The sequence below is a fragment of the Pseudomonas sp. GV085 genome (assembly GCF_003050925.1).
Classification (GTDB): Bacteria; Pseudomonadota; Gammaproteobacteria; order Pseudomonadales; family Pseudomonadaceae; genus Aquipseudomonas.
In genome coordinates this window covers 458,080-502,434 of record NZ_QAOV01000003.1, presented here as the reverse complement: position 1 = coordinate 502,434, position 44,355 = coordinate 458,080, and the positions used below count along the sequence as shown (strand labels likewise).

Annotated in this window: 41 protein-coding genes (1 of these 41 only partly in view); 25 read left to right on the top strand and 16 right to left on the bottom strand. The window is 59.3% G+C overall.

Annotation, left to right across the window (positions count from 1 at the left end):
* Positions 1-409: 409 nt before the first annotated feature.
* The 9 genes from msrQ to mrcB form a co-directional block, all read right to left on the bottom strand.
* Complete coding sequence (gene msrQ, locus C8K63_RS09565) at positions 410-1,030, bottom strand: protein-methionine-sulfoxide reductase heme-binding subunit MsrQ (RefSeq protein WP_108216480.1); 621 nt, start codon at positions 1,028-1,030, stop codon at positions 410-412.
* On the bottom strand, positions 1,030-2,043 hold the full coding sequence (msrP, locus tag C8K63_RS09560; protein WP_108216479.1) for a protein-methionine-sulfoxide reductase catalytic subunit MsrP: 1,014 nt from the start codon (positions 2,041-2,043) through the stop codon (positions 1,030-1,032). The genes msrQ and msrP overlap by 1 nt, the downstream gene beginning before the upstream one ends.
* A gap of 63 nt (positions 2,044-2,106) precedes the next feature.
* Positions 2,107-2,964, bottom strand: coding sequence for a CDP-diacylglycerol--serine O-phosphatidyltransferase (pssA, locus tag C8K63_RS09555; RefSeq protein ID WP_108216478.1), 858 nt, complete (start codon positions 2,962-2,964; stop codon positions 2,107-2,109).
* Positions 2,965-3,108: 144 nt separating this feature from the next.
* The gene (gene ilvC, locus C8K63_RS09550; protein ID WP_003228216.1) at positions 3,109-4,125 is read right to left on the bottom strand and encodes a ketol-acid reductoisomerase; all 1,017 of its coding nucleotides are present in this window, start codon (positions 4,123-4,125) and stop codon (positions 3,109-3,111) included.
* Positions 4,126-4,170: 45 nt separating this feature from the next.
* A complete protein-coding gene (gene ilvN / locus C8K63_RS09545) occupies positions 4,171-4,662 on the bottom strand; it encodes an acetolactate synthase small subunit (protein ID WP_003176102.1) in 492 nt (163 codons plus the stop codon).
* Between the two features lie 2 nt (positions 4,663-4,664).
* Positions 4,665-6,389 carry an acetolactate synthase 3 large subunit gene (locus C8K63_RS09540; protein WP_108216496.1) on the bottom strand — a complete coding sequence of 575 codons (1,725 nt, stop codon included), beginning with the start codon at positions 6,387-6,389 and terminating at the stop codon, positions 4,665-4,667.
* 483 nt (positions 6,390-6,872) lie between these two features.
* Positions 6,873-7,208, bottom strand: coding sequence for a YqcC family protein (locus C8K63_RS09535; protein ID WP_108216477.1), 336 nt, complete (start codon positions 7,206-7,208; stop codon positions 6,873-6,875).
* Entirely contained in the window at positions 7,208-7,945 is a 738-nt protein-coding gene (locus tag C8K63_RS09530; protein ID WP_108216476.1) for a hypothetical protein, read from the bottom strand. The genes C8K63_RS09535 and C8K63_RS09530 overlap by 1 nt, the downstream gene beginning before the upstream one ends.
* Before the next feature lie 16 nt (positions 7,946-7,961).
* A complete protein-coding gene (mrcB, locus tag C8K63_RS09525; protein WP_108216475.1) occupies positions 7,962-10,280 on the bottom strand; it encodes a penicillin-binding protein 1B in 2,319 nt (772 codons plus the stop codon).
* A 115-nt stretch (positions 10,281-10,395) separates the two neighbouring features.
* Between mrcB and C8K63_RS09520 the strand changes: the two genes are divergently transcribed.
* From C8K63_RS09520 to C8K63_RS09505, 4 genes are all read left to right on the top strand, one after another.
* On the top strand, positions 10,396-11,952 hold the full coding sequence (locus C8K63_RS09520; protein WP_108216474.1) for a bifunctional aminoglycoside phosphotransferase/ATP-binding protein: 1,557 nt from the start codon (positions 10,396-10,398) through the stop codon (positions 11,950-11,952).
* 91 nt (positions 11,953-12,043) lie between these two features.
* Complete coding sequence (locus tag C8K63_RS09515; RefSeq protein WP_007990076.1) at positions 12,044-12,388, top strand: pentapeptide repeat-containing protein; 345 nt, start codon at positions 12,044-12,046, stop codon at positions 12,386-12,388.
* Positions 12,389-12,632: 244 nt separating this feature from the next.
* Positions 12,633-12,905, top strand: coding sequence for a TfoX/Sxy family protein (locus C8K63_RS09510; protein ID WP_108216473.1), 273 nt, complete (start codon positions 12,633-12,635; stop codon positions 12,903-12,905).
* 380 nt (positions 12,906-13,285) lie between these two features.
* Positions 13,286-13,603, top strand: a complete 318-nt coding sequence (locus tag C8K63_RS09505; RefSeq protein ID WP_108216472.1) for a Rieske (2Fe-2S) protein — start codon at positions 13,286-13,288, stop codon at positions 13,601-13,603.
* Here C8K63_RS09505 and sfsA read toward each other — a convergent pair.
* Complete coding sequence (gene sfsA, locus C8K63_RS09500) at positions 13,600-14,313, bottom strand: DNA/RNA nuclease SfsA (protein ID WP_108216471.1); 714 nt, start codon at positions 14,311-14,313, stop codon at positions 13,600-13,602. The two genes, C8K63_RS09505 and sfsA, sit on opposite strands and share 4 nt — an antisense overlap.
* A complete protein-coding gene (locus tag C8K63_RS09495; protein WP_108216470.1) occupies positions 14,313-15,485 on the bottom strand; it encodes a pyridoxal phosphate-dependent aminotransferase in 1,173 nt (390 codons plus the stop codon). The genes sfsA and C8K63_RS09495 overlap by 1 nt, the downstream gene beginning before the upstream one ends.
* Before the next feature lie 333 nt (positions 15,486-15,818).
* Here C8K63_RS09495 and dksA point away from each other — a divergent pair, with 333 nt between their 5' ends.
* The 16 genes from dksA (at position 15,819) to C8K63_RS09410 (ending at position 37,005) form a co-directional block, all read left to right on the top strand.
* Positions 15,819-16,259, top strand: coding sequence for an RNA polymerase-binding protein DksA (gene dksA, locus C8K63_RS09490; protein WP_007971100.1), 441 nt, complete (start codon positions 15,819-15,821; stop codon positions 16,257-16,259).
* 243 nt (positions 16,260-16,502) lie between these two features.
* On the top strand, positions 16,503-17,399 hold the full coding sequence (gluQRS, locus tag C8K63_RS09485) for a tRNA glutamyl-Q(34) synthetase GluQRS (protein WP_108216469.1): 897 nt from the start codon (positions 16,503-16,505) through the stop codon (positions 17,397-17,399).
* Between the two features lie 77 nt (positions 17,400-17,476).
* Positions 17,477-17,653, top strand: coding sequence for a hypothetical protein (locus C8K63_RS09480; protein ID WP_003176118.1), 177 nt, complete (start codon positions 17,477-17,479; stop codon positions 17,651-17,653).
* Positions 17,637-20,591 (top strand): sensor histidine kinase, encoded by a 2,955-nt coding sequence (locus C8K63_RS09475; protein WP_177413222.1) that lies wholly within the window; start codon positions 17,637-17,639, stop codon positions 20,589-20,591. The genes C8K63_RS09480 and C8K63_RS09475 overlap by 17 nt, the downstream gene beginning before the upstream one ends.
* 22 nt (positions 20,592-20,613) lie before the next feature.
* Complete coding sequence (locus C8K63_RS09470) at positions 20,614-22,053, top strand: sigma-54 dependent transcriptional regulator (protein ID WP_108216467.1); 1,440 nt, start codon at positions 20,614-20,616, stop codon at positions 22,051-22,053.
* A gap of 821 nt (positions 22,054-22,874) precedes the next feature.
* A complete protein-coding gene (locus tag C8K63_RS09465) occupies positions 22,875-24,275 on the top strand; it encodes a polynucleotide adenylyltransferase PcnB (protein ID WP_008050165.1) in 1,401 nt (466 codons plus the stop codon).
* Positions 24,276-24,278: 3 nt separating this feature from the next.
* Complete coding sequence (folK, locus tag C8K63_RS09460) at positions 24,279-24,764, top strand: 2-amino-4-hydroxy-6-hydroxymethyldihydropteridine diphosphokinase (RefSeq protein WP_108216466.1); 486 nt, start codon at positions 24,279-24,281, stop codon at positions 24,762-24,764.
* 365 nt (positions 24,765-25,129) lie between these two features.
* The gene (gene panB / locus C8K63_RS09455; RefSeq protein ID WP_108216465.1) at positions 25,130-25,930 is read left to right on the top strand and encodes a 3-methyl-2-oxobutanoate hydroxymethyltransferase; all 801 of its coding nucleotides are present in this window, start codon (positions 25,130-25,132) and stop codon (positions 25,928-25,930) included.
* The gene (gene panC / locus C8K63_RS09450) at positions 25,927-26,787 is read left to right on the top strand and encodes a pantoate--beta-alanine ligase (RefSeq protein ID WP_108216464.1); all 861 of its coding nucleotides are present in this window, start codon (positions 25,927-25,929) and stop codon (positions 26,785-26,787) included. Before panB ends, panC begins: the two co-directional genes overlap by 4 nt.
* 120 nt (positions 26,788-26,907) lie before the next feature.
* Positions 26,908-27,288, top strand: coding sequence for an aspartate 1-decarboxylase (gene panD / locus C8K63_RS09445; RefSeq protein ID WP_108216463.1), 381 nt, complete (start codon positions 26,908-26,910; stop codon positions 27,286-27,288).
* A gap of 224 nt (positions 27,289-27,512) precedes the next feature.
* The gene (pgi, locus tag C8K63_RS09440) at positions 27,513-29,177 is read left to right on the top strand and encodes a glucose-6-phosphate isomerase (RefSeq protein ID WP_108216462.1); all 1,665 of its coding nucleotides are present in this window, start codon (positions 27,513-27,515) and stop codon (positions 29,175-29,177) included.
* 303 nt (positions 29,178-29,480) lie between these two features.
* On the top strand, positions 29,481-31,418 hold the full coding sequence (acs, locus tag C8K63_RS09435; protein ID WP_108216461.1) for an acetate--CoA ligase: 1,938 nt from the start codon (positions 29,481-29,483) through the stop codon (positions 31,416-31,418).
* A 141-nt stretch (positions 31,419-31,559) separates the two neighbouring features.
* Positions 31,560-32,432, top strand: a complete 873-nt coding sequence (locus tag C8K63_RS09425) for an oxygenase MpaB family protein (protein ID WP_108216495.1) — start codon at positions 31,560-31,562, stop codon at positions 32,430-32,432.
* Between the two features lie 209 nt (positions 32,433-32,641).
* Positions 32,642-33,658 carry a class I SAM-dependent rRNA methyltransferase gene (locus C8K63_RS09420; protein ID WP_108216460.1) on the top strand — a complete coding sequence of 339 codons (1,017 nt, stop codon included), beginning with the start codon at positions 32,642-32,644 and terminating at the stop codon, positions 33,656-33,658.
* 93 nt (positions 33,659-33,751) lie between these two features.
* On the top strand, positions 33,752-36,709 hold the full coding sequence (locus C8K63_RS09415) for a DUF748 domain-containing protein (RefSeq protein WP_108216459.1): 2,958 nt from the start codon (positions 33,752-33,754) through the stop codon (positions 36,707-36,709).
* Positions 36,709-37,005, top strand: coding sequence for a DUF2845 domain-containing protein (locus C8K63_RS09410; protein WP_108216458.1), 297 nt, complete (start codon positions 36,709-36,711; stop codon positions 37,003-37,005). Before C8K63_RS09415 ends, C8K63_RS09410 begins: the two co-directional genes overlap by 1 nt.
* Positions 37,006-37,186: 181 nt before the next feature.
* On the opposite strand, the gene C8K63_RS09405 is transcribed toward C8K63_RS09410, so the two are convergent.
* Positions 37,187-37,543 carry a BON domain-containing protein gene (locus tag C8K63_RS09405; protein ID WP_108216457.1) on the bottom strand — a complete coding sequence of 119 codons (357 nt, stop codon included), beginning with the start codon at positions 37,541-37,543 and terminating at the stop codon, positions 37,187-37,189.
* A gap of 300 nt (positions 37,544-37,843) precedes the next feature.
* The gene (locus C8K63_RS09400) at positions 37,844-38,266 is read right to left on the bottom strand and encodes a pilin (protein WP_108216456.1); all 423 of its coding nucleotides are present in this window, start codon (positions 38,264-38,266) and stop codon (positions 37,844-37,846) included.
* A gap of 227 nt (positions 38,267-38,493) precedes the next feature.
* Here C8K63_RS09400 and C8K63_RS09395 point away from each other — a divergent pair, with 227 nt between their 5' ends.
* Genes C8K63_RS09395 through yacG form a run of 4 tightly spaced genes read left to right on the top strand, consistent with a single transcriptional unit; the run spans position 38,494 to position 41,402 of the window.
* Positions 38,494-39,711 (top strand): type II secretion system F family protein, encoded by a 1,218-nt coding sequence (locus C8K63_RS09395; RefSeq protein WP_108216455.1) that lies wholly within the window; start codon positions 38,494-38,496, stop codon positions 39,709-39,711.
* Position 39,712: 1 nt separating this feature from the next.
* On the top strand, positions 39,713-40,585 hold the full coding sequence (locus C8K63_RS09390) for an A24 family peptidase (RefSeq protein ID WP_108216454.1): 873 nt from the start codon (positions 39,713-39,715) through the stop codon (positions 40,583-40,585).
* On the top strand, positions 40,582-41,205 hold the full coding sequence (gene coaE / locus C8K63_RS09385; RefSeq protein WP_108216453.1) for a dephospho-CoA kinase: 624 nt from the start codon (positions 40,582-40,584) through the stop codon (positions 41,203-41,205). The genes C8K63_RS09390 and coaE overlap by 4 nt, the downstream gene beginning before the upstream one ends.
* Positions 41,202-41,402, top strand: coding sequence for a DNA gyrase inhibitor YacG (yacG, locus tag C8K63_RS09380; protein ID WP_108216452.1), 201 nt, complete (start codon positions 41,202-41,204; stop codon positions 41,400-41,402). The genes coaE and yacG overlap by 4 nt, the downstream gene beginning before the upstream one ends.
* A 34-nt stretch (positions 41,403-41,436) precedes the next feature.
* Here the strand turns inward: yacG and C8K63_RS09375 are convergent, their stop codons facing one another.
* Together C8K63_RS09375 and C8K63_RS09370 are read right to left on the bottom strand one after the other, a co-directional pair.
* Positions 41,437-42,126, bottom strand: a complete 690-nt coding sequence (locus C8K63_RS09375; protein WP_007990394.1) for an energy-coupling factor ABC transporter permease — start codon at positions 42,124-42,126, stop codon at positions 41,437-41,439.
* A gap of 71 nt (positions 42,127-42,197) precedes the next feature.
* Entirely contained in the window at positions 42,198-43,130 is a 933-nt protein-coding gene (locus C8K63_RS09370) for a LysR family transcriptional regulator (RefSeq protein ID WP_108216451.1), read from the bottom strand.
* 121 nt (positions 43,131-43,251) lie between these two features.
* Here C8K63_RS09370 and C8K63_RS09365 point away from each other — a divergent pair, with 121 nt between their 5' ends.
* Positions 43,252-43,494, top strand: coding sequence for a DUF2790 domain-containing protein (locus tag C8K63_RS09365; RefSeq protein WP_108216450.1), 243 nt, complete (start codon positions 43,252-43,254; stop codon positions 43,492-43,494).
* A gap of 8 nt (positions 43,495-43,502) precedes the next feature.
* Here the strand turns inward: C8K63_RS09365 and C8K63_RS09360 are convergent, their stop codons facing one another.
* A protein-coding gene (locus C8K63_RS09360) for an OprD family porin (RefSeq protein WP_108216449.1) crosses the window boundary here: on the bottom strand, positions 43,503-44,355 show its 3' portion. It continues 416 nt past the right edge of the window; 853 of the gene's 1,269 nt are visible here — the last part of the coding sequence; its start codon lies off the right edge, out of view; its stop codon occupies positions 43,503-43,505.

Here is a 44,355-nt window from a genome sequence, read left to right as displayed (position 1 = left end):
ACTTGTGATGCTGATAATCTGTTGACTAGCAGTCTGACTCCACAAGCACCCACACGAATTGCTTGATTCAGTTGTTAAAGAGCGGTTGGTTAAGAGCTTTCGTCTCAACCGAGGCGCGCATTCTACAGCAGCCTCATTTGCTGTCAAGTGATTATTTTCTGAAGTTTTCCAAGTTTCCTTTTCAACTTCAACCACTTGCGCTTCAGATCTCTCGTCAGCGGGAGGCGAATTCTACAGCGTTACACGCTGCTGTCAACACCTCTTTTTCAACTCCCTTTTGGCTTCGATGAACTGAAGCAACCTGCTGCCGAAAACTGCGTAACTCATTGTTTACCAAAGAGTTTTCCGTTTCGACTGCGCCGGAAGTGGGGCGAATTATAGACACCTGGAATCTGCCGTCAACCACTATTTACGCCTTTTTGGCAGAAGAGCCCTTTTTAGCCATTAGACGCGGGATTCGACGAGCCAAAGGCGGTAGCCGCAGCACTAACAGCAACGCACCTATAGATGCATAGATCACCCACTCCTTGAGGTCGGCGCGCACAATCCAGAGCATATGCAGTAATCCAAGCCCGAGAATTACATAAGCAAGGCGATGCAACTTCTTCCAGCTCGCCCCCAATCGCCGCTGACTGTATCGATTGGAAGTCACCGCCAATGCCAGCAAACCAAGAAAGCCCAGCACCCCGACAATAATGTAAGGCCGCTTGCGCAACTCGACACCCAGCTGCGACCAGTCAAAACCAAGTATGAATGCGCAATAACTACCGAGATGGAGCAGCACATAGGCAAAACACCACAATCCCAACTGTCGCCGCACGGCATTCCACCCCGCCCAACCGGTAAGTTTCTGCAAAGGCGTCAAGCTCAAGATTACAAGCAGCAGAACAAGCGCCCCCAAACCCAGCCGGTCGACCAGTACCTTGCCCGGATCCGGCCCGAGGACATCCTCCCAGGCCTGGTACAACCACAACAGCGGCCACACCAGCACCACGACAAAGACACCGATACGCCAAAACGGATAGCGCATCAGTAGTTCTTCCTCAGGTCGAGCCCCGTATATAGAGAGGCGACTTCCTCTGAATAGCCGTTGAACATTTGCGTGTCGCGCACATTGGGCTTGAACAAGCCACTGGGCAGACGGCGTTCACGTGCCTGAGTCCAGCGAGGATGGTCAACCGCGGGATTCACGTTCGCATAAAAGCCATATTCATCCGCAGCAATGCTCTGCCAGGTGGTTTTCGGCTGCTCGCCGACCAGACTGATGCGCACGATGGACTTGATGCTCTTGAAGCCATACTTCCAGGGCACCACCAGACGCAACGGCGCGCCGTTTTGATTAGGCAACTCACGCCCGTACATGCCTACCGCAAGAATCGCCAACGGGCTCATCGCTTCATCCAGACGCAACCCTTCTATATACGGCCAGTCAATCAAGGCAAAACCGGAGCGCTGACCCGGCATGCTTTTGGGATCCTGCAGGGTTTCGAAGCGGATGAATCTGGCTTTCGAGGTCGGCTCGACTTCCTTGAGCAAAGCCGAGAGCGGAAAACCGATCCAGGGAATGACCATCGACCAGGCTTCCACGCAGCGCAGCCGGTAGATTCGTTCCTCCAGCTGATACGGTTTCATGAAGTCTTCCAGCGCATACCGACCGGGCTTGCCCACCTCCCCGTCCACGACCACCGACCACGGCTCCGTCTTCAGCGTGCCGGCGTTGGCGGCCGGATCACCTTTGTCGGTGCCGAACTCGTAGAAGTTGTTGTAGTGAGTCGCATCCTTGAACGGCGTGATCGCCTCATCCTTGACGTTGACCGCGCCCCACTGGGTAGCCGGAAGTTTTTCGCTGAACCAGGCAGGCGCCTTGCCGGGCTCGACATCCGGGTAACGCGGACCATCGCCAGCGCTGGCCCATGGCGGCAGGCTGCCCAGAGCGAAACCGGCAACCGTGGCACCCAGCACATTGCGTCGAGATAGATAGAGGGATTCTGGCGTGACGTCCGACTCATGGCAGTCGGACGCTTTGGAGACTTTGATCAGCATGGCTACTCCGCAGCTTTGGAGAACAGATGCACCAACAGACTGCGGAGTATGAGGGAAATTACATCACTCGGCGCTTTTGCGCCGACGAAGATGTAACAAGTACTGCACCGGGCCGGATGCTGCATAGGCGAGGAAAACCAGCAGCAGAATGCGCGGCGGATCACTGAATACCACTGCGAACACCAGCACTACCGCGAGGATCGCCACGAACGGCACACGGCCTTTCAAATCCAGTTCTTTGAAGCTGTTGTACTTGATGTTGCTGACCATCAGCATGCCGGCCGCAGCAACCATCAGCGCAACCAGAAAGGACATCTTCGACCCCTGGATACCGTAATCGCTGAACGCCCAGACGATGCCTGCAACCACACCCGCCGCCGCAGGGCTGGCCAGGCCGATGAAGTAGCGCTTGTCCGCCGTACCGACTTGAGTGTTGAAACGCGCGAGACGTAGCGCCGCACCCGCGACATAAAGGAAGGCAACCATCCAGCCAACCTTGCCCATGTCACCCAGGGCCCAGCCGAAGGCCAGCAATGCCGGCGCAACACCAAAGGCAACCATGTCCGACAGCGAGTCGTACTCGGCACCAAAGGCGCTCTGGGTATTGGTCATGCGGGCCACTCGCCCATCGAGGCCGTCGAGTACCATCGCGACGAAAATGGCGATGGCCGCAAACGCAAAGTACTTGCTCGCATTGGCCGAGTCACCAGCACTCAGGGCCGCCTGGGCACTCATCGAGTTGATGATGGAATAGAACCCTGCGAACAGGTTCGCAGTGGTGAACAGATTCGGCAGAAGATAGATACCACGATGCCGGACTTTACGACCTTCAGCGTCATGCCCTTCCTCGACATGTTCATCGATGGGCAGCAGGCTTTCGGCGTCAGAAGCCTGGTTTGGCTCTTCGGGGCGTTCGCTCATGGACATTACCTTGCAACGGGGTGGAAAGTCTGGACAGGTGTCTGGGACGACGGTTCGGCCGCAAACGATGCAGCTTTATACCAGAACCGGCCTCCCAAACGAAAAAACGCGGCCTAAGCCGCGTTTTTCGTACAAGGGCGTGACTTAGTTTTTGGCTTTGTCGACGATCTTGTTGGCACCGATCCACGGCATCATGGAGCGCAGTTGCTCGCCGATGATTTCGATACCGTGAGCGGCGTTGTTACGACGCTTGGCGGTCATCGAAGGATAGCCGGTAGCGCCTTCGCTGATGAACATCTTGGCGTATTCGCCGTCCTGAATACGTTTCAGGGCGTTGCGCATGGCCTGACGGGATTCGGCGTTGATGACTTCAGGGCCGGTCACGTACTCGCCGTATTCGGCGTTGTTGGAGATCGAGTAGTTCATGTTGGCGATACCGCCTTCGTACATGAGGTCAACGATCAGCTTCAGTTCGTGCAGGCACTCGAAGTAGGCCATTTCCGGCGCGTAGCCAGCTTCAACCAGGGTTTCGAAACCGGCTTTGACCAGTTCAACGGTACCGCCGCACAGAACGGCTTGTTCGCCGAACAGGTCGGTTTCGGTCTCGTCCTTGAAGGTGGTTTCGATGATGCCGGTACGACCGCCACCGACGCCGGCAGCGTAGGACAGAGCGACGTTCTTGGCGTTGCCCGAGGCGTCCTGGTAGATCGCGATCAGGTCAGGGATACCGCCGCCCTTCACGAACTCGGAACGTACGGTGTGGCCTGGAGCCTTCGGCGCGATCATGATCACGTCGAGGTCGGCGCGCGGCACAACCTGGTTGTAGTGGATCGCGAAGCCGTGGGAGAAGGCCAGGGTAGCGCCTTTCTTGATGTTCGGCTCGATTTCGTTCTTGTACAGGGAGGACTGGAATTCGTCCGGGGTCAGGATCATGACCAGGTCGGCAGCTGCAACAGCGGAAGCAACGTCGGTCACTTTCAGGCCGTGGGCTTCAGCCTTGGCAACGGTAGCCGAACCTTTACGCAGGCCGACAGTCACGTCAACGCCGGAATCTTTCAGGTTGCACGCTTGAGCGTGGCCCTGGGAACCGTAACCGATGATGGCTACTTTCTTGCCCTGGATGATCGACAGGTCGCAGTCTTTATCGTAGAAAACTTTCATGAATTTCCCCTATATCAGGCCGTTCAGGCCGTTCGCTAATTTGGTTTAGATGCTGAGTACTTTGTCGCCGCGGGCAATGCCGGTCACGCCACTACGGACGGTTTCCAGAATCGATGCGGTGCCAATGGACTGAATGAAGCTGTCGAGCTTGTCGCTGGTACCGGTCAGTTGAACGGTATACACGCTGGCGCTGACATCGACGATCTGTCCACGGTAAATATCGGTAGTGCGCTTGATCTCGGCGCGCTGGGCGCCGGTGGCCTTGACCTTGACCAGCATCAGTTCGCGCTCGATGTGAGCACTCTCCGACAGGTCGACCAGCTTTACCACTTCGATCAGCTTGTTCAGGTTCTTGGTGATCTGCTCGATGACCTCATCGTGACCAACAGTGGTCAGCGTCAGACGCGACAGGGTCGGGTCTTCGGTTGGGGCCACGGTCAGGCTTTCGATGTTGTAGTTGCGCTGCGAGAACAGGCCGACTACACGAGACAGGGCGCCGGGTTCGTTTTCCAGAAGCAAGGAAATAATGTGCCGCATGATTAGGTACGCTCCGTCTTGCTCAGCCACATATCGCGCATGGAGCCGTCTTTGATCTGCATCGGGTAGACGTGCTCGCTGGTATCGACCGAAATATCGATCACCACCAGGCGATCTTTCATGGCGAACGCTTCTTCCATCTTCGACTTCAAATCTTTCGAATCGGTGATGCGCACACCAACGTGACCATAAGCCTCCGCCAGCTTGACGAAGTCAGGCAGCGATTCCATGTAGGAATGAGAGTGACGGCTGCCGTAGCTCATGTCCTGCCACTGGCGAACCATGCCCAACACACCGTTGTTCAGGATGACGATTTTTACCGGCAAATCGTATTGCAGGCAGGTCGACAACTCCTGAATGTTCATCTGGATGCTGCCTTCGCCCGTAACGCAGACGACCTCATCATCCGGAAAGCTCAATTTGATGCCCATGGCCGCCGGGAAACCGAAGCCCATGGTGCCCAGACCACCGGAGTTGATCCAGCGGTTCGGCTTGTTGAACTTGTAGTATTGCGCCGCGAACATTTGATGCTGACCCACATCGGAAGCTACAAAAGCATCCCCCTTGGTCACTTCGCACAGGGTTTCGATCACGGTCTGCGGCTTGATGACGCTGCCGTCACCCTTGTCATAAGGGAACAGGCCGCGATCACCACGCCATTCATCAACCTGCTTCCACCAGCTGGCAACGGACTCCTTGTTCGGGGTCTCGCCGATTTCCTTGAGGATCGCGACCATTTCGGTCAGGACACTCTCGACCGGACCAACGATAGGCACATCGGCCTTGATGGTCTTGGAGATCGAAGCCGGGTCGATGTCGATGTGAATGATCTTGGCGTTCGGGCAGAACTTCGAGGCTCCGTTGATGACACGGTCGTCGAAACGCGCGCCGACAGCGAGGATCACGTCAGCATGGTGCATCGCCAGGTTGGCGGTGTAGCTGCCGTGCATGCCGAGCATGCCGATGAACTGACGGTCGGTGCCAGGGTAGCCACCGAGGCCCATCAGGGTATTGGTTACTGGCAGGTTGAGCATCTTCGCCAGTTCGGTCAGTGGAGCAGAACCACCGCCGAGGATCACGCCGCCGCCCGAGTACAAGACTGGGCGCTTGGCCGCCAGGAGCATTTCTGCCGCCTTGCGGATTTGACCGGAGTGACCACGAACAGCCGGGCTGTAGGAACGCAGCTTGGCTTTTTTCGGGAAGACGTATTCGAACTTCTCGGCCGGGTTGGTCATGTCTTTCGGAATATCGACAACGACCGGGCCAGGACGACCGGATTGCGCCAGGTAAAAGGCTTTCTTCATGACTTCCGGGATTTCCGACGCGTGCTTGATCATGAAGCTGTGTTTCACGATCGGCCGGGAGATACCGATCATGTCGGTTTCCTGGAATGCGTCAGTGCCAACCATATTGCTCGGCACCTGGCCGGAAATGACCACCATCGGAATGGAGTCCATGTACGCCGTGGCAATACCGGTGATGGCGTTTGTCGCGCCTGGCCCGGAAGTCACCAGTACCACACCGGCTTTACCGGTGGCACGGGCGTAGCCGTCAGCCATATGGGTAGCCGCTTGCTCGTGACGAACCAGGATGTGGGTCACTTCCGGTTCTTTGAACAGGGCATCGTAGACATGAAGAAGAGCACCACCCGGGTACCCGTAGATATATTTGACGCCTTCGTCACGCAAAAAGCGGACGAGCATCTCACCGCCAGATAAAAGCTCCACGTTGCTCACCTCTAAAACGCCAGAATACCGCCCACGAAAAATGGAACGGGTCTTAATAGGTTTACTTCTCGGCAGAGCATGAGCGACGGTGGTCGCCGACTACGTCAGCACTGACTGAGCAAGTATTGGGATCGTCCCAAGTGTTGCGGGCCTTTCCCACCCAGCGCGAGGTAACGCGTTGCGGGTGTAACAGGTCGACGCGGATAGGCGCCTCATGATCTGCCGAGAGGGTCTGCTTCTGGCAGTCCCTGTACAGCGGACTTTGGATTCTTCTGTTTCGCCCTTCGCAAGTCAAGTCGTCTATGTGCTTTATTCTAGTAAGCGCATGAGAACGCAAGAAAAAACCTGTAAATCAGCCGCGTGTTAGCTTCGATTGCGCAACTTTTGGCAAAAAATTGGCACCCGCATGCACTTGCCCAGCAGTTGCCGACAAAATAGAGAGAGATTGTGGACAACTGCCAGCGGACGCCGGCAGCTTCTGGCTCAGCGAGACGCTGTGATCAACTGATCAAACTGTTTGAGCAATACCTGCAACTGCCGATCCTTGCCCTGGACATTGCGTCCGGCAAAGACCATTTCAGCCATTTCCTGAATGCCCGAAGCATTGGGTAGCGGCAAATCCTGCTCAAGGATCATCTTCATGCGCGGCAGGAAGATCCATTGCAGCCATTGCTCGAAATCCAGTGTATCGACCGAAAACGGCTCGACACTGGAAAGCGCTTCGACAGATGGCGAGACTTCATCCCACCACCCTTGCACCCGCAACTCGCGCTCGATCAACAACAGTTGATCGGCGACTTTCAGAAAGCGCGCGTCCATCACAGCGTTACCTTGGCCTTCTGGCGTGCCAATGCCGCGCCCTGGGAGTCACCCTGTTTTTCACGCGCCTGGGAAATCAGCTCCCACAAGTTGGCCTGAAGGGCTGGACGGCCATTGGCAAGGGTCAGCCCACGGCGAGCGAACTGCTCGGCCTGGGCGGCATCGCCCTGAGCCATGCGCACCTGGGCCAGACGGTAAAGCACCTGCGGCTCGCGCGGTGCAACGCGCTGGGCGCGTTCGAGGCTGGAGGAGGCACCATTGAGATCACCGCCCGCCTGTTGCTGTTGAGCGGTGGTCAGCAAGGCCAGCACTGGGCCGTCCAGTTGCTCGTCGGCAGACAGTCCGCCCGCACTGGCCGACGGAATCCCGCTTGGCGACGACGGCATGCTGTAGTTGCCCTGATTGATCGGCGCCGACTGGACCGGCGACGTGTCAATCGGTCCCGGCGTGATCGGACCCGGGGTAATCGGCGTGGTGCTGATCGGCGTCGAAGTCGTTGCCGCGCCTGGCACCATCACCACTACCCCGCTGTCGCCTTGCGGAATTGCCTGGGTCTGCGACTGACCTTGCGCAGGGCGCTTGACGGTCGTCTGGCGGAAGCCGCCATTGGCCGAGATCCGCTCACTGTTGGACACGGCGGTGCCGGAATCCACGACCGGAATCGAGCCACGTTGTACGCTAGAGCAACCGCTGAGCAAAGCTACGGCGGCAACCGCTGGAATCAACCACTTGTTCACTTGAAACCCTCTTTGCTTAATTCATCCAGCCCTTGACCCAATCCATCACCGACTCGGCAGGGTTTTCACCACCGCAAGCGGCACCGGGAGGCGGTTCGCTGCCGCGAATATACGGCATCTGCACGGCACCCGGGCAACCAGCGTCAGAACCTTGCCCGGTTCGCGAATCAACCCAAGTCTGAACGATATTATCCGGCTGCGGCATGTCCAGCGGCAACGGGTCGGCCTTGCGCATGAAACTGGTCCAGACCTGCAAGGCCCCGGTGGCACCAGTGAATGGCGTCTTGCCGTTGTCGTCGCGACCCAGCCAGACCACCGCCAGCAAGTCCTGACTGAAACCGGCAAACCAACTGTCCCGCGAGTCGTTACTGGTGCCGGTTTTACCCGCCAGAGTCAGGGTCCTTGGCAACACGCTGTAAACCGAGCTGCCGGTACCTTCACGCATCACGCGCTGCATGGCGCTCTGGATCAGGTAAATGGAGGCCGGATCGAAACGTTGCTGAATCTGGAACGGATAACGCTTGAGCGGCTCGCCCTCGGCAGTCAGCACGCTACGAATCCCGCGCATCGGCGTATTGAAGCCGCCGTTGGCGAGGGTCTGGTACATGGTCGCCACTTCGATGGGCGTCATGCCGCCAGCGCCGAGCAACATCGACGGGAAAGCCGGGAACTCACGAGACACCCCCAGGCGCTCCACCGTCTTCAATACGTTCGGCACACCGACCGCCAAACCGAGACGCGCGGTCGACAGGTTGTAGGAATGCGCCAGGCCTTGATAGAGGAAGACCGTACCGTGGGAGCGACGATCGTAGTTCTGCGGCTTCCAGACCTGACCGTCCGCCCCCTTGACCGAGAAGGATTCATCCGACAGCCAACTGGTCAATGTGTACTGGCTTGGTTTCTCCAACGCGGTCAGGTAAACCGCCGGCTTGATCAGCGAGCCGATCGGCCGCACAGCGTCCAGCGCCCGGTTGAACCCGGCAAAACTGGCCTGGCGACTGCCGATCATGGCCTGCACCTCACCGGTCTCCGGGTTGGTCACGACCATTGCCGCTTCGACGTCATCGGAACCCTTGCGCCCCGCCAGACGCTTGAAGGTGTCGTTGACCGACGCTTCAGCCTTCATCTGCAGGATCGGGTCGAAACTGGTGAAGATCCGCAGACCTTCTTCGGTCAAGTCTTCGTCGCGATAGTCTTGGCGCAACTGACGCTTGACCAGATCGAGGAAGCCGGGGAACGAGCTGTCCGCCAGACTGCCGCGCTTGGTCACGCCCAGTGGCATTTTCTTCGCTGCCTCAACCTGCTCGGCAGTCGCGACGCCCTGCTCTTGCAGCACATCGAGCACCAGGTTGCGCCGTTCAAGGGCACGCTCCGGATAACGACGCGGGTTATAGGCAGAAGGCCCTTTGACCATGCCCACCAGCAGTGCGACTTGATGCAACTTGAGCTCGGCCAGCGGCTGGCTGAAGAAGAACTGGCTGGCCAGACCGAAACCGTGCACTGCGCGCTGGCCGTCCTGCCCGATAAATACTTCGTTGAGGTAAGCCTCAAGGATTTCGCGCTTGTCGTAATGCACCTCAAGCAGCAGCGCCATCATCGCTTCGGTGAGTTTGCGGTTCAGGCTGCGCTCGTTGGTCAGGTAGAAGTTCTTGACCAACTGCTGAGTCAGGGTACTGCCACCCTGGCGCATCCGACCGGACGAACCGTTGACCCAGATTGCACGGGCGATCGACTTCGGCGAAACACCAAAGTGATGATAAAAATCGCGATCCTCGACCGCCACCAGCGTTTCAAGCAAATACGGCGGCACCTGATCGATCTTGATCAGAATCCGGTCTTCGAGGTTTTTCGGGTACAGGCCGCCGATCAGCAGCGGCTCCAGGCGCACCACCGACAGTTTCGAGCCTTTTGCCCCCGCCAACTCGGCCACGTAATCGCCGGAGAAACGCACCCGTACCGGTTGCGCTTGTTCCATGCCTTCATAGAACTGGAAGCCACGGGTATTCAGATCAACGGTATTGCCGTTGACCGACGCCGCCCCCGGACCATTGGCCACGCTTTCACGGCGATAGCCCAGGGCATCGAGTTCGGTCAGAAAATCATCCCTGCTCAGCTTTTGTCCGACGAACAGCTCGAGCGGACGCGCGTAAACCTTGGCCGGAATGGTCCAGCGCTTGCCGGAGAACTTCTCCTGGACGATTGCATCAAGGTAAACAGCGAATCCGGCCAGCACTACCAGGCCGACCAGACTGAGTTTAATGGCCCAGCCCAGCCACGGGCGCAGGCCCCTGGAGGGTGGTTTCTTTGGGGTGCGGGGAGTTCGAGTACGAGTCATGGCGGCGGATTATACGCACTTTATTCATCCTCAACAGGAGCGCTCCGAGGTTTGCGTCAAGCGGACTTACCGCCATAATGGCCGCCTTGATTTTCCAGACTCTGAAGGATCGCCTGTGAGCCAGTCCCTGATCGCTGCCCTGCAAAACCCTGCCCTCTACCCGCATCCTGTAGAGGGATTCCAGGTCATCGAGACCCATATTTCCTGGGTACTGCTCACCGGCCCCTATGCCTATAAAGTGAAGAAGCCGGTCAATTTCGGTTTTCTCGACTTCACCAGCCTTGAGGCTCGCGAACACTTTTGCGCCGAAGAACTGCGCCTGAACCAGCGTCTGACCGACGATTTGTACCTCGAAGTGCTGCCCGTCACCGGCAGTGCCGAGGCTCCGCAACTGGGTGGTGAAGGCCCGGCCATCGAATATGTACTGAAGATGCGCCAGTTCCCGCAAAACGGCTTGCTCAGCACTCTTCAAGCCAATGGCGAACTGACCACCGCGCACATCGACGAGATGGCCGAGCAAATCGCCCGCTTCCACCTCAGCGCACCGAAAGTGCCAGCCGGGCACGAAGCCGGCACCCCGGACAGCGTCATGGCGCCGGTGCGACAGAACTTCGAACAGATCCGTCCGTTCCTCAGCGACAAAGCCGACCTGCTGCAACTCGACGCCCTGCAAGCCTGGGCCGAAAGCAGCTTTGAACGCCTCAAACCGCTGTTCGCCCAGCGCAAGGCCGAAGGCTTCATTCGTGAATGCCACGGTGATATCCACTTGGGTAACGCCACCGTGATCGACGGCAAGGTCGTGATCTTCGACTGCATCGAATTCAACGAACCGTTTCGCTTTACCGACGTTTATGCCGACACCGGCTTCCTGGCGATGGACCTGGAAGATCGCGGCCTGAAGTGCCTGGCGCGTCGTTTCATCAGCCAGTACCTGGAGTTGACCGGCGACTATCGTGGCCTCGAACTGCTGAACTTCTATAAAGCCTACCGCGCACTGGTTCGTGCCAAGGTTGCCCTGTTCAGCATGCCGGCCGAAGCCACTGCCGTGCAGCGCGCCACGACCCTGCGCCAATACCGCAACTATGCCAACCTGGCGGAAAGTTACAGCACCATTCCTTCGCGTTTCATGGCCATCACCCACGGTGTTTCCGCCGTCGGCAAGAGCCATGTCGCCATGCGTCTGGTCGAAGCCCTGGGCGCGATTCGCCTGCGCTCCGATGTCGAGCGCAAGCGCCTGTTCGGCGAGCAAACCGTCGAAAATGACGTACAGGCCGGCATCTATAGCGCCGACGCCAGCACGGCGACCTATGCCTGCCTGCACGAAATCGCCGACGTCATTCTGCGTGCGGGCTTCCCGGTGGTGGTCGACGCCACTTACCTCAAGCGTGATCAGCGTGACAGTGCCGCGAAGGTTGCCGAAGCCACAGGCACCCCCTTCCTGATCCTCGACTGCAATGCACCACAGGCCGTGATCGAAAGCTGGCTGGCCGTGCGCCAGGCAGACAAGAAAGACCCGTCCGACGCCACTCTGGCTGTTATCGCCGCCCAGCAAGCCAGCCGTGAAGCGCTGACACCTGCGGAAATCCTCTGCAGCAAGCGCGTCCAGACCAATGAAAGCGGGACGCTCGATACAGTCGTGGAACAGATTCGCCAGCGCCTGCCAGGCCTGTAAGAAACTATTTCAGTCGTGAGGCCCGCACAGGCTTCACGACTGCAAAATAGTAGCACTATACTGGCGTCATAAAAACATCAGGTGATGCGACATGAGCCAGCCGAAACTTCTCGATACACCGCTTTATGCCCTGCTGCACAAAGACGACATCCGAGGCTTCAACAGTGAACGCCCCAAGGATGGCCCCATCGACATGGCGGGTGGAGATTTCCGGGGGCTCGACCTGCGCGAACTGAATGCCGATGGTGTGGATTTCAGCAACGCCTACTTCCGTTCCGCCGACTTGCGCGGCATTGATTTCAGCAAAGCGAACCTGGAAGGCGCGAGCCTGGCCCACGCGCAAATCTCCGGAGCCTACTTTCCGGTGGAACTCAGCGCTGACGAAATCCTGATGTCGATGAACTTCGGCACGCGATTGCGCTATCGCACCCGCTGATCATCGTCGCTGACTGACACGTCCAGCGCCCCTCGCTGCGCTGGACTGAGGGTTTCTCACCCGTAACTCCTGATTATTCCCCACCTCTTCCTACTGCGTTCGCGGATTTTTCACGCTCTGCCAATACTCGTTTCTTAGAAGCATTTGCCTCGAAAACGAGCAAACAATCACGCGTTTCCTACTGATGGCTACACTCCTCAGAAGATTGCCCACGCTCTCCATTCGGCCATCGCAAGGAGGCTTGATGAATGATGAACTGCAACACCTGAAGAATCTTGGCAAGACGTCAGCGCAATGGCTGCATGCCGTGGGCATCCATAGCGCGTCGGACTTGCGTCGCCTCGGGGCGGTGGATGCTTATCGGGCCGTGCGCACGCGCGGTTTTCGGGCGTCCAAGGTGTTGTTGTACGCAATTGAAGGCGCCCTGATGGACGTTCACTGGAACGACATTCCTGCCGAGCGCAAGGAAGCACTGAACAAACAGCTGGAAGCCATCTCTACACGCCACAAGATTTGATCCGACCAATATTTCTGCAGCTTTGCAACCTGAAACCCAATGATTACGGGGCCTGCAGACGCAAATCCGGAAAATCGCAAAGAAATCAAAAAACAGCGGTTGACTTGGTAATGAGAATCGATATGATTATCACAACTGGTCGCGAGACTGGTCGATATTCTGAAAAGCCCTTGGTTCGGACTCTCGGATTATCTCCTCATCAGGCTAATCACGGTTATTTGACCCGGCTCTTGCCGGGTCTTTTTTTGTCTGTGGAAAAGTACCGACAGGGTCAGGCGCAGCTTCCTTCAAAGGATTCCACGGGCGAGGCAGCCATTTGATAGCATTCAACCCTCAAGCTCAGACATATCCGGTCACGAGCTGCGGGACTGAGGACAGACATGAAGTTGCTTTGCGCAGGTGCCGAGTTGGTCAACGACAGCAGCCGCGGTTTCGACATCGGTGGCCAAAAGTTTTTTGCGGTGCGCCGCAGCGGACAGGTTTATGTCTACATCAATCGCTGCCCGCACCGGGGTGTCGCCCTTGAGTGGCATCCCGACCAGTTTCTCGACCCCAGCAACAGCCTGATCCAGTGCGCCACCCATGGCGCACTGTTCCTGATCGAAGACGGTGAATGCGTCGCCGGCCCTTGCGCGGGGCAAGCCTTGACCGGCGTGGCCTGCCGCGAGGATGAACAGGGGGTCTGGATCAGCCTTTAACCACCCGGTAACACGTCCAGACGCCGATCGACCCGCATTTCTTCGTGGCTCAACCGCACACCGTAAGCCAATACCTCGACCCCGCAGGCGATAGCCTCACGCAAGGCCTGAGCATAAGCCGCATCGATTTCCTGTGCCGGGCGCACGGCCTCGATGTCGGTCAGGCAAACACAGTACAACTGCACCGCGCGAATACCATCCCTGGCCAAATGCGCCAGCTCCCGCAGATGCTTGGCGCCACGCTGGGTGACCGCATCGGGAAACGCTGCCACCGCCGTACCGTCGAAGCCCAGGGTCACGCTTTTGACTTCGACGTAGGCTGGCCCGTCGGGATAATCGAGGCGGAAATCGATACGACTGTTTTCCTGACCATAAGCCACTTCGCGCTTGAGTTCGGTAAAGCCGTTCAGTTCGGTGATGACGCCCGCTCGCAGCGCCTCTTCGATCAAACCATTGGCGCGGGCGGTGTTCACGCAAAACAGCCGCCCTTGCGGGGTTTCGCCAATCTCCCAAGTACCAGGCAACTTGCGTTTCGGGTCGTTGGAGCGGCTGAACCAGACCTGCCCGCCTTCGACCTGACAATTGAGCATCGAGCCGGTGTTCGGGCAGTGAATGGTCAGCAATTCGCCGCCAATGGTTTCGATATCGGCGAGAAAACGCTTGTAACGTCGGATCAGGCGCCCTTCTTCAAGGGGAGGATGAAAACGCATCAGCCTTGCCAGCTCCGCAAACCACGGGCAATGCGATCGACCGCCTCCTGCAAACGCTCGAGATTTTGCGTATAGGCGAACCGCACATGATGCCCGGCCTTATAACGCCCGAAATCCAGCCCCGGGGTGAATGCCACATGTTCGGTTTCGAGAAAATGCTTACAGAACGCGAAGGCATCGCCGCCGAACTTGCTGATATCGGCGTACAAGTAGAACGCCCCTTCCGGCTCCACGGCAATGCCGAAGCCCAATTCACGCAAGGCTGGCAGCAGGTAATCCCGACGCCGGCCAAATTCGGCGCGACGCTCTTCCAGAATGCTGATGGTTGCCGGTTCGAAACAGGCCAGTGCAGCGTACTGCGCCATGCTTGGAGCGCTGATGTAGAGATTCTGGGCGAGCTTTTCCAGCTCACCGACGGCCGCGTCGGGGGCCACCAGCCATCCGAGCCGCCAACCGGTCATCCCGAAGTACTTCGAAAAACTGTTCAGAACGAATGCACTGTCGTCGACTTCCAGCACGCTGGCCGCATCGGTGCCGTAGGTCAGGCCGTGATAAATCTCGTCGACCACCAGATGACCGTGGCGTGCCTTGATCGCGACAGACAGCTTCGCCAGCTCGTCGCGGGTCAGGATCGTGCCGGTCGGATTGGCCGGCGACGCGACCAATGCACCGACGCTGTCGTGGTCCCAATGACGCTCGATCAGGCCTGGCGTCAATTGATAACGCACATCCGGACCGACCGGCACCAGTTGTGCCGCGCCTTCGACCAGTCGCAGGAAATGCCGGTTACACGGGTAGCCCGGGTCCGCCAGCAGCCAGTGTTTACCGGGGTCGACCAGCAAAGCGCTGGCCAGCAGCAGCGCGCCGGAGCCGCCCGGCGTGATGAGGATGCGCCGAGGGTCGATGTTCAAGCCATAACGCTGGTGATAAAAGCCCGAAATGGCCTCACGCAGCTCCGGAATGCCGCGCGCGGCGGTGTAACGGGTTTTCCCCGCTGCCAGCGCAGCCTGGCCGGCCTGAATGATCGGTTCGGCGGTGGTGAAGTCCGGCTCACCGATTTCCAGGTGGATCACGTCATGGCCGGCTGCCTGCAATTCATTGGCCCGCGCCAACAACGCCATGACATGGAAAGGTTCGATCGCGCGACTGCGGGCACTGTAGGGCTGAGCCATTGGCCTTCCTTCAACGGAGAAAAAACCGATTCTACCCAAGCGCAGGAACGAGCGAGAACCTAAAGCGGTCAGAGGCCTTGTAACCCCGATCACAAACGACTCAAGCACGCGCGCAAGGTTTGACTAAAATCAATAATTGAGCAGGGTTCCAGAGCCACCAGACAACGGTTTGTCATGATCTGCAAGCAGTATGTGCCGCGAGCTCGACATCCGGGAGTAGCGCGGCCCGAGTTGATCTGGTAAGTTCGCCCGCTTGCAGCCGCAGGGCCGGCAGTTGTCGGTGATGGAGCAATCCTGCGCAGATGGATTACAAGAGTAGAGGCGGTCTATTTCATGTCCACCCAAGCAAAGCAGCAAAATCAGGCGATCAGCGGCTTCGAGCCCTATGTTCAGAAAGCCGGCGAAGAATACATGGGCGAGCCCATGCGCAAGCACTTCACCAAGGTCCTGAATCAGTGGAAAAAAGAGCTGATGGAAGGTGTCGACAAGACCGTGGACCACATGAAGGACGAAGCGGCCAACTTTCCTGATCCGGCAGACCGTGCCAGCCAGGAAGAGGAATTCGCCCTCGAACTGCGCGCTCGCGACCGTGAACGCAAGTTGATCAAGAAGATCGACAAGACACTTCAGCTGATCGAAGACGAAGAGTACGGCTGGTGTGAATCCTGCGGCATCGAGATCGGCGTCAAGCGCCTCGAAGCGCGTCCTACCGCCGACCTGTGCATCGACTGCAAGACTCTGGCGGAAATCAAGGAAAAGCAAGTCGGCAAATAATGGCGACTTGAACGAAGAGCGGAGCGTGCGAACGCTCCGTTTTTGTTTCCAAAATTCGCTGATGCCCGTTGCGATTAAAATCGCCATCACTGTAGGAGCGAGCTTGCTCGCGATGAACCTGAGAACGCCGCGGGGTACCAGGCTCCCAGCGTTATCGTTGACGGCAATCGTCGGAACGCCGCCCGGAGCAAGCTCGCTCCTACAGGAATCTGACGATAGCCTGGAATAAGTAGCCTTGCCCTGATGACCGCCACCACCTCCCCCACCTACATCGGGCGTTTCGCCCCGACGCCCAGCGGCCACCTGCATTTTGGTTCACTGGTCGCCGCGCTGGCCTCCTACCTTGACGCGCGCTCGGTGGGCGGACGCTGGCTGATGCGCATGGAAGACCTTGATCCGCCCCGTGAAGAACCCGGAGCCCAGGCGGCCATTCTCAAGGCTCTGGAAAGCTATGGCTTCGAGTGGGATGGCGACCTGGTTCGCCAAAGCGAGCGGCACGATGCCTACGCCGAGGTACTCAATCGCCTGTTCAATCACGGCCTGGCCTACGCCTGCACCTGTTCGCGAAAACAGCTGGAGCCGTATCACGGGATTTATCCGGGGCTGTGCCGCAATGCCGGCCATGGCACCGACGGGGCCGCCATCCGCCTGCGTGTTCCGGAGCTGGAGTACCACTTCATCGACCGGGTGCAAGGCGAATACCGCCAGCATCTGGGCCGGGAAGTCGGCGACTTCGTGATCCGTCGCCGCGACGGCCTCTACGCCTATCAATTGGCCGTGGTCCTGGACGATGCCTGGCAGGGTATCACCGATATCGTTCGAGGTGCCGACCTGCTGGACTCCACGCCCCGCCAGCTCTACCTGCAAGAGTTGCTCGGTCTGCCGCAGCCGCGTTATCTGCATATCCCGCTGATTACCCAGCCCGATGGCAATAAACTTGGTAAGTCCTACCGTTCGCCACCACTGACAGAGGATCAGGCAACCTCCCTGTTGCTGCGGGCGCTACGGGCGCTGGGACAGAACCCGGGAACCGAACTGGCTTACGCCACGCCACGGGAAGTGCTGAACTGGGGCATTGCCCACTGGGATGCCTCGTTGATCCCGCGCACACTGAGCCTGCCCGAGGCGCAGCTGTTGTGATCGCACTTGCAGTGGCGCGCCCATCCGTTACCATCGCCGCACGTTTTCGGGCACGCGCATAAAAAAGAGAGGCCGGGATGTACATCTATCGCTTGGTCCTGCTTTTGGTAGTGGGGATTTACCTGTTTTCCCCGGCCATCATGGATTGGTGGATCGACGCCACTGGCGCCTGGTATCGCCCGTATCTGCTTTGGCTGATTCTGATCGTCGTGACTTTCATCCTGCAGAGCCAAAAAGATGCCGATGAGCTTTAGCCTGACCCAGATGATCCTGATCAGCGCCGCGTACCTGGCGGTGCTGTTCGGTGTGGCCTGGATCAGCGAACGGGGCATGATCCCGCGGGCGATCATTCGCCACCCGCTGACTTACACCCTGTCACTGGGCGTCTACGCCAGCGCCTGGGCGTTTTATGGCACCGTGGGCCTGGCCTATCAGTACGGCTACGGTTTTCTGTCCAGCTACCTGGGCGTTTCCGGGGCATTCCTGCTGGCGCCGGTGCTGCTCTACCCGATCCTGAAGATCACCCGCACCTATCAACTGTCGTCGCTGGCGGACCTGTTTGCCTTCCGCTTCCGCAGTACCTGGGCCGGTGCACTGACCACGATTTTCATGCTGATCGGTGTATTGCCGTTGCTGGCCTTGCAGATTCAGGCGGTCGCCGACTCCATTGGTATCCTCACTCGCGAGCCGGTGCAGAATCGCGTGGCCCTGAGCTTCTGCGCATTGATTACGCTGTTCACGATTTTCTTCGGCTCCCGCCACATCGCCACCCGCGAAAAGCATGAAGGCCTGGTGTTCGCGATTGCGTTCGAATCGGTGATCAAGCTGATCGCCCTCGGCGGTGTCGGGCTGTATGCGCTTTACGGCGTGTTCGATGGCCCGCAACAGCTTGAGCTTTGGCTGCTGCAAAACCAGACCGCCCTCGCTGCCCTGCACACGCCTTTGCAGGAAGGCCCGTGGCGTACGCTGCTGCTGGTGTTCTTCGCCTCGGCGATCGTGATGCCGCACATGTATCACATGACCTTTACCGAGAACCTCAACCCGCGCTCGCTGGTCAGTGCGAGCTGGGGCCTGCCGCTGTTCCTGCTGCTGATGAGCCTGGCGGTGCCACTGATTCTCTGGGCCGGCCTGAAACTGGGCGCCACCACCAACCCGGAATACTTCACCCTGGGCATCGGTATCGCCGCCAACAACAAAGCGCTGGCGTTGCTGGCGTATGTCGGCGGGCTGTCCGCTGCCAGCGGCCTGATCATCGTCACCACGCTGGCGCTGTCCGGGATGGCCTTGAACCACCTGGTGCTGCCGCTGTATCAACCACCGGCCGAAGGCAACATCTACCGCTGGCTGAAGTGGACCCGCCGGGCGTTGATTGTCGCGATCATCATGGCCGGCTACGGCTTCTACCTGCTGCTCGGTGCCGAGCAGGACCTGGCCAACCTCGGCATTGTCGCGTTCGTCGCCACGTTGCAGTTCCTGCCGGGTGTGCTCTCGGTCCTGTATTGGCCGACCGCCAACCGTCGCGGCTTCATCGCCGGTTTGCTGGCGGGGATCCTGGTGTGGCTGGTGACCATGTTGTTGCCCCTGGTCGGCAACCTGCAAGGCTTCTACATTCCGCTGCTGAACATGATCTACGTGCTGGACGACACCAGTTGGCACATGGCGGCGATTGCCTCGCTGGCGGCCAACGTGCTGATGTTCACCCTGATCTCGCTGTTCACCAACGCCAGCACCGAAGAGGCCAGCGCTGCCGAAGCCTGCGCCGTGGATAACGTGCGCCGCCCGCAACGCCGGGAACTGCACGCCGCCTCGCCCCAGGAGTTCGCCACGCAACTGGCAAAACCCTTGGGTGCCAAGGCTGCGCAGAAAGAAGTCGAGCAAGCGCTGCGCGATCTCTACCTGCCTTTCGATGAACGCCGACCATACGCCCTGCGCCGCCTGCGCGACCGCATCGAAGCCAACCTCTCCGGCCTGATGGGCCCGAGTGTGGCCCAGGACATGGTCGAAACCTTCCTGCCCTACAAGGCCGGCGGCGAAAACTACGTCACCGAAGACATTCACTTCATCGAAAGTCGTCTCGAGGATTACCACTCGCGCCTGACCGGCCTGGCCGCCGAACTCGATGCCCTGCGCCGCTATCACCGCCAGACCTTGCAGGAATTGCCGATGGGCGTTTGCTCGCTGGCCAAGGACCAGGAAATCCTCATGTGGAACAAGGCCATGGAGGAACTCACCGGCATCACCGCGCAGCGCGTGGTCGGTTCGCGCCTGAGCACCATTGCCGATCCCTGGAAAGAACTGCTGCAAGGTTTCATCAACCTGCCGGACGAACACTTGCACAAGCAGCACCTGGCCCTCGACGGCCAGACACGCTGGTTGAACCTGCACAAAGCGGCGATCGACGAACCCCTCGCGCCGGGCAACAGTGGCCTGGTGTTGCTGGTGGAAGACTTGACCGAAACCCAGATGCTCGAGGACAAACTGGTGCATTCCGAGCGTCTGGCCAGCATCGGTCGACTGGCGGCCGGCGTGGCCCATGAAATCGGCAACCCGATCACCGGTATCGCGTGCCTGGCGCAGAACCTGCGCGAAGAACGTGAAGAAGACGGCGAACTGAAGGAAATCAGCGGCCAGATCCTCGAGCAGACCAAACGCGTGTCGCGCATCGTCCAGTCACTGATGAGCTTTGCCCATGCCGGCAGCCATCAGCACAGCGACGAGCCCGTCTGTCTGGCCGAAGTCGCTCAGGATGCCATCGGCCTGCTGGCCCTGAACCGACGCAACTTCGAAGTGCAGTTCTACAACCTGTGCGACCCCGAACACTGGGTCGAAGGCGACCCGCAACGGCTGGCCCAGGTATTGATCAATCTGCTTTCAAACGCCCGTGACGCCTCGCCTCCCGGCAGTGCGGTACGGGTCAAGAGCGAAGCTGGCGAACACACGGTCGATCTGATCGTGGAAGACGAAGGCAGTGGTATTCCGTCGAGCATCATGGACCGATTGTTCGAACCTTTCTTCACCACCAAGGACCCTGGCGAAGGCACCGGTCTGGGCCTTGCACTGGTCTATTCCATCGTTGAAGAGCATTATGGACAAATCACCATCGACAGCCCGGCTGATGTTCAAAGCCAACGCGGCACCCGAATCAGGGTTACTTTGCCGCGTCATGTCGAAGCGACGTCCGCTGTGAACTGAGACCGTCGAGAGTATCGAATCAATGCCGCACATTTTGATCGTCGAAGACGAAACCATTATCCGCTCCGCCTTGCGCCGCCTGCTGGAACGTAACCAGTACCAGGTCAGCGAAGCCGGATCAGTGCAGGAAGCACAAGAACGCTTCACCATTCCCTCGTTCGATCTGATCATCAGTGACCTGCGCCTGCCGGGCGCGCCCGGCACGGAGCTGATCAAGCTAGCCCAAGGCACGCCGGTGCTGATCATGACCAGCTATGCCAGCCTGCGCTCGGCAGTCGACTCGATGAAAATGGGTGCAGTGGATTACATTGCCAAGCCATTCGACCACGACGAAATGCTGCAAGCCGCCGCACGAATCCTGCGTGACCGACAAACGGTACAAACCGGTGGTGAGGCCGTTGCCGGCAAAGCAGCCAACGGCGCGGCAAAATCCGGTACCGACAACAGCAACGGTGAAATCGGCATTATTGGCTCGTGCCCACCGATGCAGGACCTGTACGGCAAGATCCGCAAAGTGGCACCAACCGACTCCAACGTTCTGATCCAGGGCGAATCGGGCACCGGTAAAGAGCTGGTGGCGCGCGCACTGCACAACCTGTCCAAACGCGCCAAGGCACCGATGATTTCGGTGAACTGCGCGGCTATTCCGGAAAGCCTGATCGAGTCCGAACTGTTCGGCCACGAGAAAGGCGCATTCACCGGCGCCAGCGCCGGACGCGCCGGCCTGGTGGAAGCGGCGGACGGCGGCACCTTGTTCCTCGACGAAATCGGCGAACTGCCACTGGAAGCCCAGGCTCGCCTGCTGCGCGTATTGCAGGAAGGCGAAATTCGTCGCGTGGGCTCGGTGCAGTCGCAAAAAGTCGATGTGCGCCTGATCGCCGCGACTCACCGCGACCTCAAGAGCCTGGCGAAGATCGGCCAGTTCCGCGAAGACTTGTATTACCGCCTCCACGTTATCGCGCTGAAGCTGCCAGCCCTTCGCGAACGCGGTGCGGACGTCAACGAAATCGCCAACGCCTTCCTGGCGCGGCAAAGTGCGCGAATCAACCGCACCGACCTGAAATTCGCCGCGGATGCCGAGCAAGCCATTCGTCACTACTCCTGGCCGGGCAACGTTCGCGAACTGGAAAATGCCGTCGAGCGTGCCGTTATCCTGTGCGAAAGCCCGGAAATTTCCGCCGAGCTGCTGGGCATCGACATCGAGCTGGGCGACCTGGAAGACGACGAATTCATTGGCCTGCCCCCACAACAGGGCAATGGCAATGCCAGTAACAGCAATCACGAGCCGACCGAAGACCTCTCCCTGGAAGACTACTTCCAGCATTTCGTCCTCGAGCACCAGGACCACATGACCGAAACCGAGCTGGCCCGCAAACTCGGGGTCAGCCGCAAATGCCTGTGGGAGCGCCGTCAGCGCCTGGGCATCCCGCGGCGCAAGACCGGGGTGGCCAGCGAAAGCTGAACCACACCTGTCTCATGTGCGGGTAACACGTGACTTTGTGGAAAAACTGTTACCTCAGTTTTTTCACGTAACAGAAGCCGGGGCTTACGGTAACGAAGCCCCGGTTTTTTTTGGCCTTCGAATTGCCTTGCAGCCGGCCTAACCCCTTGTTTTATTGGGTTTCGCAAAAGTTGGCACGCACCCTGCTATATGTTTGGTACAAGAACAATAACAAGCAATGCACAAGACAATAAAAATAAGACGAATCGACTCACGCACAATAAAAACAAGACGGCGAGAGGCGCAGCTAACTGATTCTTTTGGAGAGGCGTTGTATTTGGGGCTAGCCCCACGACCAGGCCGAGAACAACAAAAACTGTCTTAAGACAGAGCCTGTACTGGTTGGATCGCAAGATCACTGCAACACAGCGACCAAAGCAATCCGTTTGCTCTTGACTCCCGATTGGGAGGGTCATGAAGGAAAGCTTCATGGCGAGGGCACTCAACAAAAACAAGAAGCCCGAAACCAAAAATAAAAATAGAGCATGCAACTACTTCTTGGGGAGCTTCGGCTCCCCTTGTGGTTTCTGCGATTCCAGAATCTGCGCACCTGCTTACCGTAGGAGCGAGCTGGCTCGCGATGGTCGTGAACGATAACGCGTAAAACCAGACACCCCGCACCGCTCTTGCGCTTTTCGCGAGCAAGCTCGCTCCTACAGCGTGCGACCTACAGCTCATATCTGCTGTGTCCTACACCATCCCCCGACTAAATGCTAGAATCCCCGCCCATCATGCGGTCATTCTTCTGTTATGGCCGAATATTCCTTCAAACAGTGCATCCCATGCTGAAGAAGCTGTTCCAGTCATTCCGTTCTCCCAAGCGTCCTACGCAACACATTCGCAGCACGCCTGAAGTGCTCAACAGCGGCCAACACTCGCTGCAGAAGGCGCAATTCAGCCGCTACGCGGTGAATATCGTTGAACGCCTGCAGAGCGCCGGTTATCAGGCTTACCTGGTGGGCGGTTGCGTGCGCGACATGCTGCTGGGTATCACACCGAAAGATTTCGACGTTGCCACCAGCGCCACACCGGAGCAGGTACGGGCCGAATTCCGTAACGCGCGAATCATCGGGCGCCGGTTCAAACTGGTGCACATCCACTTCGGCCGCGAAATCATCGAAGTCGCGACCTTCCGCGCCAATCACCCGCAGAACGAAGACGAGGAAGACAGCAATCAGTCTTCGCGCAACGAAAGCGGGCGCATCTTGCGCGATAACGTCTATGGCACCCTGGAAGAGGACGCGCAACGTCGCGACTTCACCATCAATGCCTTGTATTACGATCCGGTCAGCGAACGCATCCTCGACTACGCCAACGGCGTACACGACATCCGCAACCACCTGATCCGCCTGATCGGCGATCCGACGCAACGCTACCAGGAAGACCCGGTACGGATGCTGCGGGCCGTGCGTTTCGCCGCCAAGCTGAACTTCGGCATCGAAAAACACAGCGCCCTGCCGATCCGCGGCCTGGCACCGATGCTGCGCGAGATCCCGTCGGCCCGCCTGTTCGAAGAGGTGCTCAAGCTATTCCTCTCCGGCCATGCCGCCGATACGTTTGAAATGCTGGTCGACCTGCAGTTGTTCGATCCACTGTTCCCGGCCAGCGCCGAAGCACTGGAATACAACCCGACGTACACCCACACCCTGATCAGCGAAGCCCTGATCAACACCGACCTGCGGATCAAGCAGAACAAACCGGTCACCCCGGCGTTCCTGTTTGCAGCCCTGCTCTGGCCTGCCCTGCCGGCCCGCGTCCTGCGCCTGCAGGAGCGTGGCATGCCACCGATTCCAGCGATGCAGGAAGCGGCACACGAGCTGATTGCCGAACAGTGCCAGCGGATCGCGATTCCGAAACGCTTCACCATGCCGATCCGCGAGATCTGGGACATGCAGGAACGCCTGCCGCGCCGCAGCGGCAAACGTGCCGATCTGTTGCTGGACAATCCGCGCTTCCGCGCCGGCTACGACTTCCTGTTGCTACGCGAAAGCGCCGGCGAGCAGACCGATGGCCTGGGCGAATGGTGGACGGACTACCAGGACGCCAACGAAAGCGAGCGCCGTGACATGATTCGCGACCTCAGCGGCAAGGACGAAGGCACCGGCGCCCCGCGCAAGCGTCGCCGCAGCGGTGGTTCCAAGCGCAAACGCGCCGCCGGCGCCTCGAGCACCACGGGCGAGTAATCCATGGAACGCATCTACATCGGCATGGGCAGCAATCTGGCTGCCCCCGCCGAACAATTGCGCAGCGCCATCGAGGCGCTGGCGCATTTGCCACAAACGGCGCTGGTCGGGGTTTCTGCGTTTTATCAAAGTGACTCTCTGCTACCCGGACAACCGCGCTACACCAATGCGGTGGCCGCTCTCGACAGCACGCTGGCGCCGCTGGACCTTCTGGATGCCTTGCAGGCCATCGAAAACGGCCAGGGTCGCGAGCGCCTTGAGCGCTGGGGGCCACGCACGCTGGACCTCGACATCTTGCTGTTCGGTAATCGCCTGATCGACGAACCGCGCCTCAAGGTTCCCCATTACCATATGCAGGAACGGGCCTTCGTGTTGTATCCGCTGGCGGAACTGGCCCCTGCGGATCTGCGCCTGGCCGATGGCCGGACCTTGGCCGAACTGCTCGAGGCATGCCCGTTCGTCGGCCTGGAACGCCTCCCCCGGAACTGACCCAAATCCCCTGTGGGAGCGAGCCTGCTCGCGAATGCAGTGTGTCATTTCGCATTGGCGTTGACTGGCACACCGCATTCGCGAGCAGGCTCGCTCCCACATCGGTTTTGCGTCGAGCGCGGCATCCGCTGCTGAATCGCATCAGTTACCCCGGTAACACCCCACCCGTAACAATGCGGTAACACACGCAATTGACTTCCCTCGTTCTCCTCACGACTATAGGCGTCCCGCTGCCGCTAACACGGCATTCAAGGGCGCAATCCAGGCCTTAAAAGCACGACTAAAGAACGTGCGCCTGTATTCAACGAAGAATCACGCGCGTTACTCGCAGTAGTTTCCACAGCGCCTGAATGAGGAAGTTTTTCATGCCAGCCATCACCCTGACCACTCTGCAAGGTCTGAAGCAAAAAGGTGAAAAGATCACCATGCTGACCTGCTACGACGCGACCTTCGCCCACGCCTGCAATCAGGCTGGCGTCGAAGTGCTGCTGGTGGGCGACTCCCTCGGCATGGTTTTGCAGGGCCATGACAGCACCTTGCCTGTCACCACCTCCGAAATGGCTTACCACGTGGCCGCCGTCAAACGCGGTAACAGCGACGCCTTGATCCTCGCCGACCTGCCTTTCATGGCCTACGCCACCACCGAGCAAGCCATGACCAACAGCGCCCTGTTGATGCAGGCCGGCGCGCATATGGTGAAGGTTGAAGGGGCGTTGTGGCTGGCCGATTCGATCCGCCTGCTGGCCGAACGCGGCATCCCTGTCTGCGCGCACATGGGCCTGACGCCGCAATCGGTGAACATCCTTGGCGGCTACAAGGTCCAGGGTCGCAATGAAAACCAGGCCCGGCAGATGCGTGCCGACGCGATTTCCCTGGAACAGGCCGGGGCGGCAATGTTGCTGCTCGAGTGCGTCCCGAGCGAACTGGCCGAAGAAATCACCCAGGCGGTGAAGATACCGGTGATTGGTATTGGCGCCGGCAATCGCACCGACGGCCAGGTGCTGGTTCTGCACGACATGCTGGGGCTGTCCATTACCGGCCGCTTGCCAAAATTCGTAAAAAACTTCATGACTGGCCAAACCAGCATTGAAGCAGCACTGAATGCCTACGTGACTGAAGTCAAAGCGGCGACCTTCCCTGGGATCGAACACGGATTCTCTGCATGAACACCGTAAAAACCGTACGCGAACTACGGGCCGCAGTGGCCCGTGCCCGTAGCGAAGGCAAGCGTATCGCCTTTGTGCCAACCATGGGCAACCTGCACAGCGGCCACGTGGCGCTGGTGACCAAAGCCTCCCAGCGGGCGGACTTCGTGGTTGCGAGCGTTTTCGTCAACCCGCTGCAATTCGGTGCTGGCGAAGACCTCGACAAGTACCCGCGCACCCTTGCCGCCGACCAGGAAAAACTGCTCCAGGCCGGTTGCCATTTGTTGTTTGCCCCCACTGTTGAAGAGATGTACCCCGACGGCATGACCGGCCAGACCCGCGTCAGCGTGCCGCAATTGTCCGAAGGCCTGTGCGGTGCCAGCCGGCCGGGGCATTTCGAAGGCGTGGCGACAGTGGTCTGCAAGCTGTTCAACATGGTCCAGCCGGACCTGGCGATTTTCGGCGAAAAAGATTTCCAGCAACTGGCGGTGATTCGTGCGCTGGTACATGACCTGAACATGCCGATCCAGATCATCGGTGAGCCGACCGTACGGGCGGCCGATGGCCTGGCACTGTCGTCGCGCAACGGCTTCCTCAACGAAGAGCAACGCGCTGTGGCACCGGTGGTCTACCGCACGCTGAAAGCGATCGGCGAGGCGATCAAGCAGGGCGAACGCGACTACCCGGCGCTGATCGACACCCAGATCAAACAGCTCGAAACGGCCGGCCTGCGTCCTGACTATCTGGAAGTCCGCCATGCCCTGACCTTGCGCCCAGCGACGGCGCAGGATCGTGACCTGGTGATTCTGGTGGCGGCGTTCCTCGGTACGACGCGGTTGATCGACAACCTGCACCTGAACCTCGACGCTGCGGTTTAAGCAGCAAGATCAAACAAACAAAACCAAAAGCAACGGCGAGATCAAAAGATCGCAGCCTGCGGCAGCTCCTACGCGCCTGTGGGCGCTGCCCGCCGTTCGATTCCGACCTGGGAAATACTCATGCACGCCATCATGCTCAAAGCCAAGCTGCATCGCGCCGAAGTCACCCACGCTGTACTCGATTACGAAGGCTCCTGCGCCATCGACGGTGAATGGCTGGACCTGTCCGGCATCCACGAGTACGAACAAATCCAGATCTACAACGTCGACAACGGCGAGCGCTTCACCACCTACGCCATCCGTGGTGAAGAAGGTTCGCGCATGATCTCGGTCAATGGCGCCGCGGCGCACAAGGCCAAGGTCGGCGATCGCGTGATCATCTGCGCTTACGCCCATTACAGCGAAGCCGAACTGCTCAACTTCAAGCCGCGCATGCTCTACATGGCGCCGGGCAATGAACTGAGCCACACCAGCAACGCCATTCCGGTCCAGGTCGCCTGATCCGAGTCCTGTCTCTTCCGTTTGTCGGACCGTTCCTAACTTTGGTGTTAAAAAAGTACCGGAAACAGGTCAGACAAAGGCAAGACAGATCATTGCGCGGGGTTTACTGTATTCGCCCTGCGCCATGAAATCGTGTCGACGCAGTTGACCGGAACGCCCACCCACAGCGCTCCGGGATTTTTAGTGTTCAAAAGGCCGTTCAAGTAATAAGGAAACCCGCAGCGATGGCGTATTACCGCACTCCTCACGACGTTACCGCTTTGCCCGCCTGGCAAGCGTTGAATGACCACCGCCAAGCCATGCAGGATTTCAGCATGCGCGAAGCCTTCAATGCCGATCCGCAGCGTTTTACTCAATTCACCCTCAGCAGCTGCGGCCTGTTTCTCGACTATTCGAAAAACCTGATCAACGCCGAAACCCGCAATTTGCTGGTGGGTCTGGCCAACGAAGTCGACCTCAAGGGCGCAATCAAATCGCTGTTCGACGGCGAAATCGTCAACTCTTCCGAAGGCCGTCCGGCCCTGCACACCGCCCTGCGCCGCCCGGTTGGCGACAAGCTGTCGGTCAACGGCGTCAACGTGATGCCCGAAGTGCACAAGGTGCTGAACCAGATCACCGACCTCGTCGGCCGTATCCACGACGGTCTGTGGCGTGGTTACACCGAGAAGCCGATCACCGACGTGGTCAACATCGGCATCGGCGGCTCCTTCCTCGGCCCTGAGCTGGTGTCCGAAGCGCTGCTGTCTTACGCCCAGAAAGGCGTGCGTTGCCATTACCTGGCGAACATCGACGGCAGCGAGTTCCACGAACTGACCATGAAGCTGCGTGCCGAAACCACGCTGTTCATCGTCTCGTCGAAATCCTTCAACACCCTCGAAACCCTGAAGAACGCCCAGGCCGCCCGTGCCTGGTACCTGGCTCAGGGTGGTTCGGAAGCCGAGTTGTATCGTCACTTCATCGCGGTATCGAGCAACAACGCCGCCGCGGTAGCGTTCGGCATCCGCGAAGAGAACATCTTCCCGATGTGGGACTGGGTCGGCGGGCGCTACTCGCTGTGGTCGGCCATCGGCTTGCCGATTGCCCTGGCCATCGGCATGTCCAACTTCAAGGAATTGCTGTCCGGTGCCTACACCATGGACCAGCACTTCCAGAGCGCGCCGTTCGAACAGAACATGCCGGTGCTGCTGGCCTTGCTCGGCGTGTGGTACGGCAACTTCTGGGGCGCCCAAAGCCACGCGATCCTGCCGTACGACCATTACCTGCGTAACATCACCAAGCACCTGCAACAGCTGGACATGGAATCCAACGGCAAGAGCGTACGCCAGGACGGCAAGCCTGTGTCCACTGACACCGGGCCGGTGATCTGGGGCGGCGTAGGTTGCAACGGTCAGCATGCCTATCACCAGTTGCTGCACCAGGGCACCCAGCTGATTCCGGCCGACTTTATCGTGCCAATCGTCAGCTTCAACCCGGTGTCCGACCACCACCAGTGGCTGTACGCCAACTGCCTGTCGCAGAGCCAGGCGCTGATGCTCGGCAAGACCCTTGGCGAGGCCGAAACCGAACTGCGCGAGAAAGGCATGAGTGAGGCCGAGGTGCACAAACTCGCGCCGCACAAGGTGATCCCGGGCAACCGCCCGAGCAACACCCTGGTGGTCGAGCGCATCAGCCCGCGTCGCCTCGGCGCACTGGTGGCGATGTACGAGCACAAAGTCTTCGTGCAAAGCGTGATCTGGGGCATCAACGCCTTCGACCAGTGGGGAGTGGAGCTGGGCAAGGAGCTGGGCAAAGGCGTCTACAACCGCCTGGTCGGCAGCGAAGAAACCGCGGCCGAGGACGCCTCGACCCAAGGGCTGATCAACTACTTCCGTGGTCGTCACCGCGGGTGATTTGACAGCACAGCCCACAGGCTTTGTGTAGAGCACAGAGTCTGTGGACGAAAGAAATTCCCTGTGGGAGCGAGCTTGCTCCGGGCGGCGATCCGACGATAGCGGTCTGACAGTCGACAACTATATTGACTGTCACGCCCCCATCGCGAGCAATCGAGCGTCGACCGGCTGCTCCCACAGTGGTTTATGGTGTTCTCTCATTCTGCAGTGAGCCTGTCTCCATACCGATTGGCGACTGACTTGAACCCTTTGACTACTCGGCGCATCTTTATCTTTGTCGCAAAACAAGAATAAGGAACCGTCATGTTCGATATCAGCACGTTCCCCAAAGCCGATGCCGTCCGCCGGGCTGCACAATTGAGTCAAGACGACTATCAGCGCCTGTACCGCGAGTCCGTTGAACACCCCAGTACGTTCTGGGCTGAACAGGCCACCCGCTTCCTCGACTGGAGCGCACCGTGGCAGACCGTCCAGCGCTACGACCTGAAGACCGGTGAGGCCAGCTGGTTTGCCGGTGCAAAGCTGAACGTCAGCTACAACTGCATCGACCGGCACCTGGAAAAACGCGGCGATCAGGTCGCCATCATCTGGGAAGGCGACGACCCTGCCGACTCCACCTCCATTACCTACAAAAATTTGCATGAAAACGTCTGCCGCCTGGCTAACGTGCTGAAAAGCCGTGGCGTGAAAAAAGGCGACCGCGTGTGCATCTACCTGCCGATGATTCCCGAGGCGGCCTACGCCATGCTGGCCTGTACCCGCATTGGCGCGGTGCATTCGGTGGTGTTCGGCGGCTTCTCCCCGGACTCGTTGCGCGATCGTATTCTCGACGCCGACTGTCGTACCGTGATTACCGCGGACGAAGGCGTGCGCGGCGGCAAGGTCGTGCCCCTCAAGCAGAACGTCGACAAGGCGCTGCAAAGCTGCCCGGACGTGAGCAGCGTGCTGGTGGTCGAGCGCACCAAGGGGCAGGTGAACTGGGTCGATGGACGGGACATCAAGTATCACCAGGCCCTGGACGATGCCAGCGCCGATTGCCTGCCCGAGCCGATGGACGCCGAAGACCCGTTGTTCATCCTCTACACCTCCGGCAGTACCGGCAAACCCAAAGGCGTGCTGCACACCACCGGCGGCTACCTGTTGCAAGCCGCGATGACCTTCAAGTACGTGCTGGACTACCGCGATGGCGAAGTCTTCTGGTGCACCGCCGACATCGGCTGGGTCACAGGCCACAGCTACATTGTGTACGGCCCGCTGGCCAACGGCGCGACCACGCTGATCTTCGAAGGTGTACCGAGCTACCCGAGTACCTCGCGCTTCTGGCAGGTGATCGACAAGCACAAGGTGAACATTTTCTACACCGCCCCGACGGCGCTGCGTGCGCTGATGCGCGAAGGCCCCGAACCGTTGAAACAAACATCCCGCGCCAGCGTCAGGCTGCTCGGTACGGTCGGCGAGCCGATCAACCCGGAAGCGTGGCAGTGGTACTTCCATGAGGTCGGCGAAGAGCGCTGCCCGATCGTCGATACCTGGTGGCAGACCGAAACCGGCGCCATCATGCTCAGCCCGCTGGTCAGTGCACAGCGGATCAAGCCCGGTTGCGCGACACAACCGATGTTCGGCGTACAGCCGGTATTGCTCGACGAGCAGGGCAAGGAAATCAAAGGCGCCGGCAGCGGCGTACTCGCCTTGAAGTCCAGCTGGCCGGCACAGATCCGCAGCGTCTATCGCGACCCGCAACGCATGGTCGACACCTATTTCAAACCTTACCCCGGCTACTACTTCACCGGTGACGGCGCACGACGCGATGAAGATGGTGATTACTGGATCACCGGGCGCATCGACGATGTGATCAACGTGTCCGGCCACCGCATCGGCACCGCCGAAGTGGAAAGCGCCCTGGTGCTGCACGAGAGCATCGCCGAAGCAGCTGCAGTCGGTTATCCCCACGACATCAAAGGCCAGGGCATCTATGTCTTCGTCACGCCCATGAAAGGCGTCGAAACCAGCGATGAACTGAAGAAAGAATTGCTGGCCCTCGTCAGCCAGGAAATCGGCAGTTTCGCCAAACCGGATTTGATCCAGTGGGCGCCGGCCCTGCCGAAAACCCGTTCAGGCAAGATCATGCGGCGCATTCTACGCAAGATCGCCTGCAATGAACTCGACAGCCTGGGCGACACTTCGACCCTGGCTGACCCGAGCGTGGTGCAAGACTTGATCGATAAACGCCTGAATCAATGACGTACTGTCTTCTGTAGGAGCAGCCGGTCGACGCTCGATCGCTCGCGATGAACTCCGACGCGCCGTGTACATTCAGGAAACACGCGTTATCGTTAACGTCCATCGCGAGCGAGCTCGCCCCTACAGAGTGGCAGAGTGGCCATGGAATTCATCCGCACCCGCATCGAAACCCAGATCATGAGCCTGAGCGGTTTGTCCCTGGGCAAACTCGACCTGGAAAACCCCAAGGGCGACCCCGGGCTGTTCGGGCCGGACTCGGTGAGCTGGCAAGTCCATGGCGATTTCAGCAGCATGCTGATCGGCGGCATCAGTGCCCTGATGCTGCAAGCCCTGCACCCGCTGGCGTTGGCCGGGGTTTGGGACCATTCAAACTTTCGTGAAGACATGCTCGGCCGCTTGCGCCGTACCGGGCAGTTCATTTCCGGCACTACGTTCGGCTCACGACAGGACGCAGACTGGTTGATCGAGAAGGTCCGTACCATCCACTTGCAGATTACCGGCACCGCGCCGGATGGGCGCCCCTACGCTGCCAGCGATCCCGATTTACTGACATGGGTGCACGTGGCGGAAGTCAGTAATTTCCTCGCTGCACACTTGCGCTATCGCAATCCGCACCTGTCCCCAGCCGATCAGGATCGCTATTACGCTGAAATTGCCCTGATCGCCGAGCGACTCGGGGCCAGGGATGTACCCCGTTCGCGGCGGGAAATTGCCGACTACCTTGAGCGCATCCGTCCAAAACTGCTGTGTGACGAGCGCAGTCGTGAAGTCCTGCACCTGTTGCTGAACGCCCCCTCCCCCAGTCGCCTGGCCAAGCCTTTCGGCGGTTTGATGATGCAGGCCGGGATCGATCTGCTGCCGGACTGGGCCAGTGACATGCTCGGCGTCAGCCAGAACCCGCTGCAACGCAAGCTGATCCGCGCCAGTGTCAATCGCAGTGCGCCGATGCTGCGCTGGGCGGTGCGTAATGGATCGGTGCAGCGGGCCAAACGGCGGATGGGGTTGCTGACCTGAGTACAGGTCCTTGAATGTGATCACTCTGTGGCGAGGGAGCTTGCTCCCGCTCGAGTGCGCAGCACTCGCATATAAATCGAAACGTACCAGGATTTTGGGGCCGCTTCGCAGCCCAGCGGGAGCAAGCTCCCTCGCCACGGGCAAGCCCCTCATCTCTGTTCCACAGTGTTAAACTCCCGCGCCCAATTCCCTCCTGCAAGGCGCCCAGCATGTCTTCCTTGAATCAGGCGCTGCGCGCCGCCCTCGAACGTCGCCAGGATCTGCTGACGGAGCTGCACAGCCAGGGCACCGATTGCTATCGCCTGTTCCACGGCAGCCAGGAAGGTGCCGGTGGCCTGACCATCGACCGCTACGGTCCGCAACTGATGGTGCAGAGCTTCCACCAATCGCTGGAACGCGAGGAACTGCTGCAACTGCACGAAACGATCAATCAGCACCTGGGTTTTGACACCCTGCTGGTCTACAACGACCGCTCCCGTGGCAACTCGCGCATCGATCGCGAAGACATCGTCTACCGCGCCGACGAAGCCGCTCTGCAAGACCTGGTTGGCCACGAATGGGGCCTGAACTATCGGGTGCGTGGTCGCCATTCCGGACAAGACCCGCTGCTGTTCCTCGACCTGCGCAACACCCGTGGCTGGGTCAAGGACCACAGCAAAAACAAAAGCGTGCTGAACCTGTTCGCCTACACCTGTGGTGTCGGCCTCAGTGCTGCCGCCGGTGGTGCGCGCGAGGTGTGCAACCTGGACTTCGCCGAAGGCAACCTGGCGGTCGGCCGAGAGAACGGTCAACTCAATCCGCAGTTGCCAACCATGGAATTTATCCAGTCCGACTACTTCCCGGCCATTCGCCAACTGGCCGGCCTGCCGATCAGCCAGCGCCGCGGGCAAAAACTGCCGAGCTATCAGCGCCTGGAACAGCGCCAGTACGATCTGGTGCTGCTCGACCCTCCGGCGTGGGCCAAGAGCGCATTCGGCACCGTCGACCTGCTGCGCGACTACCAGAGCCTGCTCAAACCGGCCCTGCTGACCACTGCCGACAACGGCGTGCTGATCTGCTGCAACAACCTGGCGAAAGTCAGCATGGACGACTGGCGCGAGCAGGTTTTGCGTTGCGCAGAGAAGGCCGGACGGCCGGTGCGTGAGTGGAGCGTGATGAAGCCGGGCGCCGACTTCCCGTCGATGGATCAGCAACCACCGCTGAAAACCCTGATCTTGCAGCTCTGATTACTGTGGGAGAAATCTGAAACTTACTGAACAGGGCGATCACTTGGGAACCGGAAACGCGTGCCATACTCCAAGGCACTCCGATCCAGACAGATGAAGCCGCACATGTACAAAGGATTGATTCGCGCCGTCGGCGCCTTGTTGACTGCTCTGGCCCTCTACAGCTTGCTGGGTTTTCTGATTTTACCGGGTGTCGCGCTGCGCGTTGCCAACCAGCAACTGGCCAACTACGCCACTACACCCGCCACGATCCAGCGGATCGAATTCAATCCGTTCAGCCTTGAACTGACCCTGTGGGGCTTGAACATCGGCGAGCCCGGCAAGGAGCAGGTCGGTTTCGAACGCCTGTACGCCAATCTGCAACTCGACAGCCTGTGGACCAAGGCGGTGCACCTGTCCGATGTCGAACTGGACAAGCCCAAGACCGAAATCCTGTTCGGCAAGGACGGCAAACTCAATCTGCTGGGGCTGTTCAAACTGCCAGCGAGCGAACCTACACCCGCCGACCCGGATGCCAAGCCGTTTCCGCTGCGCATCGAGCGGATCAAACTGGCCGGCGGCGCCGTGCACTTTGAAGATGCCCGGCCCAGCGAGCCCATCGAGTTTCTCTACGACACACTCGATTTCGAGTTGAAGAACCTCAGCACCCTGCCCGATGACAGCGCCGACATGACCTTGGTGGCCGTCGGCCCCAATGGCGGACAGATCGACTGGACCGGCAACTTCAGCCTGGTCCCGATCGCCTCCGAAGGTAAGCTGAAAATCACCGATGGCAAGATGAAAGCCTTCTGGCCCTATGTGCGCGACGCCGTGCCACTGGACCTCGAAAACGGCGTCATGAGCATCAGTACCGACTACAAATTCAGCCTGGCCAAGGAAACCGAGCTGCTGTTGAGCAATGTAGCGGTCAACATTGCACCCTTCGCGATCAAGGCCCCGGATGGTCGGCCGCTGGTGAAGCTCGAACGCCTGGACGTCAGCGAAACCACTGTAGACCTGGCCAAGCAGCAAGTGGTGGTCGGCAAGATCCGCAGCCATAAACTGGAAACCTGGGCCGCCCTGGAGTCCGACGGCCAACTCGACTGGCAGAAACTGTTCGCCAGCCAACCGTCAAAACCCGCAGCCAAAGCCAAGGCGGATGCCGAACCGGCCAGCGCCCCGGCGGCAGCTGACTCACCGAAACCTGAACCAGCCGCGCCAGACAAACCTTGGCAAGTGCTGCTCAAGGACGTGCAGTTGCGCGACTACCAGGTGCATCTGGCTGACCGCAAGGCACAACCCGCCGTCGCCCTGGATCTGAGCCCGCTGAACCTCGACCTGCAAAACTTCGACAGCCTCAACGGCTCGCCCTTTGCCCTCAAGCTCGATACCGGTGTGGGCAAGCAAGGCAGGATCATGGCCGAGGGCGAGGTCAACCTGGCCCCCGTCAGCGCCAGACTGAAGGTCCAGACCAGGGACATCGACCTGCGGGTCGCTCAGTCCTACATCACCCCGTTCATTCGCCTGGAACTGCGCAGCGGCATGCTCGGCAGCGATCTGGCGGTCGACCTGAAAAGCACCGAGCCCCTGGCCTTCAGCATCGCCGGCCGCGCCCAGGTCGATCAGTTGCATACCCTGGACACCCTGAAAACCCGCGACTTCCTCAAGTGGCAACAGGTCGTGGTCGAAGGCCTGAACTATCAGCATGGAGACAGCCTGTCTATCGACAAGATCAACCTGTTCCAGCCTTATGCGCGCTTCATGATCAACGATGATCGCACCACCAACATCGATGACCTGCTGATTCCGCAACCCGCGGACTCCGGGGCAAAACCGGCAGCGAGCAAGCCGGCCAGCAATGAAAAGCCGTTGGGCATCCACATCGGCGGCATTTTCATCAATGACGGTTCGGCCAACTTCGCCGACTTCAGCCTGACCCCGAACTTCGCCACCGCCATCCAGCAGCTCAACGGGCAGATCGGCACCATCGACAGCCGCCAGCCGAAACCGGCCGGTGTCGACGTCAAGGGCAAGGTCGATCGCTATGCGCCGGTGACCATCAAGGGCGCCGTCAATCCATTCGATCCGATGGCCAGCCTCGACATCGCCACCAGCTTCAAACGCGTGGAACTGACCACGCTGACGCCCTACTCCGGCAAGTTCGCCGGCTACCGTATCCGCAAGGGCCGGCTCAATCTCGATTTGCACTACCAGATCACCAAGGGCCAGCTCAAAGCTGATAACAAAGTGGTGGTCGAACAACTGCAACTGGGTGAAAAAGTCGACAGTCCGGACGCCGTGAGCCTGCCGCTGAAACTGGCGATTGCCTTGCTCAAGGACGTCGATGGCAAGATCTCCATCGAACTGCCGGTCAGCGGCGACCTGAACAACCCTCAGTTCAGCGTCATGCCGATTATCTGGCAGAGCCTGCGCAACCTGATCGTCAAAGCCGCGGCAGCACCGTTCAAACTCATTGGCGGGCTGGTCAACGGTGGTGGCTCGGAAGACCTGGGCAGCGTTTCATTCGCAGCCGGTTCCAGCGACTTGGGCAAGGACGCCGAAGGTGCCTTGGACAAACTGTCCAAAGCACTCAAGGAGCGCCCGGCCCTGCGCCTGGAAATCGAAGGCACCGCCGCCCAGAGCAGCGATGGCCCGCTGATCGCCGAACAACGCCTGGAGCGTGAATACCAGTACAACTACTACAAAATGCTCCAGCGCCGCGGCGACAAGGTCCCGGCCCAGGCTTCGTTGCTGGAAGTGCCGGACGACGAAAAAGGCCCGCTGCTTGAAGGTATCTACCGCATCCGCCTGAAAACCCAGCCCCCTGCCGAATGGAAGGACCTGGGCAAGGAAGAGCGCACCGCGAAAATGCGCGCCGAGGTGATCAAGTTCTGGAGCTCCAGTGACGTGCTGTTGCGTCAACTGGGCCAGGAACGCGCCAGCAGCATCAAGGATTACCTGGTCGACAAGGCGCAGCTGGAAGACGACCGGGTGTACTTTATCGACGCCAATCTGGGCGAGGCGCAAAGTGATGGTCGCGTGGTGACACCGATGCATCTGGATGCCGAGTGATGATTCGGTGGCTGCTGGCAGGCCTGGTTCTGGCGCTATCGATCAGTCAGGCCTGGGCGGCCGATACCCTGCGCTGTGGCAGCCAATTGATCAGCGTCGGTGATCGCTCGAGTGAGGTCTTGCACAAATGCGGAGAACCGGTCAGTCGCGACCTGCTGGGTTACAAGCGCAGTGCCGATCGGCGCGAGGAGTTTCAGGTCGAGGAATGGACCTACGGACCGAATGGCGGGATGTATCAATACTTGCGGTTCGAAGGTAATCGGCTGAAGCAGATCACCAGCAAACGCGGCAACTAATTTGCCACTATCCAATGTGGCAGCAAGCCCGCTCCCACAATTGATTTGGCCCCGGCAAAAATGCGCGGGGCCCGTGACGGCCACATCCTTATGGCCCTTCGCATGAACACTGAGGTTGCAACAGACATAAGACTCGGCCCGTCTGTCGCGCCTTCTCCCGGTCCAGGCGAGAAGCTTTGCCTTACTCGGCTTTCAGGCCGTCAGCGGAGACCGCCTTGACGCCTTTGATTTTCTTGGTGATGGCCACTGCCATTTCTTTTTGCGAATCGGTCACGGCGGTGGTCGACGACAGCGATACCACGCCTTCGTTGGTTTCAACCTTGATATCGCTACCTGGAATACCTTTTTCGGTCATCAGGTCGGCTTTGACTTTAGTGGTGATCCAGGTATCGGAAGTAGCTTCTTTCGCTTTGGCCATTTCACCGGCAGCCAGCACCATTGGCGACTGAGTTGCCTGGGTGGTTTGAGCAAACGCGACGTTGGCCATGGTCAGGGTCAGCGCGGTCGCAGCAGCGGCAGTGATAGCGAACTTTTTCATACGAGTAACTCCTGTTTTTCGGAAAAGTCTGCCGGGTGCCATGTCGGCAGGGTTACCTGGGATATTGCGAACGCTATGCCAACTTTAAAGCAGAGAACAAAACCTGATAAATCAACAAATTATAAAATCAGCCAATTTTCGGAATCATGCAAAATGCACGAGACGCAGAAACGCAGCATGCAAGTTGCGGGTTTCTGGAAAGTTCCTAAGATCCTGAATTTCCGAGCTTTCTCTGTAGCTTTTGACGACGGTTCGATAAACAGGAAAAACCCCGCAATGGCGGGGATTTGATTCAGCTATTCATGTCGCGGAACCGGAACACCCTTTGGGCAAGTAATCCGGGGAAACGCTGCTCTTACATGACCAGCCTTTGGTTTCGTCCCGTGTCAGGATAACGGTTTTGCCCTGGACCACCCCCGGGGCATTGTGCAACGTACATACGATTGATCCCGCCCCCTCCGCAGTTGAAGCCGTCACAGACAGGGCGCAGTGGTTGGTCGATGTCGCGCCGGCGGGCGCCACGTTGGCAATTGTCGGGGTTTCCCCCTGGCTGATCACATCCTCGAACGGCACTTTCATTGCAGTCAGTTCGGCCAGCGCCGCCGTGACTTTGGCCCGAGCCTGGTATTTGGAATACATCGGCAGTCCCAGAGTTGCCAGGATCCCGATGATCGCCACCACGACGAGCAACTCGATCAGGGTAAAACCTTTTTGTTTGTTCATGTACAGGCTCCATGCATGAGTCGAAAGCTCATGACCTGCCCCATGGCAGCACAGCCTGTGCCAAGGCCAAAAGCCCCTGTTGACAGGGGGCATGGTGGCGGTAAAGCCCTTACCTATTACCAGGATCGGCACTATCTGACGTTTTTTGTCACCTTACCCTTGCGGGTTTGGCCCCGCCCCTTGACTAGGCTATAAGAGCAATTCAATTGGAATACCCAGGACTGAACATGGCGGTCAAGGCAGCGAAAGTCAGCGTGTATGCATGGGAAGGCATCGACCGCAAAGGCACAAAAGTGACCGGCGAACTCAGCGCTCAAAACCCGGCGCTGATCAAGGCGAAACTGCGCAAGCAAGGCATCAGTCCGGGCAAGGTTCGCAAAAAAAATCCGTCGATTTTCGACATGGGCAAGCGCATCAAGGCCCATGACATTGCCCTGTTCACCCGGCAAATGGCGACGATGATGAAAGCCGGCGTGCCGTTGCTGCAGTCCTTCGACATCATCGGCGAGGGCTTCGACAATCCAGCCATGCGCAAGCTGGTGGACGAACTGAAACAGGAAGTTTCAGCAGGCAGCAGCTTCGCCGCCGCCCTGCGCAAGAAGCCCCGGTATTTCGACGAGCTGTATTGCAACCTGGTGGATGCCGGCGAGCAGGCCGGTGCCCTCGACACCCTTTTGGAGCGGGTCGCGACCTACAAGGAAAAAAGCGAAAGCCTCAAGGCCAGGATCAGGAAAGCCATGACCTACCCGCTGGTAGTGGTGTTCGTCGCGGCGATTGTCAGCGGGATTCTGCTGGTCAATGTCGTGCCGCAGTTCGAATCCGTGTTCAAAGGCTTTGGCGCCGAACTGCCGGCCTTCACCGTGATGGTCATTGGCCTGTCGCAATTCATGCAGGCCTGGTGGTGGGTGGTCCTTGGCACGCTGATCACCATGGCCTTCGGCGTGCGCCACGCCCTCAGGACATCCAAGGCATTGCGTGACCGGATGGACACCTGGCTGCTGAAACTGCCGCTGGTGGGCCCCCTGATGCACAAGTCCGCCGTGGCCCGGTTCGCCCGTACACTGTCGACCACGTTCGCTGCCGGTGTACCGCTGGTGGAGGCCCTGGAATCAGTGGCCGGTGCGACCGGCAATATCGTGTTCAAGCGCGCGGTGCTGCGCATCCGGCAGGACATCTCGACCGGCATGCAATTGAATTTCGCCATGCGTACCTGCGGTGTCTTCCCGAACATGGCGATACAGATGACTGCCATCGGCGAAGAGTCAGGCACCCTGGACGCCATGCTCGACAAAGTCGCGGGGTTCTATGAAGACAACGTCGATAACATGGTCGATAACCTCACCAGCCTGATGGAGCCGTTCATCATGGTGGTGCTGGGTGTTATCGTCGGTGGACTGGTAGTTGCCATGTACCTGCCCATCTTCCAACTTGGCTCAGCGATCTGACATGCCCTTGAATGAAATTCTGATTCACTCTGCGCTGGCCTTTGTCCTTCTCGCAGGCATCACCGGCCTGCTGGTCGGCAGTTTCCTCAATGTCGTGATCTGGCGCCTGCCGAAAATGCTCGAACGCGACTGGCGTGAGCAGGCCCATGACATTCTCGGGCTGCCTGGCGAAACACCGCTGCCGACCTACAACCTGTTGCTGCCCCATTCCCAGTGCCCGCACTGCGGTCACCGAATCCGCGCCTGGGAAAACATCCCGCTGCTCAGTTATGTATTTTTGCGCGGGCGCTGTTCGGCCTGTGCGGCGGCAATCAGCCCGCGCTATCCGTTGACCGAACTGGCCTGCGGGCTGTTGTCGGCGTTTGTTGCCTGGCACTTCGGCTTCGGTTGGCCGGCCGGCCTGGTGCTGGTCCTGAGCTGGGGCTTGCTGGCGATGAGCCTGATCGACGCCGAACATCAGATATTGCCGGACGTACTGGTGCTGCCGTTGATGTGGCTGGGGTTGATCGTCAACAGTTTCGGCCTGTTCGTGTCGTTGCACGAGGCGCTTTGGGGCGCGATTGCCGGCTACGGCCTGCTGTGGTCGGTGTTCTGGCTGTTCAAACTGATCACGGGCAAGGACGGCATGGGCTACGGAGATTTCAAGCTGCTGGCGATGCTGGGCGCCTGGGGTGGCTGGCAGATTCTGCCGCTGACCATCCTGCTGTCCTCGCTGGTGGGTGCCATTATCGGGCTGATGATGCTGCGCTTGCGCAACGCAAAAACCTCGACGCCAATCCCTTTCGGCCCCTATCTGGCCATTGCCGGCTGGATTGCGTTGCTCTGGGGTGGTCAAATAACCGACCTCTATTGGCAGTTTGTCGGTTTGAAATGAATAGCCCTGTGGAAAAACCCTGGATTCTCGGCCTGACCGGCGGCATCGGCAGCGGCAAAAGTGCGGCCGCCCAACACTTCATCGATCTGGGCGTGCATGTGGTCGACGCCGATCATGCCGCTCGCTGGGTAGTTGAACCTGGCCGCCCGGCACTGGCACAAATCGCCGAACACTTCGGTCCCGGCGTGTTACAGGCCGACGGGCAACTGGACCGCGCCGCGCTACGCAAATTGATCTTCGAAGTGCCTGAAGAGCGCCGCTGGCTGGAAGCCCTCCTGCATCCGTTGATCGGCGAGGAGATCGCTCACCACTTGGCGCTGGCAAAATCGCCTTATGCGATTCTGGTTTCGCCGCTGCTGATCGAGTCCGGGCAATACGCCATGACTCAACGGGTGCTGGTGATCGATGCCCCCGAACAATTGCAGATCGAACGCACCCTGCAACGTGACCAGACCAGCGAGCAGCAAGTCCAGGCGATCCTCAAGGCCCAGTCCTGCCGCCAGGATCGCGTGAGCCATGCCGACGACGTCGTGGTCAATGACCGCGACCTCGCCTGGCTGTACAGCGAGGTCGAACGCCTGCATCACTTTTATCTTTCTTTGCGTGGAGGCCAGTCATGAGCCAACCAACAACCGTCGAATGCCCAACCTGCGGCGCCCCCGTGGAATGGACCGCCGAGAGCAAATACCGGCCATTTTGCTCCGACCGCTGCAAACTGATCGACCTGGGCGCCTGGGCGTCAGAAGAGCACAAGATTCCAGTGCCTCCCGATGCCGAGGACGAGATGTTCAGCGGCGACTTCGACCCGCGCCACTGATCCATCGAGACGGCGATTCCAGGCTTTGCGTGGATCAGGACTTGGGATCGTCGTCCTTCCAGGGAGCCGAGAGATAGCGTGTGCGGTTGAACGTCTCCAGCCACTCCGGACAAAACACCACCAGCGCACTGACGATCATGCCGTTGATAAACGCTTCGGGAAAAATGATCAGCCACAGATATCCGACAAAATCTTCCAGCCAGTACGGCATGGCAAAACGCTCGTCGAACCATAACAACCAAAGCGCCAGCAGCAGACACAGCAACGCCGACAGCGCCGCCGCAAAGAAGCCGGACACGAAGATATACACGAAGGGATTTCGTGGCTGCGCACGCTCCACCAGAATGGCGCAGCACTCAGTGACCAGCACCGGCAATGCGATCAGCAGCGCACCATTGACCCCAACCGCCGCCAGATCCTGTCGACCGAGCAACACCAGCCCCGTTTGCGCCACCAGGCCGCCAACCAGCGCCAGCGGCCAGTCCAGCAACAGGGTCACCGCCGTCATGCCGATAAAGTGATAAGACACGCCGGTATCGAAGTCCCGCCGCACCAGCCACAACAGAAACAGCGCAAACACCGTTCCAAACAGCAGATGCTGACGACGGCTGTCGGTGAATAGCTCAACCCACGGCGCGCGACAGATGGCCCAGATCAACACCGGCACATAGATCAGCCAGCCGACCGCAAGGGTTTGCGATGACAGCAACTCTGCACCGATCATGGCTACGCGCGTCTCCCAGGCGAAGAACAACAGACACTTAGTCTACACCGACGCTCGCCTGCCCTTCGACTTCAAGCCCAATGCCGCAGATCGCTCATCACCGCGTCATGTTCGGCGAACAGCTTCGGGAGCTCGGACTTGAGAAAGTCCACCCAGGTGCGCACCTTGGCATCGAGAAAGCGTCGCGAAGGATACAGCGCATACACATTGCGTTCGCGCAGGCGCCATGCCGGTAACACGCGCAGCAAAGTGCCGTCGCTCAAGGGCCGCGTCGCGGTGTAGAACGGCAGCAGGCTGATGCCCATGCCCGCCTCCGAAGCCTTGACCATCGACTCGGCAACATTGCACTGAAAGGTCTTGGCCGGGCTGACGGCGTGCTCGCCGTGCTCATCCTGGAAAACCCATTGATCGCTGTACAACGGGTCGAGCATGCGCAGGCACTGATGATCGCTCAGCGCCTGCGGCTGCTGCGGCACGCCCCGGCGTTGCAAGTAAGCCGGGGAGGCACAGGGCACGCTGTAGATCTGCCCGATGGCCTGCGCAACCATTTGCGAGTCGGCCAGTTCCGCAGCGATAGAAATCACCACATCGTGCCCTTCCTCCAGCGGATCGGGATTGCGCTGCGACAAGGTCAGCTCGAACACCACATCGGGATAAAGCTCGCTGTAGCGGGCGATCAACGGCGTGAGCAGCACACCCAGACCGTTCATGCTGTGCACCCGCAGGCGTCCGGCCGGATTGATATGAGCGCCACGAGCCTCGGCCGTCGCCTCATCCATGGCTTCGACGATTTGCCGGCTGCGCAGCAGGAAGCGCTCGCCGGCGTCGGTCAGGCTCAAGCGTCGCGTGGTGCGTTGCAGCAGACGCGCCTGTACATGCTCCTCCAGATCCGCCACCAATCGGGATACCTGCGCGGTTGACAGATCCAACGCATCGGCAGCCCCGGTGAAACTGGCGCAGTCCACCACCCGGATGAACACGCGCAAGTTGTTAAGCACATCCATAAGCCCCCCTCGGGCGATGACTGTTACGTTTTATGTAAGGCTGCATCCGGCGTTCGCCCCTTTATCTGTCGGTGGCAAAGACTAAAATTCAAACATCAAAACCGACACGGAGCACGCCAACATGAAAGCGTTGATCAGCCTGCTGCTGAGCGTCATCGCCACCTCGGCCATAGCCGCCGACAACGAGCCCCTCGCAGTCCTGTACAACCCGGCGCAGCCACTGGACATCGCCAAGGTGGTTTCCGTCTCGGACACCGCGACCGCGTGCGGGGTTGTCCCGGCGACCATGGTGTATGTCGATCATCAGGGCCAGACCCGACGCGTCACCTACGAAGTCATCGGTGATTGCACCAGCAACCTGTGATCAGGCGCTCATAGCAGGGTCCACGTGTAGCTAAGGATCAGGCGGTTTTCATCGATATCACTGCGGTAGTTGGAACGCGCCATTGCATTGCGCACGCGAATCCCCAGGCCTTTGAGACTGCCGCTTTGCAGCACATAGCCAATATCCAGATCGCGTTCGCGGTCCCTGCCTTCAAACCCCTTGCCGGTATCGACGTTATTGCCGGTGATGTAACGCACGGTGCTGGTCAGCCCCGGCACGCCGAGCGCCGCGAAGTCGTAGTCGTAGCGCGCCTGCCAGGAGCGCTCATCGGTGAAGGCGAACTCGTAGGTCGGCACTTCGTTGCCCAGTGGTGAGATGTTGGCAAACACCCGTGGGAACGCGCTGTCACCGAACATGCCTTGATAGCCGACGTAAAACGTATGGCCGCCACGCTTGGCCGACAGCAACGAGAAGAACGCCTGGTTGTCGATATTGCCCAACAGCTTTTTGCCATCCTCGCGGGAATCGAAGTAACCGAGATTGGCGCCGAGGATCCAGTCGCCCACCGGTTCGCTGTGCTTGAGGCCCAGGAAGCGCTGGTTATAGATGTCTTCCAGTTGCCCGTACCAGGCGCTGACCGAGCTGCGTTTGTCGTTGAATGCATAATCGGCGCCGGCAAAATTGAAACCGTCACTGCTGACCTGGCGCTGCGGCACATGGCCGAGCATGGCTTGCATCTTTTCGTCGCCGGCCTCGTTGCGCAGGCTGGTCGAACTCAAGTGACCGCCCTGCAGGGTCAGGCCATTGATCTCGTTGGAGGTGATGCTTGCGCCCTGATAACTCGGCGGCAGCAGACGAATATCGCTGAACACCAGCACCGGCAAATTGGGTTGCAACTCA

Bases quoted from the DNA above. Each gene is read 5' to 3' on its own strand.
- msrQ (WP_108216480.1), bottom strand. From the start codon at position 1,030: ATGCGCTATCCGTTTTGGCGTATCGGTGTCTTTGTCGTGGTGCTGGTG.
- msrP (WP_108216479.1), bottom strand. From the start codon at position 2,043: ATGCTGATCAAAGTCTCCAAAGCGTCCGACTGCCATGAGTCGGACGTC.
- pssA (WP_108216478.1), bottom strand. From the start codon at position 2,964: ATGAGCGAACGCCCCGAAGAGCCAAACCAGGCTTCTGACGCCGAAAGC.
- ilvC (WP_003228216.1), bottom strand. From the start codon at position 4,125: ATGAAAGTTTTCTACGATAAAGACTGCGACCTGTCGATCATCCAGGGC.
- ilvN (WP_003176102.1), bottom strand. From the start codon at position 4,662: ATGCGGCACATTATTTCCTTGCTTCTGGAAAACGAACCCGGCGCCCTG.
- C8K63_RS09535 (WP_108216477.1), bottom strand. From the start codon at position 7,208: ATGGACGCGCGCTTTCTGAAAGTCGCCGATCAACTGTTGTTGATCGAG.
- mrcB (WP_108216475.1), bottom strand. From the start codon at position 10,280: ATGACTCGTACTCGAACTCCCCGCACCCCAAAGAAACCACCCTCCAGG.
- C8K63_RS09515 (WP_007990076.1), top strand. From the start codon at position 12,044: ATGAGCCAGCCGAAACTTCTCGATACACCGCTTTATGCCCTGCTGCAC.
- C8K63_RS09510 (WP_108216473.1), top strand. From the start codon at position 12,633: ATGAATGATGAACTGCAACACCTGAAGAATCTTGGCAAGACGTCAGCG.
- C8K63_RS09505 (WP_108216472.1), top strand. From the start codon at position 13,286: ATGAAGTTGCTTTGCGCAGGTGCCGAGTTGGTCAACGACAGCAGCCGC.
- sfsA (WP_108216471.1), bottom strand. From the start codon at position 14,313: ATGCGTTTTCATCCTCCCCTTGAAGAAGGGCGCCTGATCCGACGTTAC.
- C8K63_RS09495 (WP_108216470.1), bottom strand. From the start codon at position 15,485: ATGGCTCAGCCCTACAGTGCCCGCAGTCGCGCGATCGAACCTTTCCAT.
- dksA (WP_007971100.1), top strand. From the start codon at position 15,819: ATGTCCACCCAAGCAAAGCAGCAAAATCAGGCGATCAGCGGCTTCGAG.
- gluQRS (WP_108216469.1), top strand. From the start codon at position 16,503: ATGACCGCCACCACCTCCCCCACCTACATCGGGCGTTTCGCCCCGACG.
- C8K63_RS09480 (WP_003176118.1), top strand. From the start codon at position 17,477: ATGTACATCTATCGCTTGGTCCTGCTTTTGGTAGTGGGGATTTACCTG.
- C8K63_RS09475 (WP_177413222.1), top strand. From the start codon at position 17,637: ATGCCGATGAGCTTTAGCCTGACCCAGATGATCCTGATCAGCGCCGCG.
- C8K63_RS09470 (WP_108216467.1), top strand. From the start codon at position 20,614: ATGCCGCACATTTTGATCGTCGAAGACGAAACCATTATCCGCTCCGCC.
- C8K63_RS09465 (WP_008050165.1), top strand. From the start codon at position 22,875: ATGCTGAAGAAGCTGTTCCAGTCATTCCGTTCTCCCAAGCGTCCTACG.
- folK (WP_108216466.1), top strand. From the start codon at position 24,279: ATGGAACGCATCTACATCGGCATGGGCAGCAATCTGGCTGCCCCCGCC.
- panB (WP_108216465.1), top strand. From the start codon at position 25,130: ATGCCAGCCATCACCCTGACCACTCTGCAAGGTCTGAAGCAAAAAGGT.
- panC (WP_108216464.1), top strand. From the start codon at position 25,927: ATGAACACCGTAAAAACCGTACGCGAACTACGGGCCGCAGTGGCCCGT.
- panD (WP_108216463.1), top strand. From the start codon at position 26,908: ATGCACGCCATCATGCTCAAAGCCAAGCTGCATCGCGCCGAAGTCACC.
- pgi (WP_108216462.1), top strand. From the start codon at position 27,513: ATGGCGTATTACCGCACTCCTCACGACGTTACCGCTTTGCCCGCCTGG.
- acs (WP_108216461.1), top strand. From the start codon at position 29,481: ATGTTCGATATCAGCACGTTCCCCAAAGCCGATGCCGTCCGCCGGGCT.
- C8K63_RS09425 (WP_108216495.1), top strand. From the start codon at position 31,560: ATGGAATTCATCCGCACCCGCATCGAAACCCAGATCATGAGCCTGAGC.
- C8K63_RS09420 (WP_108216460.1), top strand. From the start codon at position 32,642: ATGTCTTCCTTGAATCAGGCGCTGCGCGCCGCCCTCGAACGTCGCCAG.
- C8K63_RS09415 (WP_108216459.1), top strand. From the start codon at position 33,752: ATGAAGCCGCACATGTACAAAGGATTGATTCGCGCCGTCGGCGCCTTG.
- C8K63_RS09410 (WP_108216458.1), top strand. From the start codon at position 36,709: ATGATTCGGTGGCTGCTGGCAGGCCTGGTTCTGGCGCTATCGATCAGT.
- C8K63_RS09405 (WP_108216457.1), bottom strand. From the start codon at position 37,543: ATGAAAAAGTTCGCTATCACTGCCGCTGCTGCGACCGCGCTGACCCTG.
- C8K63_RS09400 (WP_108216456.1), bottom strand. From the start codon at position 38,266: ATGAACAAACAAAAAGGTTTTACCCTGATCGAGTTGCTCGTCGTGGTG.
- C8K63_RS09395 (WP_108216455.1), top strand. From the start codon at position 38,494: ATGGCGGTCAAGGCAGCGAAAGTCAGCGTGTATGCATGGGAAGGCATC.
- C8K63_RS09390 (WP_108216454.1), top strand. From the start codon at position 39,713: ATGCCCTTGAATGAAATTCTGATTCACTCTGCGCTGGCCTTTGTCCTT.
- coaE (WP_108216453.1), top strand. From the start codon at position 40,582: ATGAATAGCCCTGTGGAAAAACCCTGGATTCTCGGCCTGACCGGCGGC.
- yacG (WP_108216452.1), top strand. From the start codon at position 41,202: ATGAGCCAACCAACAACCGTCGAATGCCCAACCTGCGGCGCCCCCGTG.
- C8K63_RS09375 (WP_007990394.1), bottom strand. From the start codon at position 42,126: ATGATCGGTGCAGAGTTGCTGTCATCGCAAACCCTTGCGGTCGGCTGG.
- C8K63_RS09370 (WP_108216451.1), bottom strand. From the start codon at position 43,130: ATGGATGTGCTTAACAACTTGCGCGTGTTCATCCGGGTGGTGGACTGC.
- C8K63_RS09365 (WP_108216450.1), top strand. From the start codon at position 43,252: ATGAAAGCGTTGATCAGCCTGCTGCTGAGCGTCATCGCCACCTCGGCC.